The following is a 57,127-nucleotide window of genomic DNA, read 5'->3' on the forward strand; positions in this document are numbered from 1 at the left end:
GCGCTGTTCCGATCTACAAGAATTTCGGACCTGCCGAAAGCACGGCGGTCGTCGCTCCGGAAGCGCCGCTGGCCGAAACAGCAGCGTTCACCAAGGAGCCTGTCGCAGAAAGTGCGCCTGCCTTCGATGCGCCGCTTGTATCCGCCCGGGAAGAACAGCCTGCGTCTGACGAAATCGTCGACGCCGAAATTGCAACGGAAACGCCGCGGGAGCGCAAATCACTGTTCGGCAGCCTTGCACGCAGCCTCAAGGTACGCGGCAAGCGCGAGGCAGCGGCACAGGAACCGTCACTCGACCTGTCCGACGACATCAAGGAAGAGCCGGCGACAGAGATCGACGCCGACATTCTTAACCGCCCGCTCGAGCCCGGGTCTGGCATGCCCGACCTCAATTCCATCCTCAAACGCGTCCGTGACGAACGGCGCGACATGTCGGCTGCGACTGACATCGCCGGCGGCAAGGCGGATTTCATTACGGCGGCCCGCCGCGCAGCGCAGGCAGCAGCCACAGAGGCCGAAAATCAGAAGCGCGGCATCGCATTCGGTGACGGCGCGACCGACGGCACGGCCAAGAGCGGAATTTTCTCGCGTCAACGCAAGCCCATCCTGCTCGCGATTGGTGCGATCATGATCGCGATTGCCGGTCTGCAGCTGAAAAATGCCTTCGTCGATCATCCGGGAACGGATCTCGCTTCCAAGGCACCGGAGCCAGCTACCCCGGAAGAGCCCGCTATCACGCAGGAGCAGCCGCAGGCAGAGCCTCACACCGACGCTGCGCCCGAAACACCTGCCGAAAACAATGCGTCGGCAGTGTCGCAGCCTGCGCCCGTCCAGGACCCGGTAGCCGGCGTCATCAATTCCGAGCGCATGATCGATCCGGTGCCCGCGACCGTGCCGGCAACCGGCGCATCCTCCGCCGTGCTGCCGTTCATCCCGGTCGAGGCGGGACCGGAGCCGCTGCGCGATGCTGCGACCAAGGGCGACAGCCGTGCACTATTCGAGATCGGCAACCGCTACATGGAAGGTCGCGGCGTCGAAAGCGACTACGCCAAGGCCATCGAGTGGTATGACCGCGCTGCGGAGCGTGGCTTTGCGCCGGCGGAATACCGGCTTGGCAACTTCTACGAAAAGGGCCTCGGGGTCACGCGCGATCTTGCCAAGGCTAAGTCCTATTACGAATTGGCGGCCGGAAAGGGCAATGCCAGCGCGATGCACAATCTGGCGGTGCTCTTTGCAGGCGGCGCCGATGGCGCCCCTGACAACGAAGCAGCCGCGCGCTGGTTTGCCCAGGCGGCGGAACTCGGCGTCAAGGACAGCCAGTTCAACCTTGCCATCCTTTCCGCCAAAGGCATGGGCGTGCCGCAGAACCTTGAGGAAAGCTACAAATGGTTCGCGCTTGCAGCCAAGGCTGGTGATGTCGACGCTGCGCAGAAGCGTGAGGACGTAGCGAAAGTCATGAAACCCGAGCAGCTCGAGCGAGCCCGGGCTGCTGTCGAACTCTGGAACGCCAAGCCCCTCAATCCCGACGCGAACGCCACCAATGTTCCGGCGGAATGGCGCGATTCCCCGGCTGTTACCGGCTCGGTGACCTCAGGAGCGCTCGACATGGAGAAGGCCATCCGCAACGTTCAGCTGATCCTCAACAAGAACGGCTATGATGCGGGCGGCTCGGATGGCAAGATCGGAACGAAGACACGCGATGCGATCATGGCCTTCCAGAAGGACAACGGCTTGAAGCCGACAGGCAATATCGACAAGGATTTCGTCAGGAACCTTCTGCAGAAAAACAAGCAGATCTGAACTGCGTTTCCCCTCCCGGTTCGACCGGGAGGGGAGCGCGTTTCAAGCGGCCTGCAAGTCAACCGGAAATGCGCTTCGTGTTAACGAAGCGACACGCATCTTCGCATTTGAACCGGCCCAATGCGCGCCGTTAAGTCAAAGTTTGACGTGAAGCCCGCAAGTGGGCAAGAAACCTTAAAGAATTACTGTCATTGTGCTGTCACGCCGCAGGCGTAGCACCGCAATGGTTTCGGGGTTTGAATTGGGCGTCTACCTGCCAATAGCCGAGATTTCGGTCAACATCTTCGTGCTTTTCTTCATGGGCGCGGCGGTCGGCTTTCTGTCGGGCATGTTCGGCGTTGGCGGCGGGTTCCTGATCACGCCGCTGCTCATCTTCTACAATATTCCCCCCGCCGTCGCGGTGGCTACCGGGGCCAACCAGGTCATAGCCTCATCCTTCAGCGGCGCGCTTACCCATTTCAAGCGCGGCTCGCTCGACGTGAAACTCGGGTCGCTGCTCGTCGTCGGCGGTATCGTCGGCTCGGCGATAGGCATCTATGTCTTCGTACTCCTGCGCCAGCTCGGTCAGCTCGATCTCATTGTTTCGCTGCTCTATGTCGTGTTCCTGAGCACGATCGGCGGGCTGATGCTCTATGAAAGCATCAAGGCGATGCGCCGTACCCGCGCTGGCCAGCTTGCGACGTTGAAGCGGCCCGGCCAGCACAACTGGGTGCACAAGCTGCCGTTCAAGATGCGTTTTCGCGCCTCCAAGATCTATGTCAGCATCATTCCGGTACTCGTGCTAGGCGGCGCCATCGGCTTTCTTTCCTCGATCATGGGCGTTGGCGGCGGCTTCATCATGGTCCCTGCCATGATCTACCTCCTCAAGGTTCCGACCAATGTCGTTATCGGGACCTCGCTCTATCAGATCGTTTTCGTCACGGCGTTCACCACCGTCATGCAGGCAACGACCAACCAGTCGGTGGATATCGTTCTCGCGATGCTGCTGATGAGCGGCGGTGTCGTTGGAGCACAATACGGCACACGCATAGGCCAGAAGCTCAGGGGCGAACAGCTGCGCGCACTGCTTGCAACGCTGGTGCTGGCAGTCGGTCTTCGCCTCGCCATCGAACTCTTCGTCACCCCGGACGACATCTACTCGGTAACGCTCGCCCTGGTCTCGGGAGGCTCATAATGCGCCTTGCCGTGATCCCGCTCATAATGCTGTGCCTGGTTGCCGGCCGGGCTGCCCAAGCGCAACAACCGGTCCCGGCCAGCAAGGAAACGATCGAGATCGGACTTTCCACCGACACGATTTCGATTACGTCGGGATTTCGGGGCACTGACCTTACCGTCTTCGGCGCGCTCGACAATGCCGATCCGCTGATCCAGCGGCAGGGCCGCTACGATGTGGTCGTCATCCTTGAAGGTCCGCCCCGGAACTTTGTCGTCCGTCGCAAGGACAGGTATTTCGGCATCTGGGTAAATACGGAATCCGTTTCGTTCCAGAACATTCCCGCATCCTATTCACTGGCATCGACGCGCAGCCTGCAGGACATCACGACGCCGAAGATCTTCGCCCAGCTCAGCCTTGGCGTAAACAACATCTATTACGAACCGATGCCGGAAGGCTTTGATTCGAGCGCATCGTTGCGGGAGTTCACCAAGGAATTGCCCCGACTGAAACAGAAACAGCTCCTCTACAACCAGCGTGTCGGAGATGTGCAGTTTCTCTCCTCGACGCTGTTTCGCGCGACCCTGTCGCTCCCGGCCAATGTGCCCGTCGGCAAGCATGTGGCGCGCGCCTACCTCTTCCGCAACGGCGAGTTCCTGCGTGAAAGCTCGACCAGCCTCAACATCGTCAAGGCCGGACTGGAATTCCGCATCTTCCGTGCCGCCAACCAGCACAGCCTGCTCTATGGCCTCTTCGCGGTGTTCCTTGCTGTCGTCACCGGCTGGGCCGGACGCCTTGTCTTCCGCAAGGATTGATCAAAAGTGCTTCGCAACGACAATGAGCCCGCTAAGCGGCTCGCCGCGATCCATGCGGATCGTCTCGCGGACGATGCTCACTGGCGTCATCGAATGGACCGCCAGAAGTCGGCGCACGTAAGCTTCGGAGTGCGTATAGCGCAGCGATTGCTGCAGCACCAACCCGTCATCGCCGTCATGCGTCTCGACCGAGAAGGCTAATAGCCCATCCGCCGCAAGAGCAGAGGCAATTTTCGCGAAGGCGCGGTCGAGCGCTCCGACATAGACGAAGACGTCAGCGGCGATGATGAGATCAGCTTCATTTGCAGGAACATCGAGTTCGTTGACGTCGCCCTTGGCGAGGCTGTCGTAGACGTTCTTTTCCGCGGCACGTTGCAGCATGACCTCGGATAGATCGATCCCGACGAGATGTTGGCACCTGGCACGCAGCAAAGGGCCCATCAAACCTGTGCCACAGCCGAGGTCCAGCGCCGAGGCGAAGCGTCTGCCGGGCGCGGCTTTTTCCACCGCCGCTGCCAGAAGCCACGGCACCCTGTAGTCGAGCTTTTCGAGGAGTGCGCTTTCGAAGGTCGGCGCATAGGCGTCAAAAAGTGTTTCGACATAGGCGGTAGGGGGCGTAACCGGGATGTCGCCTCTGCCGGAAGCCGCGAGCTTGAGGCCGGCCCCGAAGCGGTCTTCGACGTCAAGTTCGACCAGCCTTTTCCAGACGATGGCCGCAGCATCGCCATTTCCGGCAGCTTCTTCCATTTCGCCGAGGCGGAACAATCCCGCCGCCCATTCGGGGACAATCTCAAGCGCCTGCCGCATCAGGTCGGCGGCGGCCGCATGCTCGCCACCGTCGAACAGCATGTCCGCATAGGAAGCACGACGATCCGCGATGAGATCGCCGGACGAAAGAAACGCCCGCGCCAGCTTGCTCAATTGGCGACCTGGGCGCGAATGGCGATGATATTGACGGATTTCCCTGACTGCGTGACGTCCGAATTGAGCTTGATCACGCCGCCTTCGGCAGGCGCATTGCCCTGCGGGAACTGCACCTGCACCAGATATTCCTTGCTCGCATCCGAGACATCAAAGCGCTTGCGCCCGCAATCGCCGAGACTGCCGAAATCGCAACTCACGGCAATCTGCGAACTCTTGCCGTCGTCAGTCTTGGCAATGATATCGAAGACGGCGGTCTTGCCTGCGAGCTGGTCGAGTACGCCCTGTCCGACCTTGAAGCTGATCGTATCGGCATCCTCCGGCGACTGGATGCGCACGAATTTCTCCAGTTGGTCGCCGGCTATCGTCGCCGTCGCGCGGCCCTCGAGGGCAACCTGCGACATGTCAGCGGGATTGAACACCTCGATCCAGTTGCCCGTCGCCGACATTTGGCCTTCCTTCATCGGCTCCTGGCTGTGGCTGGAGGCCGGCGCGCTCGTGGTGTTCGATCCCCCCATGTTCGGAACCGGCTTGATGATGCCGGAAGCGACGACCCAGAAAAGGCCTATGGCGACAGCCAGCAACGCCAAAAGGATGAGCGCCTTGGAAAAGCCGCTCGCCTTGCGCCGCTCGGCGTCCCGACGCACTTTCCGGCGGGTCTTGCCCGGTCGATAATTGTCGGGGCTCGGCTCATCGGACGCAAGAGCGGGCCCTTCCACCTCTGGCGGGTCCATATCGATCGATGGCTCGATCCGCTCATCGGCCCCGTGTTGGCGCGCGGGATTTGCGACGAACATCGGTTCGCGCGGCTCCGCAACGGGCTCTGGCGCCGGCGGCGGGGTAATCGCGCCGGTTGCCTGAACTTCGTCCTCGATCCGCGTAATGGCGGCCTTCAGCATTTCGCGACGGTCGTCGCGCTGGCTCTCTCCAAGGGCGCCATTAGCGGCGAGCGAGCGCTCATGCGCACCCCATGCTGATTCGTAGATTTTCTGACGAATGGCAGGGTTCCTCGCGTCGGCTTTCGCCAATGCGTTCCGGATCGCTTGTTCGATCGCTTCCAACAGCCGCTTCCTTCAAATCATTTCGTAATGAATGGCTAGCCATAGCGCATTCGACTGCTTATTCAAGACTTTGACGGCGCAATGATGGCACTTCGCCCGTTGCCTGGAGGGTACAGGCCGCAGAGCCCCAGATACACCCCATAAAAGGGTTGAGGTGCCTTGCGACAAGAACAGACGCTTATTCATTAAGATCCACTGCGTGCGCGGTGCGGCTCGATCACATGGTTCTGGTTTCGCTTGCCGAATATCGCAGGTCTGGTAAAAGAGTTACGTTTACGCAAACGTCAAAATTTTCTGAGAGTGGTCGATGGCTTTGCCGGATGTACTGAAGTCGAAATTGCGCATTCCGGTCGTTGGGGCGCCGCTGTTCATCGTTTCGCATCCGCCACTGGTACTCGCGCAATGCATGGCCGGCATCGTCGGCTCATTTCCGGCGCTCAATGCGCGGCCCGAGGCGCAGCTTGACGATTGGCTCGCAGAGATCACCGAGGAATTGCGCAATCATGACGAAAAGAACCCGGACCGCCCCGCCGCGCCGTTCGCTGTCAACCAGATCGTTCATCGCTCCAACAAGCGCCTCGAACATGACCTCGGCATGTGCGTCAAATACAAGGTTCCGATCGTCATCTCCTCCTTGGGAGCAGTGCCCGAGGTAAACGACGCGATCCACTCCTATGGCGGCATTGTCCTCCACGACATCATCAACAACCGCCACGCCAATTCCGCCATCCGCAAGGGCGCCGACGGGCTGATCGCCGTTGCGGCAGGCGCCGGCGGGCATGCTGGTCCCCTATCGCCATTCGCCCTCGTCCAGGAAATCCGCGAATGGTTCGACGGTCCGCTGCTGCTCTCGGGCGCGATTGCCAATGGCGGTGCAATTCTCGCCGCACAGGCCATGGGCGCGGATCTCGCCTATATCGGCTCGCCGTTCATCGCCACAGACGAAGCGCGGGCCATTGACGGCTACAAGCAGATGATCGTCGATTCGACATCGACGGACATCGTCTATTCCAACTATTTTACCGGCATCCATGGCAACTATCTCAAGCCGTCGATCGCGAAGGCCGGAATGGACCCGGAGCATCTGCCGGAAGCCGATCCGTCGAAGATGGATTTCGAAGCGGCAACGACAGGTGCCAAGGCCTGGAAGGACATCTGGGGCTGCGGCCAGGGCATCGCCGCCATTAAGGAGATCGTTCCTGCCGGCGAACTTGTCACGCGGCTGGAGCGGGAATACCACGCGGCGAAGGCGAAGCTCTGCGCGGGGTGAATATGGCAACCGCCGCAACGACCCCACTGAGCTGAAGCAAGGCAGGCTACATCGGCCGGCTGGCGATTTCGGCGACGGCGCGCTTGGCCATCACCTTCACCAGATTGGCGCGGTATTCCGCCGAGGCGTGCAGGTCGGACAGCAATCCGTTCGGATCGACTGTCAAATTATCCAGCGCCGATGCGTGAAAATCCGCCGCAAGCGCCGTTTCGGCATCTTCGAGGCGGAACACACCGTTCTCGCCGGCGCCCGTCACCGCGACCCTGACCGTATCGCCGGATTTGGCAACGAAGACGCCGGCCATCGCGTAGAGCGACGCTGGGTTGGGAAACTTCTTGTATGCGGCCCGGTCCGGCGCCGTGAACTCGACTGCCGTGATAATTTCGTCGGGTTCAAGCGCTGTTTCGAAGAGGCCGGTAAAATAGTCCGCTGCAGCTATCGAGCGGCGGTTCGTCACAATCGTCGCATCCAGCGCGAGAAGCGCGGAGGGATAGTCGGCGGCCGGGTCATTATTGGCGATCGACCCGCCGATCGTCCCCATGTTGCGAACCTGCGGATCCCCGATATGGCCGGCAAGGCTGGTGATCGCCGGACAGATTTTTGCCAGTTCCACGTTCGTCGATACGTCATAATGGCTGGTGACCGCCCCGATACGGACGGTGCGGCCGGTAATCTTCACGCCCTTCAGTGCTTCGATGCGACGCAAATCAACAAGATCGCTCGGTGACGCTAGCCGTTGTTTCATCGTCGGGATAAGCGTCATGCCGCCAGCAAGATACTTGCCGTCCTCGGCCTCGCCCATCTGGCAGGCAGCGCCTTCGACGGAGGTGGCACGATGATATTGTGTCTCGTACATGGCGTGCCTCCTTTATTTCGCCGCCTGCAGTGCAGCCCAGACATTTTGCGGGGTTGCCGGCATGGCCAGATTATTGTTGCTGATGGCATCGGTGACAGCGTTGATGACGGCGGGAGGCGAGCCTATGGCGCCTGCTTCCCCGCAGCCCTTGACCCCAAGCGGGTTGGAAGGACAGGCTGTCACGGTGTTCGCGACGGTGAAGGATGGCAGGTCGACGGCGCGGGGCATCGTGTAGTCCATGTAGCTTGCCGTCAGAAGCTGCCCGCTCGCATCGTAGTGGGTGGCTTCAAGCAATGCCTGGCCTATCCCTTGCGCAAGACCGCCATGTACCTGCCCCTCGACGATCATCGGATTGATGATGTTGCCGAAATCGTCGGCAGCCACGAATTGGACGATTTCGGTCGTGCCGGTCTCGGGGTCGATCTCGACCTCGCAGATATGGCAACCGCCCGGGAAGGTGAAATTCGACGGATCGTAGAATGCGCCTTCCTTCAAGCCCGGCTCCATGCCGGATGGAAGGTTGTGCGCCGTATAGGCCGCAAGCGCCACCTGGAACCACGGCACGCTCTTGTCCGTGCCGGCAACGCGCACATCGCCGTTCTTGATTTCGATGTCGGCTTCGTCAGCTTCAAGCAAATGGGCAGCAATCTTCTTGGCCTTGGCTTCGACCTTGTCGAGCGCCTTGGCGATCGCCGACATGCCGACGGCACCCGACCGCGAACCATAGGTGCCCATGCCCATCTGCACCTTGTCCGTATCGCCGTGGACGATGGAAACACTATCGATGGGCACGCCGAACCGTTCCGCCGCTAGCTGGGCGAAGGTGGTTTCGTGGCCCTGCCCGTGCGAATGCGATCCGGTCAATATCTCGATCGTGCCGACAGCATTGACCCTCACCTCCGCGCTCTCCCAGAGCCCGACGCCCGCACCCAGCGAGCCGACAGCGGAAGAGGGCGCAAGTCCGCACGCCTCGATGTAGCAACTCATGCCGATGCCGCGCAGCTTGCCGCGTTTTGCTGCCTCCTGCCGGCGATTCTCAAACCCGGCATAATCGGCGGCATTCATGGCCGCATCGAGCGTCGCATCGAAATCGCCGGCGTCGTAGCACATGATCACCGGCGTCTGGTGCGGAAACGATTTTACGAAGTTCTTGCGCCGCAGCTCGGCGGGCGAGATTTTAAGTTCGCGGGCAGCCGTCTCCATGATGCGCTCAAGCACATAGGTCGCCTCCGGCCGCCCTGCGCCGCGATAGGCGTCGACGGGCGCAGTATTGGTATAAACGGTCTTCACATTGGCGTGGATTGCCGGAATGGCGTATTGCCCGGAGAGCAACGTCGCATACAGATAGGTCGGGACGCAGCTCGAAAACAGCGACATATAGGCGCCGAGATTGGCGATCGTCGCAACCTTGAGGCCGAGAATCCTGTGGTCGCTGTCGAAGGCGATTTCCGCATGCGTAACGTGATCGCGCCCATGCGCATCGGTGAGAAAGCTCTCGGTGCGGTCAGCCACCCATTTGACGGGTACGCCGGTTTTCCTCGATGCCCACAGGCAGGTGATTTCTTCGGGATAAATGTAAATCTTGGAACCGAAACCACCACCGACATCCGGCGCAATCACACGCAGCTTGTTTTCCGGCGCGACATTATAGAATGCACTCATCACCAGGCGGGCGACGTGCGGATTTTGCGAGGTCGTCCAGCAGGTGTAGTGATCCTCACCGGAATCGTAGACACCGAGCGTTGCCCGCGGCTCCATCGCATTCGGCACAAGGCGATTATTGACGATGTCCATGCTGGTGACGTGTGCCGCCTTGGCGAAGGCCGCATTCGCTGCTGCTTCGTCGCCGAGGTCCCAATCGAAAATCAGATTGTCCGGCGCTTCGGCATGAATTTCTGGGGCGCCCTGCTGCATCGCGTCGAGCGCGTTGACGACGACCGGCAACTCCTCATAGGTCACTTCGACTGCCTCGGCAGCATCGCGGGCCTCGCCTTTTGTGTCGGCAATGACGATGGCGACAGCGTCGCCAACATAACGCACCTTGTCGGTTGCGAGCGGCGACCAGGCGCCCATTTTCATCGGCGTGCCGTCCTTGGAGTGGATCATCCACCCACAGATGAGGTTGCCTATGCCGTCGGCCTTGAGCTCGCTGCCCGTCAGCACCGCGACGACGCCGGACATCGCCTTCGCCGCATCGACATTGATGCCGGTGATCCTGGCGTGGGCGTGGGGGCTGCGCACGAAAGTCGCATGCTTCATGCCGGGGACGACCATGTCGTCGGTGTATTTGCCCTTGCCGGTGATAAACCTCTTGTCCTCCTTGCGAAGAACCCGTGCTCCGATACCTTCAACGCCCATGGTTAGTTCTCCCTGTCGCAGGCGGCCTGGCTGGAGAGATAATAGCGCTCCGGGGCGACGCCGCTGCTACACTTGAATCCGCTGATCAGGCAGCCTTTTCGGCGCCCTTCCCCATTTTTTCCGATGCGTCGAGCACGGCCTTGACGATGTTATGGTAGCCGGTGCAGCGGCAGATATTGCCTTCAAGTTCGAGACGCACCGTGGCTTCGTCGAGCCCGTCCGGATGCCGCCGGATGAGGTCCGCCGAACTCATGAGCATGCCGGGCGTACAGAAGCCGCATTGCAGCGCATGATGCTCGCGGAAGGCGGCCTGCAACGGGTGCAACTCGCCATTGATGCCGAGCCCTTCGATGGTGGTGACCGTAGAGCCCGACGCCTGTGCCGCAAGGATCGTGCAGGATTTGACCGCCCTGCCATCGACATGGACGATACAGGTACCGCATTGCGACGTGTCACAGCCGACATGGGTGCCGGTCAATCCGAGATTTTCACGCAGGAAATGCACGAGCAGCGTTCGGTCTTCGGCTTCGCCCTTGACGGCTCGCCCGTTCACGACCAGTTCAACCTTCGCCATAGGTTCCTCCCAGACCGTTGACTTGGCAGCAGACTGGCCTTCTCCCGAGACCTATCTGCGCGAAGAAGAGATTAATCGCTCCTACGCACTTGTCTATCGGCAAATAGAAAAATTCTAATGTGCGCCTTGTTGCACGCATCGCATGGCGGAATCGCGCGCCGGAACTTCGAACGCCCCAAAAAAGCAGCGATCTCAAGGCTTGCATTCGGCGCGCAATGCGGGTATCAGGCGCGTCATCCTTCGGCATGATTGTCTCTGCCGAATTCAGGGATCGGGAAGCATCTTCCCTGCCGCTTTAGCTCAGTCGGTAGAGCACATCATTCGTAATGATGGGGTCGCGTGTTCGAGTCACGCAAGCGGCACCACTTTTTTCCAGCTGTTTTAGAGCATGTAATCCGCAAGGCGGTTACTGTGTCGGTATGGTCACCCGGTTCCAACCGCAGGCCGCAATCATTTTGCCAGATAGCCACCATCCGCGTCGAAGCATGCACCCGTAACAAAGGATGCGGCATCCGAAAGCAGAAAGAGAATGACATTGGCGATTTCATCTGCCTCGCCAAGGCGCGCCATCGGGTGAAGCAGTGCCGCTGCCTGTTTCTTCTCGTCATTGAGATGCCCAAGCAAGGGCGTTTCGATAAAGCCAGGCGCGACAGCATTTATCCGGACACGATGCGCCGCATGGTCGAGGGCAGACGCCTTTGTGAGGCCGATGACGCCGTGTTTGGCTGCGGTATAGGCGGGCTGGCCAGCAAAGCCACGCAAGCCTAGAACGGATGCCACATTGACGATCGAGCCGCCGCCGCGCACGATCATCGCTGGAATCTCGTGACGCAGCGCATTGAATACGCCTGTTAGGTTCACGGAGATGATCCTCTCCCAATCGTCGGCCGCATATTCCCCCGTCTCACAGCGCGCGAGATCGAAGCCCGCTGAATTGACGGCAAGATCGATACCGCCGAAATGGCCGACCCCCTTTGCTATCGCCCGCTCGACAACAGCTATCGACGTTACATCGATATCGAGAGCGAGCACGTCCTCCTCTTCGAATTCGGCAGCCATTGCGGCGAGCCCCTCGCTATCGCGATCGGCAAGAACGACTCGTGCGCCAAGTCCCCCGAGCCGGCGGGCCGTGGCGGCTCCGATTCCGGATGCTGCCCCGGTTACGAAGGCAATCTTGCCAGCGAAACCAGCAGTGTCAGGAAAAATGGCTGTCATGGCGGCAACGACCTACTATGGTTGGCGACAGATAGGCTTACCTATTTGTAGACGCCCACCCAGATGATGATTGTGGGTTCGGTTTTCGACGGATTGCGAGAACGATAGGTCGACGAGCGGTCGAAGCGGTAGCTGTCGCCTTCGAACAGGTCGAATTTCTCTTCGTCCACCCAAAGTTCGAGCTGACCCTTCAGGATATAGCCGTATTCTGCGCCTGTGGTTGGCACGTTCTTCGGTTCGGTTTCCAACCCCGGTTCGAACGTGGACAACATGAATTCGACATCGGAGTCGAGCTCCGGTGTCAGGAGTTCGGTACGTGCACCGCGATGCAGCATGAAGCGGCGATGGACGCCACGAACGATCAGATCCTTCTCCCGGCCCGCCTCCGGCTGCTTATCCGCGAGGTCGACGAACCAACTCATCGGCACGCCAAAGATGGTGCAGGCGGCATAGAGGTCTTTCAGCGTCGGCTGTGACAAACCCCGCTCAAGTTGGCTGATGTACCCTGTCGAACGGTTCAAGCCATTGGCAAGCTGCTGGATCGTGATGCGGCGCGACCGGCGCAGTTCACGCAGTGTCTTTCCGACATGATCGGGCGTACTGGGCGTGGCATTGAGTTTGGACATCGAACAACCTGCTAATTCACTTGCGTGATGGAATTGAGTAAATGATTCACGAAGTCAACATCGGCGCGGCAACCGTGACGCCTTCTTTCCATTGGCTCCCTCATGCCTACCCGAACGTTCCAGCTGTGGTGCCGCCGTCAAGGACGTAAACCATGCCGTTGACATAGCTCGCCTGCGGCGACAGGAGATGGGCAATCGCATCGGCAACTTCATCAGCGCGGGCAAAACGGCCAAGCGGGACGCGCCGTTCATAGAATGCGCGATCGTAGGCCCCACCGCTATCCGCCAGCAAACCGTCAGCCATGGGCGTGTCGACAAAGGTTGGGCAAACAACATTGCTGCGCAATCCCTGCGGTCCATGGTCGAGTGCCATGCAGCGTATCAACCCAACGACACCGTGTTTGGCCGCAGAATAGGCGGCATATCCGCGCGATCCGCGCACGCCTGAATCCGAACTGACAGCGACGAAACTAGAAGGGGGATTGCGCACGAGAAGCGGTACAGCGTGCCGCGCCAGCAGGAACGGACCGGTCAGGTTGACCGCCAGCATCGCCTGCCATGCTTCGTCCGACAGCGTGGTTACATCGCCCTTCCTGGCAATACCGGCCGCGGCGACTACGCCCGACAGCAAGCCATATTCCTTCACCGCGCCTTGAACAGCCGATGCCACGTGCGCATCCGAAGATGCGTCACCGGTACGAGCAAGCACTGCGGCGCCTTTTGATCGGCAAGCATCAGCGACCTCGGCCAAAGCGGCTCCGTTTAGATCGAAAAGCGTCAGGGCAACGCCGTCGGATGCAAGAGCCAGCGCCGTGGCCCGCCCTATCCCGGAGGCCGAGCCAGTGATCAGGATGGAAGCTTTGAAATTCGCCATCGGCTTCATCCTCCGAGATAGGCCGCCTTAAGGTCTGGATCGTTGAGGACATTATGCGCGCCGCCTTCGACGGAACAGCGACCCGCATCGATCACATAGGCATAGTCGGCGATTTCGAGGGCGACCGCCGCGTTCTGTTCGACAACGATAAGGCTGATGCCCGATTTCGACAGCGTAATAATGATCTCGAAGATCTGGTTGATGATCTTCGGCGCAAGACCAAGCGACGGTTCGTCAAGCATGAGCAACTCCGGCGTAGCCATCAACGAGCGGCCGATCGCAAGCATCTGCTGCTGGCCGCCACTCATCCGGCTTGCCAGCGAATGACGGCGCTCCTTCAGGATCGGGAACATGTCGTAGACTTGCGTTCGGATCTCGTCAAAGCCCCGCCCGCGACCGGGGATATACCCTGCGAGCAGATTTTCCTCGACTGTCAGCCGCTGCAGGATCTGGCGGCCTTCCGGGCAGTGGGCGAGCCCAAGCCGCGTGATCTCCTCCGGCGGCAGGCCCCTGATGGATCGACCCTTGAACGAGATTTCACCGGAATAGATCTGGGTCAGGCCGGATATCGAGCGCAACGTCGATGTCTTGCCACCGCCGTTCGCGCCGATGATGGTGACGATCTCGCCGGAACGTATCTCGAGATCAATGCCGAACAATACCTGCGTTCGACCGTAGCCCGCCTTGAGCCCGGCGACTTTGAGCAAGCTTTCGGATGTCGTCGAGTTCTTCCGTAGTTCCAAGGTAGGCCTCCTGCACTCTTTCGTTCGTGCGCACCTGTTCCGGCGTACCGGAGCAGAGCAATTCGCCATAGTTCAAGACGTCGATCCTGTCGGAAATGGACATCACCATGTCCATGTCGTGCTCGACGAGAATGATCGCGCGATCATTGCGCTTCAGGCTGGCAATCATGGTCGCCATCGCCTTTGTTTCGGTATGATTGAGACCGGCCGCCGGTTCGTCGAGCAGGACGACCGGTGCTTCCGTGACGAACGCCCGCGCCAGTTCCAGCATCTTCTGCCTACCATAGGGCAGATCCCCCGCAAGGACGTCGGAGACGTCGGACAGATGGAATTGTTCAAGACAGGCATGACAGACGTGCAGGCGCTCGGCCTTGCTCAAGCGCTTGGCGCCGGTGAGGATTGTCACCCACGATTGCGGAAAGAAGCAGACCTCAAGATTCTCAAGCACCGTCATGCCATCGAAGAGGCGAAGATTCTGATAAGTCCGTGCCACGCCAAGCTGCGCGATGCGGTACTTCGGCAACTTGTTGAGAATCGAGGACCCGAGCCGGATAATTCCCGACGTCACGGTGTATGATCCGGCGACCATGTTGACCACGGTCGATTTGCCGGCTCCGTTCGGACCGATGATCGAATAAATCGAGCCGGCGTCGAAGGAAAGCGACAGGTTCTTGATCGCAACAAGCGATCCGAAATGCTTGCTTACGTTTTCGAGGGCGAGAGCCATAGCGACCGGACTTTCTCAATAATGAATCCAAGATTGAAGCGTGGTGAGACAAGGCCGCCAGGACGAAGCACGATGACGGTCACCAGAACTACACCGTAGATGAGCAGGCGGTACTGCGCGGCGAAATGCAGGAGTTCCGGCAACACGACCAGCAGCACCGCACCGGCAATCACCCCAACGATATTGCCGACGCCGCCAATGATAATGATCAGCACAACCAGCAGTGACTCCTGAAAAGTAAAACTTTCGGGGCTGACAAAGCGCTGGAACGAGCCGAAAACCACGCCTCCAGCGCCGCCGATTGCCGCGCTGAGGGCAAAGGCCAGCAACTTCAGCATTGTCGTGTTGATGCCGAGGCCGCGCACGACGTCCTGGTCCTCGCGCAGCGCGCGCCAGGCCTTGCCGAGGATAGAGCGTTCCATGTAGTAGACCCAGGCGCATACCATGATGGCGAGCCCGAGCAGCAGCCAGTAGAAATGCACCGGGCTGGTCAGCGGCTGTCCGAAGAGACTGGCGCGATCAAGGCCCGCGATCCCCTGCGGACCATTCGTCAGGCTGTCAGCATTGTTGATGGCAATGCGGATGATTTCGCCGAAGCTCAATGTGACGATCGCAAGATAATCACCTCTCAGCTTCAGCACCGGAAAACCGAGTAGGACACCGGCCAAGGCCCCGACTGCCCCGCCAATGAACAGGATAAGAATAAAGGGCAGATGGATGTCAAACTGGCCGCTAGCGAGCAGAGCATACGCATATGCCCCCACCGCATAGAAGGCGATAAAGCCGAGATCGAGCAGTCCCGCATAACCAACGACGAGATTGAGGCCGACGGCAAGAATGATATAGATCAGGATACTGTCCGCCACGCGGACGTAATAGGGCGGAAGCTTCGGCACCAGAGCGAGCAGCACCACGCAAAGCGCGAGCGCCGCCAAGAGGCCAATCCGCCGGACGATCACCGAGTTCCCCATGGGTCAGTAATCCTTCTTTGCGACAGTCGTTTCTTCGGAAATCGTCTCGCCGAGCAGGCCGGCGGGCTTGAACAGAAGAACGAGAATGAGAACGGCGAAGGCGAATACGTCGCGATACTCGGTGCCGATTAGGCCGCCGGAAAGGATCGGAAGGAACGCCGTACCAAAGGTTTCGATGGCACCGAGGAGAAATCCGCCGAGCATGGCTCCCGGAATGGAGCCGATGCCGCCGAGAATTGCCGCGGTGAAAGCCTTCAGGCCAATGACAGATCCCATTGTGGGCTGCATGATCCCGTAATACGAGGAATACATGATGCCGGCCATGGCCCCAAGTCCTGGCCCGATGAAGAAGATGAGGCTGACGGCACGGTTTACACGAATTCCGAGCACGCTGGACGTCGTCCAGCTTTCCGACGCAGCGCGAATCCAGATGCCGAGGCGTGTGCCGTTGATGAAGAGCGTCAGGCCGACCATAAGCAGGATTGCCGCCGCCAGGATACCGAGCTGCACCGTGGTGATCATACCGCCAAGCGCGGCGATGGGTTCACTCGGTACGATGGCAGGAAAGTGTTCGGGCTGCGGACCGACAGTCACACGCACCGCGCTTTGCAGCACGATCGACATACCCAGCGCGCTGAGCATCGGTGCCAGGCGGCCATAGGCGCGCAAGGGACGATAGGCAAAACGTTCGATCGCCACGCCGAGGAGGCCAATGGCAACGAAACTGGCAACAATCGCGATGACTGAATCGAGAGCGGGGGCCAGGCCCCCAATGCCGATCAGGCCGGTCAAAACGAACGTATAGATGTACGGTCCGAGCATGAAGAACTCGCCGTGTGCAAAGTTGATCAGCCGCATCACGCCATAGACCATCGTATAGCCGAGCGCGATAAGGCCGTAGATCGCCCCTATCGCCAGCGCGAAAATGAGCTGTTGAAGGAAATAATCGAACAAGGGAATCGCCTCTATGAGGGGCGGGCCGGCACCTTTGTGGGCCGGCCCTATTGAACACACGTGCGGGTGACTAGTCCTTGATCAACTCGAACTTGCCGTCCTTGACGACATAGAGATACATCGGTGCTGTCGTGTTTTCCCCGTTCTCGTCGAAAGCGACGGGTCCAAGAAGCGTGTTCACGGTCACGCCGTGGAGCTGTTCGAGCACCCCTTCGCGATCGAGACTTTTTGCCTTCTCGACGGCGGCGGCCATAACCTGGGCATTGGCGAAGCCAAGCGAGGCGTAGGGTCCGGGATCCCGGCCGAAACGGGCCTTATGACGTTCGGTAAAGTCCTTCAGTTCCGGCGAGGAGTCGTATGGCGGAAGCTGGAACGTCATGAGCGCCCCTTCTGCCGACGCTGGCCCAACCTGCTTGATAAAATCGACGGTAAAGCCGATATCGGGACCGATGAACTGCGCCTTCAGACCCTGCTCACGCATCTGCTTGAGGAAAAGGGCAAGCTGCGGCATGCCGGCACCCATGTAGACGACATCGGGATTTTCGAGCTTGATCGATGCGATCAGTGCCGAAAAGTCGACGTCTTCCGGATTGGTGCCGAACGTTCCGGCGATTGTGCCGCCGCCGGATTCGAAATTATCCTTGAACACACCGGCAATGCCTTGTCCGAAGACGGTCTTGTCATGAACGAGCACCGCTTTCTTCAGGCCAAGCTTCGCCGTCACGTATTTTGCTGGCAGTGCGCCTTGCACGAAGTCATTTGCGACAGGACGCACGACCGTCTTGAAGCCCATACGCATCAACTGCGGATTGGTGGCCGGAACGACCTGCGGCATGCCGCACTCGGAATAGATATCGAGAGCTGGCATGGTCACGCCGCTGTTCATGTGGCCAATCACTCCAATAACCGCGCTGTCGTCACAGAATTGCTGGGCAACGAGCGTGCCCTGACGCGGGTCGGCGCGGTCGTCGAGCGGGCGGAAGACGATCTTGTTACCGTTGATACCGCCTTTTTCGTTGACCTGGTCGAAGTAGAGCTGCGCTCCATCGATCTGAGATTGTCCGAACTCGGCTTGCGCGCCCGACATCGGCGCGCTTCCGCCGAGAACGATGTCGGCTGCAAGCGCAGGCGTGGCGCTGGCCGCGACAAGAAGCGCGGCAGCTGAAAGAAGTATACGGGTTCTCGTCATAAATTTCCCCTTTCGTTGTTAAGATTGGTTGCACGGAACTCCCATCCGGGCAACATTTTCATGAATTTTCTTGCTGTGTTCTTCACAGTAGTGATGGGTATGCGGTAGTCGTGTCTTCGTCCCTCCTCCTCATCGCGCGAGATAACCACCGTCCACTGCAAGCACATGCCCTGTGGTCATTGCCGAGGCGGGCCCGGCGAGAAAGATCATGGCGGAGGCAACCTCGTCGGGCTCCGCAAGCCGCTTGAGCGGCGTCAGGTTCCGGATTTTATCCATCTGCGCCTCGTCGGCCATGAGATGATCGATCAGCGGCGTCCGGACCCAAGTTGGCGCCACTGCATTGACACGAATGTCATTGTCGGCCCATTCAACGGCGAGCGTGCGCGTGAGATTGACGACACCCGCCTTGGTCGACTGGTAGGACACGTTCGGATGAAGACCGCCCCCCGAAAAGCTCATGATGGACGCGGTGTTGATCACCACGCCCGGAACGCCGCGGTTGATCCAGGAGCGCGCTGCCGTCCGCGAACAGAGGAACATGCCGGTCAGATTGACCGAGATGACGCTGTTCCAATCTTCCAGCGCAAGTTCGGTCGATGGCCTGCGGATCGATATCCCGGCATTGTTGACCAGAATGTCGAGACCGCCCGCCTCCCGCTCAGCGGCGTCGAACACAGCAATGACGGCGGACTCATCGGCAACGTCGAGGACGGATGCGGTCGCCCTACCGCCCGCCTCATTCACCTCCCGGCTGACAGCCTGCGCTGCGGCCGGGTCGCGGTCGAGGACCACAACCCGCGCTCCGAAGGCGGCAAACATCAAAGCCGCAGCGCGGCCTATGCCACCGCCGCCACCGGTGATGAAGACCCGCTTGTCGTCGAGTCTGAACATCTTTTCGGGGGCTTTTGCACACATCATGTGTACGGTTCCTGGGTTTTCAGCCGACGATCTTGCCGAAGGCGAGGACGAAGTTGGCGACAATCATTTCCGCACCGACGATTTCGCGGATCTGGAAATCCGAGAATGGGTCGCTGGCGTTCCCACCGATCTTGATGTCGGCCGTGCCGAAAGAGTGGCGGATCGTTTCGGACTGGCCCAACGAATTCTCGATGATCTGCGTTTCTACCGCTGCGCTTTCCGGCGACGGGATGATGCGGGTCTGGAAACGTGGATGCAGGGCAGGCTTTTCGAAGGCAGAACCGTCGGCCTTGAAATCGATCTCGATAAGCGATGTGCCGCGGCGCGATAACTTCGCTTCCACCGCCGTCTCACTCGCCTTCCAGGCAACCTCGCCCATCTTCTTCGGATAGCCCCACACTTCACGGCCAACTGCCATCGAATCGTCATTGGTGACGATCTCGTAAAGAACGTGGCCTCCGGGGCGGCCCTGATAACTCATGGGGACTACGATGCCGCCTTCGGCATATGACCCGAGCGAACCGCCGGCAGGGACGTCCATGATGAAGAACTCGATGACATCTCCGCGAATGTCGAACTGCTGGGGCAACGCCGCGCGAATGGCTGCCTCCTCAACACGGCAAAACACGCTGACCTTGCTGAAGGCTTTGTAATCGAACGGCGGCGCCTGATAGAGCGGCGAGCGTTGCGGGAGGGAGTAGGCCTGCTGAGACATTGAGATCGGGTCTTTCCTATAATTAAGCTCTGAGCAGAATTTCACACTAATGAAAAAATTTAGTCAAGATTTCATTTGAGTGATTTTCACAAATTTGTCTGCGAAACAAACTTGATCGTCTGAAACGTCTCCAGAGCCTCGGGTCCACCCTCCGAGCCGTAGCCGGAATCCTTCACTCCGTTGAACGGAACCTCAGCGTAAGCGAGCCCGTAATCGTTGATTGACAACATGCCCGTCTCGATGTCTTCGCTAAAACGCTGGGCATTTCTCTGGGAGCGGGTGAAGGCATAGGCGGCAAGCCCAAAAGGCAGCCGATTTGCTTCTTCGATCGCCGCATCGACCGTCGCAAAACGGTTGACGACCGCAACCGGCCCGAATGGCTCCTCATTCATGATCGCGGCATCCTGCGGAACATCGGCGAGCACTGTCGGCTCAAAGAAATACCCGGCATTACCGATGCGATTGCCGCCGGTGAGCAGGCGGCCGCCCTTGGCGACGGCATCGCCGATCAGCCGATCCATGGCGTCGAGCCTGCGTGCATTTGCCATCGGGCCCATGTCGACACCGTCTGCAAGGCCGTCACCTACCCTCACCGCCTGCGCGGCAGTGACAAAATCTTTCAGGACGTTGTCGTAGACGGGGTCTTCCACCAGCACGCGCGTCGGTGCGATGCAGACCTGACCGGCATTGTGAAACTTGTGCCCAGCGAGCATCGAAACGGAGGATTGAAGATCCGCATCGGCACAGACGATGTAAGGAGCGTGACCGCCGAGTTCCATCGTTACCCGCTTCATGTGGGCGCCGGCGAGCGCCGTCAAATGCTTGCCGACGGGCGTGGAGCCGGTGAAGGAGACCTTACGAATGACCGGATGCGGAATGAGGTACTCCGAGATTTCGGAGGGCACGCCGTAGAGAAGATTGATCGCCCCGTGCGGGAAGCCGGCGTCGGCAAAGGCGCGGATCATCGCAGCACAGGAGGCGGGCGCCTCTTCGGCGGCCTTGAGGATTACCGTGCAGCCCGCCGCAAGAGCCGCGCAAATCTTGCGGATCGCCTGCGCAACCGGATAGTTCCACGGCGTAAAGGCGGCAACCACGCCGATCGGCTCCTTGACCACCATCTGCTGTACGCCCGGCTTGCGGGCCGGAATGATGCGCCCGTAAGAGCGGATGCTTTCTTCAGCGAACCAGCGGATTACGTCATCGGCGTTGCGCAGTTCGGAGCGGGCTTCGGCTAGCGGCTTGCCTTGCTCCATGGTCAGGATGGGCGCGATATCCTCGATCCGGGCGCGCAGATTGTCGGCGGCCATATGGAGAAGCCTGGCGCGTTCGCGTGCCGTCGTCTTGCACCACTGCGTAAAGGCTTCGGCAGCAGCGGTCAGCGCGCGGTCCATGTCAAGGGACGTGGCCTTGGCGACGCGGCCGATTTCTGCACCCGTGGCAGGGTTAAGCACCGGGAGCATCTCGCCTCCCGCACCGTTTGTCCATTCGCCAGCGATAAATAGTTGGGTATCGGGATACATCATCTGTCTCGTTCGAAAAGGGTGGTCAACGGTCGAAGCATATGAGCGTGCGCGCAAGCACGCCCTGCTCCAGCCAGCGGAAGGCTTCATTGATTTTTTCAAGCGGCACACGCTCGCCGACCTGGCGGTCGAGGTCGAACCGGCCAGCGCGATAAAGACCGAGAATGCGCTCGAAATCGCGCTCCGGCACGCCGCCACCATAATTGCTGCCGATGATGCGCTTTTGTGTATTAGGCAAGGTTGAGGCGGGCAGGCAGACCATTTCACCCTTGGCAGCAATGCCGACTGAGATCACGGTCCCGCCGAGCCGGACGCCATCATACGCAAGCGCGATGGCCGCCGGTCTACCGGTGCAGTCGATGATGCTGTCAGGCCCGCGTCCACGACTCAGCGCCTTGAGTTCGGCAGTCACATCCTGCGTTGCTGAATTCAGAAAATGTGTTGCGCCAAACGATCGTGCTACTGCTTCCTTTTCCGGGTTGATATCAATAGCAACAACTGCTTCAGCTCCGGCGACTGATGCAGCATGGATGGCATTGATACCGACGCCTCCGACGCCGATCACGCCGACAACATCTCCGGGCTCGACACGCGCATCGTTGACAACGGCACCGAATCCAGTGGTCACAGCGCAGCCGACGAGCGCAGCGACTTCAAAGGGAATATCGTTGTCGATCTTCGAGCAGCCCGATTCCGGTACGACGGCGAGTTCGGCAAAGCTCGAAACGCAGGTGAAATGGTTGATGGGTTTCTGGGCGCTGCCAAGACGGCGCGAACCGTTCCATAGGGTACCTGCGCCGGCGGCGTCGCCATAGGTGTCGCACATCGTCGGCAGGCGTTTGTGACAATAGAAACATTCACCGCAGTTCGGCGCCCACGAAAGGATCACGTGGTCACCCTTCTGCACCTTCGAAACCGCCGAGCCGGTGCGCTCGACTATACCGGCAGCTTCATGCCCGAGGATGATCGGAAGCTTCGGCCGCGACTTTCCCTTCGCCGCGCTGAGATCGCTGTGGCATACGCCGGTTGCGATGATGCGCACGAGGACTTCGCGATCGCCCGGCTCGCCGATCGGGACATCCTCAATAACGAGGTCTTCGTTGTAATTGTAGAGAACGGCGGCTTTCATTGTGGTTGTCTCCCCTTGGGGTATTCGCTTGTGCGCGTATCGGAACGGTGCATCATCGGCCATTGCTCCGGAGCCGATCCCAACTGCCTTCCACGGATGCAGGCAGGCGGTGCTTCATGATGCGCTGGCTCGGCGTGCGCTCGAAATCGTCGACAACAGCGAGGTACCGCGGATTCTGGAACGGCGCCAACCTTTGCGCCAGCCAATCCGAGAAGACGGGATAGTCGATATCAGTCCCCGCCTTCGGTTTGATGAAGAGCTTGATCTCCTGCTCACCCACCTCGGCTTTGACGCCGATCAGCGCGCAATCTTCGACCATGGGGTGGCCACCGGCAACGTGCTCAACCTCGAACGCCGAGACATTCTCGCCCTTGACTCGGACGCTGTCTGTCAGACGCCCGAGGAAGTAGAGGTTCCCGTCCACGTCGATCATACCAAGGTCGCCCGTGTGGAAACCATTCGGGCGTAACGCTTTGGCAGTCGCCTCTTCATTACGGAAATAGCCGGCGAAGACTGCACCCTCCTGGCGGGAATGGACGACAATCTCGCCATGAACGCCCGGCGCCACGCGGGTGCCTTTCTCGTCAAGTATTTCGACCGAGAGCCACGGCACGGGGGTCCCGACCGATCCGAGGGCGCCGTTGGCGTTGAATGTGGTGATGCTCGATGATTCCGTCATGCCGTAGCATTCGCGCAGCGGCATGCCGAAGCGTTGTTCGAAAGCGCGCCAGATATCGCGCGGACATCCGCCACCCCAGGCGACGCGTACCTTGTGGTCGCGATCGCGCGGGGTTTCAGGCTGCTTCAACAGAATCTGCAGGACTCCGCCAAGGTAGTGAATCTGCGTTGCGCCGCAATCGCGCACTTGGTCCCAAAACCTGCTTGCACTGAAGCGCTGCACCATCGAAAGGGTGACGTCGCGCACCAAGGGAATAGGGATAAGCTGCGCACCGCCGATATGGTAGAGAGGCTCCCACACGAAGAAGACATCGCCATCCCTGGCGTCAGAGCACAGCATGGCGCCTTCGGAGGCGTAGCGCAGCATGCGATGGGTAACGCGGACGCCTTTCGGGCGACCCGTGGTCCCGGACGTATAATTCAGCGCGAAAAGGTCATCCGCCAGGGGCAGCGGTTCGGAAAAGCTGTGGCCGCGACCTGCAAGGTGGTCGAGCGAAGCTTCGTCTCCTTTTTCGGCGATAAGCTGAAATGCCGTGGTGTCGGCACCGCACTCCAGAATGTTGGCGAAAAGATCGCGATCCGCGAAGACAACGCGCGGATCGCAATGTTCCAGAATGTATTTCAGCCCGTCACCACGCAGTTGCACATTAACTGGCACCCAGACGGCGCCACATTTGGCAATCGCGAAAAGCACGGCTAGGCTGTCGGGGCTGTTGCGCAGCATCAGCGCCACACGATCCCCCTTGGTCACACCGAGGCGGCGCAGTTCGACGGCGACGCTATCAGAATTGCGATGCAGATTGGCAAAGGTAATCGGCAACCCATCGAAGGTCGCATAGATGGCATCGGGCAAAGTCGCGGCCCGTGCCGGCAGGCGAGAAATGAAACCCTGGTCTTCCACTCTAGATTCCTAAAAAGTCATTGATGTTGAGAGGCATTCGTCGATCGCGGCTCAGCCGGACTTCGCCCTAGATTTATTGGCAAGGAATTTCTCCATCATGCGATTAGGCTCGCCATCAGCATAGGCGATGCGCTGATTACGCACGCCGGCTGCAAGTGCATCACGGAAGCGCGCTTCCGTGACTTCCCGAAAGCGCTGCTTGTTAAGCTTCATGGCAAGTGGCGGTTTGGCCGCAAGTTCCTCCCCGAGGATGAGTGACGCCGCCAGCACCTCCTCGCGCGGCACAATCCGGTTGAGGAGGCCGATCGCGAAACATTCCCCCGCGTCCATCATGCGCCCGCTGAGCGTCAGGTCGGTCGTCCGCGCCAGCCCGATCATTTCCATCATGATCCAGGGGCCGGTGGTACTAGCGATGCCGGAATTGATTTCCGGCTGGCCCATCTTCACGCCCTCATGGCCGATGCGGAAATCACCGAGCAGTGTCACCTGAAAGGCAGAACCCGCCGCAAGCCCGTTCAATGCCATGATAAGCGGCTTTGAGAGGCTGCGGATAACGTCGTAGAGACGTTCCCATTCTCCGATCCACAGTTCCGCTCGGTCGGGATCGAAAGTCTTGGTCTCGTTGAGGTCTTGGCCCGCACCAAAGGCGCGTTCACCAGCGCCTGTCAGGATAATGGCCCCGACGTGATGGTCCTTTTCAGCCGCTTCCAGCGCGGTGATAAGGTCTGACCGCATCTGCGTGTGCCAGGCATTGAGAACCTCGGGGCGATTCAGGGTGATAAGGCGACAAGCGCCGCGCTGTTCCGTCAGGATAAAATTAGCCATATGATCCATCGTATCGCATTCTGATACGGCGTATCGTATTTCGATACATGAAATTGTCAACGGTATTTTTTACGTTGGGAAGAATTATTGCCGGCTCGCTCTGCCGGACGAGGCAGTCGTAAGGCGCGGAAGCTAGAATGTGGAGGAAGCTTGCGAGATTGAGCGGGTGGCAGCGACGACTAGCGGCGCGAACATCTCTTCCGCCTTTTCAGACGTATAGCGTGCGTTGGAAACGCCGATATTGACGGCGGCGACAGGGCGGCCGCTCTGGTCGAGCACGGCCGATGCAACCGAAAGGTCACCGGGGAAAAATTCGCCCCAGGTGGTCGCATAGCCGGCGTTGCGTGCGGTCTCAAGGCGCGCGATGAGTGCATCTATTGCATGGACTGTCTGTGACGTGAAGGCTTGCAAGGGCGAGCGCTCAAGCAACGACAGGGCTTCATCCATCGGGAGGCGGGAGAGGATTGCTCTGCCCGGGGCCGTGCAGAAGGCCGGCATGCGCGTACCTACGACGACATCGGTGTTGAGCATGTGCCTGCTCATGAAGCGCGCCGCAAACACGATGTCTGTACCGTCAGGAAGAGTGAGGTTCACCGCTTCCTCCGTCTCGCGGCTGAGGTGAAGGAGGTAAGGCATTGCCTGGTTGACCAAGGGGTTGGCTGTAATGAAATGGCGCGCCATTTCGAGGCTTCGCAGGCTGAGTTCGAAACGCTTCGTTATTGGATCTTTCTGAAGGTATCCCAGTTTGTTGAGCGTATGCGTGAAGCGCTGCGCGGCGCTCTTGTCCAGCCCGACGTTGGCCCCAATCTGAGCCAGACTAAGGCTACGGTTCGAACCGTCAAAGGCTTCCAGTACACGGAACGCCTTCTCCACCGATCGCACCATTAGCGGATCGACGTCGTCGGCACCATGCGAGTCATGAAAAGACAAGTTCGTCACTTTGGTCATCGCTTCAACATTGTCCCCCGGCTGCAGTGTACAATCCGTTCCGTGTATCCCGACCTCCTGGTATCAGCAAGTCCGCCAGAAACCTAAACGACCGCAGCCCTGCCCGATCGTAAGATACCAAACGTTGCCATGCCGTTTCGAACATGGTCACCCAATTTTCCTATTTACATGATGGTCGCGTGTTCGAGTCACGCAAGCGGCACCAGTTCTCCTCGCCACGCTTCTGTTGCACACGAATAATCACGTTCAATTTATCGAGCGCCTTCTATCAAATCGCTGCGTGCTCTGGCTTCATGCACGAACAACAGGGGGCGGAGTTCGGCATGCGCCATTTTCCACGGTCGATCATGGCGCTGATAGCGGGGCTCCTATTGGTGTTGGGCCTGATGGCCGGCGCCGCCGCGGCCCGCGCGGGAACCGCTGCATCGACCGCGGCCGGCACCAGAAACGCAGAACCGGCGGATTTTGGCTTTCCACTTCCGAACCCGGAACCGTCCTTGCCACCCGAAATCGATCGTTTTGCGCCACCGGCATTCGCCGCCGGTGCGGGCGCGCCCGCAATTGCGGAAATATCGAGGACGGCGGGACCTGATGAAATCATCTCGATGACAGGTGTCGGGCTGGACAAGCAAACCGGCTTTGGAATTTTCGCGCAGGCGCCCACCGCAATCGATGGCAGCATTTCTCCGTCCAGGCCGCTACGCGCCGATGCGAGCGCAGCAACGCTGCTGCTCCCCGCCTCCCTGCCGGCATGGTCGATGTATCTCGTTTGGCCGGAACGCGACGGCGCGCGCGGCAAGCCCTTTGCCGTCAACCGTACTGAAGCCTGGTGGCTCGGCCCGAACAACACGTCGGCAGGGACGGCCATTTCGCTCTACGGACGCAACCTTGCGCATATGAACGGCACGTCGATGGCCTTCATCTACATCAAGCCTGCGAATGCGCCCGGCCTGTTTGTCGCCCCCACATCCGCCAACCCCTTCCGGGTCGAGTTCAAGGTCCCGGATCTCGCGGCTGGCTCGTACGAAGTCTGGGCCCATAACGGCCATGGCGGCCGCTTCGGCTGGAGCGGCCCGCTGCCGCTGCAGGTTCTCGGCGAGTCGCCCTGGGCGGGACAGGAAACACATATCCTTGATGTAAAATCGTTTGGCGCGACAGGAAACGGCGCCAGCGACGATACCAGCGCTATCAAGGCGGCGCTCGAGGCTGCAGCAGCAAGCGCGCCCGCAACGGTACATCTTCCCGCCGGGACCTATCGCGTTTCTTCCGCGCTGACCGCACCGGACAATGTCCGTTGGCTGGGCGACGGCATGGACCAGACGGTCATAAGGCTCGATGCCAATACGGGCGCGAGCATGATCGACCAGGCGGAGCGCAATGTGCAGTTCGAGCGGCTGACGTTCGACGCCAATGGCAATACCGGATCGAAGCCGCTCATGAATCTCGGCGCCGTCGCCAATTTCCGGCTGCAATCGGTGCGGCTCATTGCATGGAACATTCCGGCGCTGGAAACGGACCGTTCGTCCGGCATCTACATCGATGGTTCCGAGCTTATCGAGAATGGATCATTTTATGGCAGCAGCAACCAGCTGTTCATGACCAATAACCGGTTCCGCATGACCGGCTATGGCGAATCGGTTGTTGCGCTCTGGGGCGGCCGCGACTTTTCGATGATCGGCAACGATCTTGCCAATGCCGATGAGACCCGCGACCACGGCCACGGCATTGGCCGTTTCTTCGTCGCGCAGGGGCATTTCGGCAACCTTCGGAACATGTATTGGGAGGGCAATCGCTCCCACAATGCCGCGCCGCACGACTGCAACACCGTCGATTGCAACAAGGGCGAACAGATCTGCTTCGAAATGGTCGGCAGTGAGCTCAAGGATGGCTTCATCGGAGCGACGCCGACCAGCGTCACGTTCGCCGAGTTGGCTGCAACCGATGAGCGGAGCGGCCGCGATCTGGTGATCGTCGGCGGGGCTGGCGCAGGGCAACGTCGCCATATCATTGACGTGAAAGCCAATACTGCGATGTTGGACCGGCCCTGGAACGTCGTTCCCGACCGGTCGAGCCGGTTTGCGTTCGCCGCCACCGCATCGCAGATTGCCATCTACAACAACAGCTTCGAAGGCCGCGCGAGCTATGCCGAGCACGACTCGGATTCGACGGCGGTCCTGCTCTACGGCAATGTTTACGATGCCGTGGTGGACAGCAACCGGATTTCGCAAATGCGCCACGCCATGATGACCGTCGCATTGACGTCAACGTCGGGCCTCAGCCCCTACTTCCTGCAATATTCGAACAACAACATCTCCGACAGCAATAGTGGGCTCTATGTCGGAACGACATTCACGGATGCGGGAACAGCGGGGGTCTGGGGCGGTCTCGGCAATATCTACCGCAACAACAGATTCGATCGGCTTGCCCATATCGGCGTCGAATACGAAAGCTGGAGCTACGAGGGCGCCGACTACAATGGCACGGTGTTCGAGAAGAACAGGTTCACCAACCTTCCCTTCGGGTTCATCGATGGCTTCCGCCTGATGTGGACCTATGATGGAAATTTTAAGGAAGCGCCGCCGCGCACCTCGCGCAAATACAATACCATTCTCTATCGCAACAGCTTTGATCGCGGGGCCGCCCCCTTGCCGCGCAGCGTCGGTTTCAAGTCGCTGCAGCCGGCCAACACATGGCTGAATATCGATTCCACCTGGACCGGCTTTGCTGCCGGCAATAGCGGTCCATCCCAATGAGACCTAATCCGAAAACAGCGGCTGGCGCTCGAAGTTTTTCCAATCGCTCAGCAGTTGATCTGCCTTGCCGATTTGATAGCAGCGCTGCCAGCCTGCCACGGCACCAATCGCGCGGTGAACGCCGGGATCGGTCGTTGCCTCGGTGAGCTGGTGCAGCAGTTCGCGTGACGTCGCGATATCGTTTTCGGCGCCAAGGGAATCCTGCAAATGCGAAAGGCGCTTCAGATACTTGCCCGTCGCCCCATGACCGGCATAGAGCGGCAGGAAGAACTCCAGCGCATAGCGCAGCTTTTTCAGTGTGATTCGTACTTTGTGCCTTTGCTCGGGCGCCAAATGGCGGAAATGACGGCCAAGCTTGAGCGCCTTGCGCTCGATGCGGCCAAGGACGCGCGCACCGAGCTTGCCCACCGGCTCCGACAGAACGCCAAGCGTGCCGGCGCTGATGTCATTGCGCCAGTTGCGCTGCTCGATCACGAGACCGAGTGAAAGCAGGAAGCGATTGACTTCCGGCGAGGCGAGCACTTCACGCACCTTCACATAGGCCTCGTCCCTGAAGGGATGCGCAGCCATCCTCAGGCCGGAAAAGTCGATATCTTCGAGTTCGACCATCTCGAGGTTGGCGATGGTCGATGAGATGAAGACCTCCCAGTTGCGGGCAGGTCCAAGATTGCTGGCAAGCTGCTTGGCCTCGGCTTCGAGTGCAGCCAGCGCCGGGGCACCGATTTCGTGGCGCAGCAGCCAAAGCAATGTGCGCAGCCGGCGCAGTCCCACCCGCAACTGATGGACGCCATCCGGCACTTCGGAGAGCTCGGCCGGAACGAGATTGGCGAGTATCTGCTGATGGCAATTGGCCAGGAGAGCCGCGATGGCATCGTCAACAATATCGTCGCGGCCGATCCCGGACTGCGTTGCCTTGAACGCCTTGGGCGTCTTGATGCAGGCGAGCGCATAGCCGCGATCCGATTTTGTCTGGACGCCGAGCCGGAGCGGCTCGGTTTCCATGAGGCTGAGGCCAAGTTCATAAAGCGCCGCCGGGCGCCCCTGCTTCAGCTCGAGTTCCACTTCCGAGATCGGCTGCTGCCAGGCGCCTGCCTCGACTTTCCCGTCATCGAAGGCGACCTCGATCTGGGCGCCCGGAACATCGACCATGAGCGCGTGCCGGCGCACATTGGTGGCGAATGCAGGAACGAGCGATTGCGGATCGAGCTTGTCGAACGGGGCGCCGATTTCCAGAAGCGGCAATGAACCCAGATCGGGGGCCATCGCATGGACTGGCGATTCCCATTCGTGGCGCGACAGGGCTCCGTTGGAAGCCGTGCGCTTGACCGTCTGGGTGAAGCTCCGGCCGGTGCGCCTGACGCGTAACGTCAGTCCCGCGTCGAACAAGGCATGCTCTGGCGTGTCGAAGTAGATCGCGTCGAGCCGGCGGATAATCCCCTTGTTCCGCGCGGAAAGGCGCTGCAAGGCACTTTCGCGGAAGGCAGCGAACCTTTCGACTGCCACGAGCAGCTTCAATTCGGTCTCGACCGGCGGCTTCTGCTCACTGGTCCGAGGTTTATCGGTGATTGTTTCCACGCTTGCCACTTTCACGCCTTTTGGACCGAAACTAAACATATCACCGGTTGAACGACAATGCCGCATACCTTCGGTTGCAACTCACTTGCCTAAAGCCGACGACCCATTATATGTTGTCACCGACAACATTGAGGTCCAACCATGAATGCCATCGAAGAATTCCGCCAGTTCAACCGATTTTTCACCAAGGAGATCGGCCTTCTCGACAAGCACCTGCTGGCCAGCGACTATACGCTCGCCGAGGCGCGCGTGCTCTACGAACTCGCCAATAATGGCGAGCAGACGGCCGCCGAGCTCGGTCGCAGCCTGGGGATGGACAAGGCGCATCTCAGCCGGATCGTCGCCCGATTTGCCAAGCGCAAGCTCATTGGCGTGCGCGTCAGTCCCGCACACGGCAAGCACCGCTTGATCGCTTTGACTCCGGCAGGAAAGAAAGCGTTCGCCGCGCTGGACCTCGGCTCGCAACAACAGATCGAAGGGCTGCTGGCGCCGCTCGCTGCGGACGCGCGCACGCAGCTCGTCGCCGCGATGCGCCATATTCATGCGCTTCTCGATACAAACGAGGCTGAGCGGAATGCAGTTACCTACCGTGGTCTGCGGCCGGGCGATATCGGCTGGATCATCCACCGGCAGATGGCGCTTTATCATGCCGAGTATGGCTGGGACTGGACCTATGAGGGGCTTGTCTGCGACATCCTCGGCAAGTTCGTCGCGCATTTCGATCCGGAGCGGGAGACTGCGTGGGTAGCCGAACATAATGGCGCGATCGCCGGGTCGATCTTCCTCGTCAAAGGCGATGAAGAAGGCGTTGCCAAGCTGCGGCTGCTCTATGTCGAACCTTCCGCACGTGGCTTGGGCATTGGCCGGGAACTCGTTGCGATGTGCATTGAAGAGGCGCGGGCCAAGGGATACCACAAACTCAAGCTGTGGACCAACGACATACTGATTTCAGCACGCCGCATCTACGAAGCTGCCGGCTTCCGGTTGATAGATGAGGAGAAGCACCATTCGTTCGGCCACGACCTTATCGGGCAGACATGGCTACTGGAACTCCACCAGGACTGACCGTCAAACCGAGCCCCGGCCGCTTTCACAACAAATTGAGGGCAAAGCCCAAATTTTTGCAGGCTGAGGCAAGCTGTCATCTTTTTATTGCCTAGCATCGTTGTTATATGCACCAATGTAATAAGCACCCTTATGAAATGCTTTCACACCCATGAACAACACAAAGACCCTTGGCTTCCTGCTGCACGACGTCGCGCGCCTGCTGCGCAAGCGCTTCGAACAGCGTGCGAAGCATCTCGGATTGACGCGGTCGCAGTGGCAGACGCTGGCATACCTTGCCAATAATGAAGGTATCCACCAGGCGGGCCTTGCCGAGATACTCGAAATCGAACCGATCACGCTTGTCCGCATTCTCGACAAGCTTGAAGAGCGCGGCCTGGTAGAGCGCCGCCGGCATCCGACAGATCGGCGCATATGGCTGCTCTTCCTGCGCGACGAGACCCGCCCGCTTCTCGCCGACATGCGCGTGATTGGTGAAGCTACGCGCGGCGAGGCGCTCGCCGGCGTTTCGGTGGAAGACCGCGATCACCTCATCCGCACCCTTACCCTTATGAAGACGAACTTGATCGACGCATGCCAGACGCCGGTCGATGACAGAGAGAAAAATCATGGCTGATGGTTCACCTTCCATGCGCATTCCCGCCAATTCGGATCAGGCTCCTGCTCCTTCACAGCGCAGCGAGACAGTCCTTGAAAAGCGCGACACGACAATCGAGACGCCAGCAATCCCGGTGACCAAGGAAGCGCCGCCAGCACCGGCCCGGCCGCGCCGCAGCCTGAAGCGGCCGCTCTTGTTCGCGGTGCTGCCGCTCGCATTGATCGTCGGCGGTTATTTCTACGTTACCGGCGGCCAAGTCATGTCCACGGACAACGCCTATGTGCAGGCCGACATGGTCGGCGTCTCTACCGATGTTTCCGGAATGGTGCAGTCGATCGAGGTCCACGACAACCAGGTGGTCAAACAAGGCGACGTGCTCTTCCGGCTCGATCCAAGCGCCTATGAAATCGCCCTTGCCGGCGCGAAGGCTCAGCTTGGTGTCGTTCGCAACCAGATCCTGAACCTCGAGGCGAGCTACAAGCAATCGCTCGCCGAAATCACGCAGGCGGAAGCCGACATCCCCTTCTACAACAAGACGCTGCAGCGGCAGCAGGATTTGACCGCAACGGCGGCGGTTTCCAAGGCTGCCTATGACCAGGCCAAGCACGACCTCGACGCCGCCCAGCAGAAAGTGGACGTCGCCAAGGCGGAAGCTGCTGCCACGCTGGCACAGCTCGGCAATGACCCGAACCAGCCGGTCGAACAGAACCCGTCCTATCTTCAGGCTCAGTCGGCTGTGGACAATGCCCAGCGCAACCTCGACCGCACCATCGTGCGCGCGCCGTTTGACGGTATTGTTACCAATGTTTCCGCGCTGCAGGTCGGCGCCTATCTGCAGGCATCGCAGGCCGGGTTCAGCCTGGTCTCGACCACGCATATGTGGGTTGCGGCCAGCCCGAAGGAAACCGAACTCACCTACGTTCGCGAGGGGCAGCCGGTGACGATCAGTGTCGACACCTATCCGGGCGTCGAGTGGAAGGGCAAGGTTGCCAGCATCAGCCCGGCATCGGGCTCGAGCTTCTCGCTTCTGCCTGCCCAGAATACTTCGGGCAACTGGGTGAAGGTCGTCCAGCGCATTCCCATGCTCGTCAGTATCGACGATCTTTCCGGCAAGCCGCCGCTGCGCGTCGGCATGAGCGTCACCGCTGACGTCGAAACCGGCCACGCCCGCGGCATGCCTAAATTCATCTCAGATCTCTTTGGGGGCTTTGGTAGCAAGAGCCATGGCTAACACTGTCGCGCTTTCAGGTCCGGCCCCCGTGGTGGCGAACCGCGGGGCAATCACGGCCTGCGTTATCCTCGCCGTGATCATGCAGGCGCTGGATACGACGATCGCCAACGTTGCGCTGCCCTATATCCAGGGCAGCGTCTCGGCGAGCGCCGACCAGATCAATTGGGTTTTGACGTCCTATATCGTCGCCGCCGCCATCATGACGCCGCCCTCAGGGTTCCTCGCGGCACGCTTCGGCCGCAAGAATGTGCTGCTGACGGCGATTGTCGGCTTCGTCGTCGCATCGGTCCTGTGCGGGCTCGCCCAGACGCTGCCGCAAATTGTGGTCTTCCGCCTGATGCAGGGCCTGTTCGGCGCCGCACTGGTGCCGCTCTCCCAGGGCATTCTCCTCGATATCTACGAAGTGCACGAGCGCGGCAAGGCGATGGCGCTCTTCGGCGTCTCGGTCATGGTTGGTCCAGTGCTTGGCCCCGTCATTGGCGGCTGGCTCACCGATAATATCAGCTGGCGCTGGGTGTTTTATATCAACGTGCCCATCGGCATGCTCGCCTTCTTCGGCATCGTCGCCTTCGTTTCCGAGACCAAGCGCGACATCGGCGCCAAGCTGGACTGGTTCGGCTTCGGCATGCTCAGCCTTGCGATTGCCACGCTGCAGCTTTTCCTCGACCGCGGCGAGCAGCTGAACTGGTTCTCCTCCGGTGAAATTCAGATTGAGGCGCTGATCAGCGCCGGCGCCTTTTATCTTTTGCTCGTGCATACGTTCACGGCGAAGAAATCCTTCGTCAATCCGCGCCTTTTCCTCGACCGGAACTTCTCCGTCAGCATGTTCTTCATCTTCGTCATCGGCGTCACCTACCTCGCTTCGCTTGCCCTGATGACGCCCTATCTGCAGACGCTGATGGGTTATCCCGTCATTACCGCCGGCATCGTCATGGGCCCGCGTGGCGTCGGCACGATGATTTCGATGTTCATCGTCGGGCGCCTGATCGGCAAGATCGACACGCGTGCGTTGCTGATCTTCGGGTTTTCGCTCACCGCCTGGGCCATGTACGACATGACTGGCTGGACACCCGACATTTCACAATGGACGATCATTTCTGTCGGCTTCATCCAGGGTGCCGGACTCGGCTTCCTTTTCGTGCCCTTGACGACGATCGCCTTTGCCACCCTGCCCGCCCAAATGCGCGGCGAGGGCACAGGTCTCTACAATCTGTCGCGAAATATCGGATCGAGCGTCGGCATCGCCATCGTCTCGGCGCTGTTGACGGAGAACGTCCAGATCAACCACGCCTCCATCGCCGCCTATGTGACGCCGTTCAATCACGCATTCAATGCACCGGCCGTGATGCAGCATCTCGACCCGATGAAAGCTGCCGGCCGCGCCGCGCTCGACGGCATGATCACCGAGCAGGCGACGATCATCGCCTATATCGATGATTTCAAGCTGTTGATGATCATGTCGATCATCTCCATTCCGCTGGTCATGCTGCTGCGCAAGCCCGGTTCGGATGCGGCCCCGCCGGACCACAGCGCCGTCATGGAATGACCTTGCCGAAGTTGCAGATGCCCTAGCCGGCAGGCTTCAGGTCGCCAAGCAGTGTCGGAATGAGCTCCGACACTGTTGGATGGATCGGCACCGCCCATTTCAGCTGCGGATAGCCGACATCGGCATTCATCGTGTCAAGTATGCCGTGGATCGCTTCGTCGCCGCTGGTGCCGAGAATCGCCGCGCCGAGGATCCTTTGCGTTTCGGCGTCCGCGACCACTTTCATGAAACCCAGCGTTTCATCCTTCTCTACAGCGCGCCCGACACGCGTCATCGGACGCTTTGATACGAGGATGGGTCGGCCAGACGTGCGGGCCTGGCTTTCGGTCATGCCGACGCGCCCAAGCGGCGGATCGATATAAAGTGCATAACCCGGAATACGCTCGCTGACCTTCCGGTTCTCACCGTCCAAAAGATTGGCCGCGACGATCTCATAGTCATTATAGGCCGTGTGGGTAAACGCTCCGCGTCCGTTGCAATCACCGAGCGCCCAGATGCCATCGACGTTCGTCGCAAGATGATCGTCGACCTTGATAAAGCCGCGCTCGTCCACGGCGACGCCCGCCTTGTCGAGGGCAAGATCGTCCGTGTTGGGACGCCGGCCGATCGCCATCAGCACGCGCGACCCAACGACGCTCGGCGCGCCGTTTGTGCAATCCACGCCGACCTCGACGCCGTTCGGATGCGGCTTGAACGAGATGCACTCCGCATTGAGCCTCATGGCGATGCCTTCGGCCTCGAGAATATCCTTGATGGCGTCGGAGACGTCCTCGTCTTCGCGGCTGACAAGGCGCGGTCCCTTTTCGACCACCGTCACCTCGGCGCCAAATCGGCGGTACATTTGCGCAAATTCGAGGCCGATATAGCTGCCGCCAACGACAACCAGATGTTCGGGCACCTCATCCAGTTGAAGGATCGAGGCGTTGGTAAGATACTCGATGTCGTTGATCCCGGGCATGTCGGGTATGTTTGCCCGCCCGCCCACATTGAGGAAGATGCGGGGCGCCGTATACGTCTCGCTGCCGATTGCGATTTCGTGTGGAGCAGTGAAGCGCGCGTGGCCCTCGATCACCGTACAGTTTTCCATGCCGCGCAACCATTTTTCGACACCAGTGCGCGCGTTGTAGGAGACCGTTTCGGCCCGCTGCTTCACCCGCTTCATGTCGATGCCAACTTCGGCGCCGACCAATATGCCAAAGTCGGAGGCGCGCCGGGCAAGGTGGGCAGCGTAAGCGCTGGCGACGAGGGTTTTCGTCGGCATGCAACCGGTGTTGACGCAGGTGCCGCCAAACAGCTTGCGCTCGACCATCAGCACTTTCATCCCGGCTCCGGTGAGCCGGCCGACAAGCGATGGGCCAGCTTGTCCTGCCCCGATGACGATGGCGTCGAATGGCTTGCTCATGCCGGAACCTCCCTTGCCTGCGGGCTTCAGAGCGATGGATCATACAACTTTGGGGCGAAGCATAGATCAGCGGCGTTTCAGCGTCACCGCCGGAGCGCCCAATGTGTGAAGAATTCGGCAATCATTTGAACCGCCAGGTGAATGGATGGTTCAGCCAGCGTTCAGATGCCCTTGTCTATTTTCAAGGAGTCACTGGGGAAATTTTGTCATGCTTGTTCAACGTCTTGGCATCGTATTTGCCATTTTCCTTGTCTTCGCATTGGGTTTTGGCAGCTTTATCAATTACACGAAGTCGGGGCGCATCGCGCATCCGGACATGCACGGTAACCTTGTCTATCGTCAGGGCTAAGCGATCAGCTGCGCTTCTTGTTGCGGGTTTCGGCGATGTCGAGTTGTTCCAGCAAGTCGAGGAATTGCTTGGGCATCTTCTTTTCGACCCTGGCGGCGCTTGTCGTGCGGATAGCGTGCTGGAATTCCGGGCGCTGAAGCTGGTCGCGGACGACGCTTGCCGTAGGATGAGGCTTAGCCACTCGTTTTCCAGTCATAATACTTCCAATCGGCTCTGAAGCTGGCGCCATCATTTTCACTCCATGCTTCGACATCCATGACCCTATAAAGGGGACGGAAGGCTTTTGTTTCAAATCCTATGGGTCTATGGTCAATAAATGCTGAATATGACCGGCGGGACCGGAATCCGAGCCGCATTCGCTCTTCAGCTTGCCATCGTATTTTAATGATCGGGTGCGGAACTCTAACGGAAAAGCGGCGTTGTCCTCCAAACATTAAAGGATATGCCAATGTTGATACGTGTCGGTTATGAGATTGCCATTAGGTGCAACCAGCCCACTCCGATGACCACCTATCTCAATCTCGAATCGGCGCGGACTGCCGACATCAAGTGCGAGAATGGACCCGTGGCCAGCCCGGATCTGAAGCTTGAAAAATTCAAGGATCTGTTCGGCAATACCGCTATCCGCCTTCTCGCTCCGGCTGGCAATCTGACCTTGACCTATGATGCCGTCGTCAAAGACGACGGCCTGCCGGATCCGGTCCATGAAGATGCGGCCGAGATCACGGTCGACAAGCTTCCGACCGAATGCCTCGCCTACCTCTCCGCCAGCCGCTACTGCGAGACGGATGAGTTGAGCCAGCTTGCCTGGAACCTTTTCGGCCATATAAAGCCGGGCTGGACCCGCGTTCAGTCGATCTGCGACTACGTCAACCAGCGGCTAACCTTCAGCTATGGCTTTGCCCGCTCGACACGCACCGCCGCCCAGGCACATGAGGAACGGGTTGGCGTTTGCCGTGACTTCGCCCACCTTGCCGTTGCGCTTTGCCGCTGCATGAATATTCCTGCACGCTATGTGAACGGCTATATGGGCGACATCGGCGTGCCGGCCGACCCGGCGCCAATGGATTTCAACGCCTGGATCGAGGTTTTCCTCGGCGACAGGTGGCACACGTTCGACGCCCGTCACAACCAGCGTCGCATCGGGCGCATCGTGGTCGCACGCGGCCGCGACGCCGCCGATATTCCGTTGATCCATACGTTCGGACCGCATGAGTTGACCAATTTCAAGGTCTGGACGTTCGAGGAGCACGACCCTTCCTTCAACCGCCAGCGCTTCGATAAAGTGTCGTTGTTGACCCCTTGGTTCAGCCCGCGCTGGTCGCGCCTGTCCCGTGCCATCCGTGAGCGCAGCGAAGCCGAGCCGACGCTTTAGCGTCGGTTCCCCTTGTAATGAATTCGATTGAATGGGCTGGTCTGCCACATTTCGCAGCGCGCATTTCATTGCTGCTTTGCGGTAAGCCCTTTAAATGACCTGAAAATCCGTTTCGATTTGCCATGCCACAATCCAGCGATTACGATTCTCGCCGTCGCTGGAGCAATAATAATGAAGAGGAACACCTCCATGGCTTTCGATAACCCTCTGAATCCAATGTACTCTCAAGACGACTGGGACATCATGCAAGCAGCCTACGACAAGGCCGCTGCGACGCTCGTGGTCAAGTCCAGTTCGGATGAAGAGGCGAAGGTCATTGCCGAGACCGTTATGACGGCTTTCAACCGCGGCAATCGCGATATCAATTCGCTTGCTGCGCTGGCAGTTGTGATTGCGGTGAACTCGCATCCAACGGTCAGCGGGACCAAGGATGGCACCGAGCAGCGCGTCGCATAATGCCTTTAAGCCCACCTTGGGTAGAGCGCGCTACTAATTGCAACTTTGACTTTCAACTCAGTTTCCGGCTATCAGGCTGCGAGGAATCTTGCAGCCGAGGCCGAGAATGAAATTTATGACCCTTGCCACTTTGCTCAGCAGTCTCGTCTTGAGCGCCTGCGGCGGTGGAACCTATGCGTCCTGGTCGCCGCGGCCGCCGGATGTGGCCCAGTCAAGCCCGGTCGATTGCCAGCGCGGCATCGGCATCTGCCCTGGCGCTTACGGGCGCGCGGGCCAAATGCGCCGGAACATGTAGCCCTTAAGCCGAGAAGCTATCCCGGAACAGTCGGTTCAAATCCGCCACAACGGCTGCCGCATCATGTCCATTCATGAGCCCAGCATTGATCCGGTCGGAGGCCTTCTGCTGAAATGCCATGTAGCCATTGTGCCGGGGTCTGACCCAGGCGGACTCGAGTGTCCTTCGGGTTGCGGCATAAAAATCGGTTGTAGCGGCATTTACCGCAGCATCCTCCCAGGCCGCGGCGTGGCCCGGTTGCCCGCCGGCCGCGGCATAGGGACCGCGCTGAACGTCGCCGCTTGCGATCCAATAGGCAAAGTCGGTCGCGGCATCGCGATGTGCCGAAAATGCGGAAACGGCAATGCCGGTACCGCCAAGCGCTGATCCAATGGGACCATTTCCACCCGCATCTGCGATGTCAGCGAAAGCAATCAGCGAGGGCCTGAAACCTTCGATCGCGTAGCTGACATAGCCGTAGATCAATGGCGAACAGGCAATGTCCGCCTCCGCTAGCGCCATCCGCTCGAGCACGGCGATCGGATCCATGTCGAAGCAGGCGGGATCGATCAGTGCTGCGATCTCGCGCATTATCTCGAATGTCCTGGCTCCTGCGCCTGGTGCTACGAGGTCACCGAATGTGGTCGAGCAATGGGAACCCAGATTGGCGCAGAGCGTATAGAACGTCATCAGCGTATGCGGCGGGCGCAGCGGCAGCAGCACCTTGCCTTCGCGGGCGAGCCGCATCACCTCTGCCCATGTCGTTGGCGGCCGCTCGAGCAGGTCCGGGCGCCAAACCATAACCTGGCTTGCCGTATCAATCGGGAACGCCCATTGGCGATCCTGCCAGCAATAGCTCGGGTAGGATTGTCCGACGCTGCCGGCAATGAGCGCGTCCCGCTCCGCCTCACGGCCCTTAACGTCCAGCGGGTGGAGGCAGTTCTCCGCGGTGATCTGCCCGACATGCGGATGATCGATCACGATCAGATCGTAGGCGCGGGCAAGCTCATCCACGGGAAAGGATTCGAAATCCTGCAGCGAGCGTTTTTCCCACTCCACGGTTACGCCGGATTTCTCCTTCCAGAGCTGCGAGCAAGCCACCATCGGGTCATAGCCGCGCGGATGGCTCCACGTCATCCCCTTGAGAACAATGCCGCTCACAGCCCGAATTCCTTGCGAATGCGGTCGCTATGCTCGCCGATCCGTGGCGCGGCCCGATCGAACTTGGCCCGCTTGCCATTGACGCGGATCGGCGACCTCGTTGTCTCGATCGACACATTGTCGTCGCGCTCGACCGTCTGCAGCATGTCGAGCACCTTGAAGCCTTCGCTTTGCAGGAGCTCTTCCCAGTTCAGCACCTTCGCGCACCATATATCCGCAGGTTCGAGTATGGCGAGCCAGTATTCGGTTGGCTCGGTCGCCAGCTTCTCCGCGATAATGCGTTTGATCGCATCACGCGCCGTAAACCAGGTTGCAGGCTGATCGCGGTAGGGGGCGAGTGCATCAAGACCGAGAAGGTCCGCGAGCTTCGGCAAAGGTGTCATGGCAAGCGCGAGATAACTGTCTTTCGTCTGATAGACGCCATAGGGTGCCGAGAGATAGGCGTGCGCGCTGCGGAAATCGGAGCGTTTCGGCAATCGGCGGCCATCATTGAGGTGCGTCGTCAGAACCTCGAACTGAAAATCGATCAGTGATTCCATCAGGCTCGTCTCGATATGGGCGCCCTCGCCGCTGATCCCCCGCCGCACGAGGGCCGCGAGGATGCCCTGCACGATCGCCGCCCCCGCAAGCATGTCGCCGACGGCGAGTCCAAAGGGCACAGGTCCCTGGCTTTCATCGCCGTTGAGCCACATCAGGCCGGAGCGCGACTGCGCCAGCAGGTCCTGACCCGGACGTGACACCCACGGCCCCTCCTCGCCGTAACCGCTGATGCTGGCATAGACCAGACGCGGGTTGATCGCCTTTACTGCCTTATAATCAAGGCCGAGCCGCTGGATGACGCCGGGCCTGAAGTTCTGGATGAGCACATCGGCACGCGCGAGCAACGCCTTAAGCGCCTTAAGGTCAGCCTCGTTCTTCAAATCGATCGCGAGGCTTTCCTTGGCGCGGTTGATTGCATGGAAAATCGTCGAATCCCCGCCGATTTCGGTGTCGCTGAGATAAAGGCGCCGTGAAAGGTCGCCCCCATCGGGCCGCTCGATCTTGATTACACGCGCGCCAAGATCCATCAGGCGCAGGGACGCATAGGGTCCCGACAGAAACTGGCTCATATCGACGACAAGCAGGCCTGTCAGGGGCAATTCGTTCGCAGTCATTATTTTTCGGTCTTTCCAACAAAATCAGCAGGATTCTTGTATTTCACCGTTTGCAGGTGTTCGCAGTAGAGGACGAGCTCGCCCTCATTCTTGAAGACTTCATAGCTGGCGCGGATAAGGCCAAGGTCCTTGTAGCGCGGCCGTTTATCGAGGTTGGTGCGGATCGTGTAGATCGTGTCGTTCAGGAAGACGGGCTTGATGAACCGCAGCTTGTCATAGCCGTACGAAAAAGCGTTGATGCAATTGGTGGCTACCAGGCCTAGGCCGGCGGAAAAGACAAAGGCACCTGCGACCAGACGCTTGCCAAACATGCCCTCGCTTTCCGCGAACATCTGGTCCTGGACATAGGGATGGATGTCGGTGACGAGGACGTTGAAAAGATGGCTGTCGCTTTCGGATATTGTCCGCCGCAGCGATCGTATCTTCTGACCAACAGGCCAATCCTCATAATACCAGTTTTCCGCGTTCCATACCGGCAGCGCGGCATGGGCCTCCGGCATGTTTCTTGGATGCGTCGAGGAAACGCCGACTGTCGGCGTAAGGCCGGTCATTGCCGCACGCTTTCCACGTGCGGATTACTCCAGTTGCGTCCCATGACTGCCTCCCATATCTTCTCTTGTGAATAATATTTTCACATATGAGGGGAAATGGCAAGCGTTCTGGCGGACTATCCTTTGAAAATGCCCTTGCCCAAAAGGTGCTCGCGGTCGTGCGGCGCATCGAAATTCTGGTCCGGTCCAAGCGGAACAATGAGTGTCGGGTTGATGTGGGCAATCGAATAATAGCCGGCCTTGATGTGGTCGATCTTTACAGTCGTGCGCACGTCCTGCCATTGGTACAGTTCGCGCATATAGTTGGAAAGATTGTGGTAGTCGGCGATCCGGCGAATGTTGCACTTGAAGACGCCATGATAGGCAGCGTCAAACCGCACAAGCGTTACAAACAGCCGCCAGTCTGCTTCCGTGAGATATTGCCCGGCGAGATAGCGATGATCGGCAAGACGCGCCTCGATCTTGTCGAGGGCCTTGAAAACGCTCGTGGCGGCATCTTCATAAGCCGCCTGCGATTTGGCAAAGCCGGCGCGATAGACGCCATTATTGACATTGTCATAGACGAGCCCGTTCCAGCGGTCGATTTCCGCGCGGAGAGGTTCGGGATAGAAATCCTGGTGGTCGCCGGTGAGTTCGTTGAATGCCGTATTGAGGATGCGGATAATATCGGCTGACTCGTTATTCACGATCCGCCCTTCCTTGCGGTCCCAAAGGACCGGAACGGAAACCTTACCGGTATAGTTGGGCTCGCTCGCAGTATAGAGCTGGTGCAGGTAGCGAATGGGCGGGGCCTTCGGCCCTGCGTCCTGCGGGTCCGCGAAGGTCCAGCCATTTTCGCCAATTGCCGGCTCCGCGACGGAAATGCGGATGATTTCGCGCAAGCCCTTCAAACTGCGGAAGATCAGTGTGCGCGATGCCCAGGGGCAGAGGTAAGAGACAAAAAGCTGATAGCGTCCGGGTTCGGCGGGCAGGCCGGGTTGGCCGGACGGACCCGGCGCGCCATCCGGCGTAATCCAGCTATGGAAATGCGTCGCCTCGCGATGGAACGCGCCATCCTTCATTTCGCTGGCGGCAACATCGCCCTTGATCCATTCTCCATTCACCAATGCCGGCATGTGCTAAATCCTGATCTTCTGTTGAAAAGACCAAGATTGCACGTCGCACACGCGTTTCCTACCGGCGCCGCTTTGACAGACTGTATTCCGGCAAGGAACAGTGGCCTGCTAACCGGTTACCGCGCCTTCGCTTGCCGACTTCGCCAACTGCGCGAATTTGGCGAGGACACCGCGCGTATAACGCGGCGGTGGCTGCTTCCAGTTGCTGCGGCGGCGTTCGATCTCGTCGTCGCTGACCTCGAGTTGCAGCAACTGCTTGTGCGCATCGATCGTGATAGTGTCGCCTTCCTCGACAAGCGCGATGGTGCCGCCTTCGAAGGCTTCCGGCGTCACATGCCCGACCACCATGCCCCAGGTTCCGCCCGAAAAGCGCCCATCCGTTATGAAACCAACGCTTTCTCCGAGGCCCCGACCGATGATCGCCGATGTGGGTGCCAGCATTTCGGGCATGCCTGGACCACCGCGCGGGCCAAGATAGCGCAGCACGAGGACATCCCCCGGCTTGATTCTGTCGGAGAGTATGGCGTCCATTGCCGATTGCTCGTCGTCGAAGACGCGGGCGGGTCCCTTGATGACCGGATTTTTCAGCCCGGTGATCTTGGCGACCGCTCCGCCCGTTGCAAGGTTTCCCTTGAGGATCGCAAGGTGGCCCTCACTGTAGAGTGCCTTGGCGATCGGCCGGATAATGTCCTGGCCCTCGGGCGGCGCGTCCGGAACATTGGTGAGTTCTTCGGCCAATGTTCGCCCCGTGATCGTCAGGCACTCACCGTGCAACAGGCCGGCATTCAGCAACAGTTGCAGGACCTGCGGTATGCCGCCCGCCTTGTGCAGATCGACCGCCATGTACTGGCCGGAGGGACGCAGGTTGCACAGGACCGGAACCTTGCGGCGCACACGCTCGAAATCATCGAGCGTCCATTCGACCTCCGCAGCATGGGCAATGGCAAGAAAATGCAGGACGCCATTGGTGGAGCCGCCTGTCGCCATGATCAATGCGACCGCATTTTCGATAGACTTGCGGGTGATGATGTCGCGAGGGCGAATATTCTTGCGCACCGCCTCGATGAGCACCCGCGCTGATTCCGCCGTGCTGTCGATCTTCTCCGCGTCGGGATTCGCCATGGTCGACGAATACATCAGCGACATGCCGAGCGCCTCGAAGGCCGAACTCATGGTGTTGGCCGTATACATGCCGCCACATGAGCCCGTCGAAGGGCAGGCATGACGCTCTATGCCCTCGAAATCCTCCTCGCTCATCTTGCCGGCCATGTATGAGCCTACCGCCTCGAAGGCCGAGACGATGGAAAGATCCTTGCCCTTCCATCTGCCGGGCTTGATCGTACCGCCATAGACATAGATTGCCGGGACATTGGTGCGAGCAATGGCAATCATGCCGCCCGGCATGTTCTTGTCGCAGCCGCCGATGACGAGCACGCCATCCATCCACTGGCCGTTGACGCACGTCTCGATGCAGTCGGCGATAACCTCGCGCGATATTAGCGAATATTTCATCCCCTCGGTGCCCATGGCCATGCCGTCGGAAATTGTCGGCGTGCCGAACAGCTGCGGATTGCCGCCTGCCGCTTTTACTGCGGCGACGGCCGCGTCGGCGAGCGGCTGCAGGCCGGCATTGCAGGGCGTGATGGTCGAGTGGCCATTGGCGATGCCGATCATCGGCTTGGCGAAGTCTGATTTTTCATAGCCGAGCGCATAATACATCGCGCGATTCGGCGACCGCGCTATGCCCTCGGTGATGTGCTTGGAACGCTCATTGGCTGCCATTGCCGCACCTCCTGTTCAGGCAAGCGATTTGACGCTCCTTGAGGACGGCTGTCAAACGGCAGACCGGTGATGTGCAATGGCTTTAGCGGATCGCAGCAACCAGCGCCTTGTCCGGGAAGCAGGTGGCCGCCATCCCCTGCTTCGATTGCCAATCGCCAATCGAGCGGCGCGTCTTGAACCCTGGAAATCCGTCGGCACCGCCGGCGTCGTAACCCTTTTTCTCCAGCGCCCGTTGCAGGGCGGCAATGTCGGACCGGTAGAGCCCGCCGACATCGCCCCACCCCGCGGTAAAGTTCGCGGCGCCATGGGCGATGCGGTCGCTGACATGGCCGATGAACAGCGCATAGAGATCGCTCATATTGTACTCCTTGAGTACGTAGAAATTCTTCGTGACGATGAACGCCGGGCCGTGCCTCCCGGCCGGCATCAGGAGAAACCCTTCGCCCTTGGCCTCCGCCGCAGGAAATGGCTTGCCGCTGACGCGCTTGATGCCGAGCTTTCCCCAGGTGCTGAAGGGCTTGCCCTGGTCGGGACCTTCGAGCGCGCAACTGACGCTCTCGGGGACGATTACCTCATAGCCCCAGTCACGGCCACGCTGCCAGCCATATTGGGCAAGGTAGTGCGCGATCGAACCCAGCGTATCGGGCACCGAGTTCCAGATGTCGCGCTTGCCGTCGCCGTCGAAATCAACGGCATGCTCGAGGTAGGACGTCGGCATGAATTGCGGCTGGCCAAGGGCTCCTGCCCAGGAGCTCTTCATGCTGCCGGCGCCAATATAGCCTTTCTCGACGATTTCAAGCGCAGCAAGCAGTTCCTTGCGGAACATGTCCTTGCGCGTTGCGAGAAAAGCCTTCGTCCCCAGGACGGCAAAGGCATTATACGGAATCTTGACGCTGCCAAAGCCGCTTTCGCGGCCCCATATGGCGAGGACAATCTCGCCGGGTACGCCATATGTCTTTTCGACCGACTGCAATATCCGCGCATATTGGCCAGCACGCGCCGTCCCGCCGGAAGTTACGTTGTTGACGGTCTTGTCGTTGAAGTATTTTCCGGGCGAACCGAATTCGCTCTGTGCCTGCTTTTGCGGTGTCTGCGGCTTCTCGCCGGGCATGACAAGGTCCGGCAGGTCGAAATTAAGCGTCACGCCTTTGAAGGCCTGGTCGAATGTCGCCCGGGATATTCCCTTGCCCTTGGCTTCCGGCCACAGATCGTTGTCCAGCCATTGCTGATACTGCGCTTCTACCTGAGGCCTGGACGCAGCGAGGCTTGCCGGTGCGTAAAATATGACGATCAGTCCGATCAGCGCCCAGAGGGCATTCATCCATGGGCGCATGCTCAAGTCGTCTCCTATAGCGACGTTCGGGCCCGCAAGGCGGCGGCCAGGGTTCCTTCATCAAGGTAATCGAGTTCGCCGCCCACCGGAACACCGTGGGCAAGGCGGGTAATCCGCACATCGAAGCCGGCCAGTTGATCGGTGATGTAATGGGCGGTGGTCTGTCCCTCTACCGTGGCGTTGACAGCGAGGATGACTTCCTTGATTTCGCCCTCAGCGACCCGCCCGACAAGCGAGGCGATGTTGAGATCATCGGGGCCAATTCCATCAAGTGGGGAAAGTCGTCCTCCGAGCACGTGGTAGCGCACGTTCATCGAACCCGCCCGCTCGAGCGCCCAGAGGTCGGAGACGTCTTCGACGACGATCAGCGTCGAGCGTTCGCGACGCGGATCGGTGCAGATCATGCACGGATCGGCAGTATCGACATTGCCGCAGGTCGAGCAGACACGCACCTTTTCGGCGGCGTCCTGCATGGCCGAACCCAATGGAATGAGCAAGGCTTCCTTCTTCTTGATGAGATGCAGCGCCGCCCTGCGCGCCGATCGTGGCCCTAGCCCCGGCACCTTGGCGAGGAGCTGGATCAGGCGTTCGATTTCGGGACCGGCGATTCGTTTCGACATAGCGTCGGTTTAGAGCAATTTGACGATTTATGGAATTGGCGAGCGCACAACCTCGACGGCCCGAATGCCAAAAGCGACACAACCCTGCATTCGTTGCCATCTCGAAATTGCAACACGATGATGCCGCGGTTCGAAGGCGAAAGCAGCAGCGCCGCACCAGCCGGCGCATCGGGAGAATGGGCTCCCGACTGCGGCAACAGCCTTGCTTTCCAACTTGGAGTGAAACGATGCGGAAATTTCCGTGGAGTGTCAGCCTTATCATGAAGAAAACCCGGACGAGCTGGTCATGGACCGTCCGGGTTCAATTCAGATAAGAAAGGGGGACGGGCGAAAGCTCGTTCCCACTCCAAACTCAACATAGCTGAGTTGATCTCGCTTTCCAATAAGCTTCCAGTTGTGGACTGCCCTTAGAACGGAAGCTTGAAACCGGGAGGTATCGGAAGGCCGGCCGTCAAAGCCTGCGTCTTTTCAGCCATGATCGCCTCGACTTTCGACTTTGCCTCATTGTGCGCGGCAATGATGAGGTCTTCGATGACTTCGATATCGTCTTCCTTGAAAAGGGACGGATCGATGCTGAGCGCCGTCATCGCGCCCTTGCCGGAAAGCTTGACGGTGACAAGGCCGCCGCCAGCATGACCTTCGGCCTCCAGAGCCGCGATCTCTTCCTGCATGGCAGCCATCTTGGCCTGCATTTCCTTGGCCTGCTTCATCATGCCCATAATGTCACGCATGGGAAAAACTCCTGTTCGTCAATCGTCTTCTTCGACCGGTGCGAGCGTATCATCTCCCGCTGCGACGGCATCATCCATCTGTCCGGCCGGGGCCGTAATGCGCACGTTGATGATCTTGGCGCCCGGAAATTTTGCAAGGATCGCCGCGACATCCGGGTCGGAGCGCGCATCGCTGAGCAACGTATCGCGCTTGGCCGTTTCTGTCTCGTTGACCGTAGCGTTTCCCGGTTCCCGCGACAACGAGACCATCCAGCGAATACCGGTCCACTCGCTGAGCTTTTGCGAAAGATCGGTCAGCAAAGATTTTGGAGCGTTTTCGGTCAGGTTGATTTCGAGTCGCCCGGGCTTCATGCTGACAAGCCGTACGCAATTCTTGACCATGATCTTGAATTGCATGTCGCGGTGCCTGTCGGCGAGCGCCACGATATCTTCGATGTTTTCAACGGGTACGGCTGGAGACTGCGGCTGCTCCACGACCACCGGAGGAGCGACGCTCGGTTCGGACTTCGGCGCAGGCTCGACAAGCCGCATTGTCGCGCCGCCATTGGAAGTGACGACACCGCGTTGCGATGCCATCGCATCCACCTGGCCTGCGCGCGCGGTCGGCGCACCACCATTTCCCGGACGTGATCCCTCGCTGCGATTCGGCGATGCCGGAATGCCGCCGTCCTCAAGGGACTTCAGCGCCTCGTCGAGCGTCGGAAGATCGGCGGCATGGGCAATGCGGATCAGCAACATCTCTGCCGCCTGGACGGGACGGCTTGATTCCTCGACCTCGGTGATCCCCTTCAGCAGCATCTGCCAGGTGCGCGAGAGGACGCGGATCGACAGCTTTTCGGCAAAATCCCTGCCGCGCAGCCTCTCGTCTTCCGAAAGCGAAATGTCGTCGGCGACATCGGGCGTGAAGCGGATGCGCGTTACCAGGTGATTGAAATCCGCAAGGTCCGTCAGCACTACGGCAGGATCGGCGCCGACATCGTACTGGGCACGAAATTCCCTCAGTGCCGAAGCGACGTCGCCGCGCATCAGCATTTCGAAGAGATCGATGATGCGGGCGCGATCGGCAAGGCCGAGCATCGAACGCACGGCTTCCGCCTCGACACGGCCCGCACCATGGGCAATGGCCTGATCGAAGATCGACAATGAATCACGCACCGAACCCTCGCCGGCACGCGCGATCATGCTGAGCGAAACGTCGTCGACGGCAATCGACTCAAGGTCGGCGATTTTCTGCAGGTGGCGAACGAGGACGCTGGTATCGATGCGCCGAAGATCAAACCGCTGACAACGCGAAAGCACAGTAATCGGCACTTTGCGAATTTCAGTCGTTGCAAATATGAACTTCACATGCGGCGGCGGCTCTTCAAGCGTCTTCAACAGGCCATTGAAGGCCTGGTTCGACAGCATGTGCACTTCGTCGATGATATAGACCTTGTAGCGCGCCGAGACCGGGCGATAGCGCACCTGCTCGATGATCTCGCGAATGTCGTCGATGCCGGTGTGCGAAGCCGCATCCATCTCGATGACATCGACGTGACGGCCTTCCATGATCGCCTGGCAATGTTCGCCCGGAATGGTGAGGTCTATCGTCGGTTTGTCGATGTCGGCGGTCTGGTAGTTGAGCGCGCGCGCAAGGATACGCGCCGTCGTCGTCTTGCCAACGCCGCGAACACCGGTGAGCATCCAGGCCTGGGCAATACGCCCCGTCTCGAACGCATTGGTCAGTGTGCGGACCATCGGCTCCTGGCCGATCAGATCGTTGAAATTCTGCGGGCGGTATTTGCGGGCGAGCACGCGATAGGCGCTGTCTGGCGTTATTGTATCCATCGCGTCCTGTTTGGCTCCTGCGCTAGGCTCCCGACCCTTGCCCTTCACGAAGTCTAACCGCATGCGCCGCAGCGTCAATGCCGCGGACGGCTTTGACACAGGCAAGGTGACAGGAAAAGGTGGGAGGCTGGCACGGCGACCCGTGCCTGGCTCGTTGGGGCTGCTTCCTTCCGGACCTGACCCGGTTGGCGAGTGGCTCGTCCACCACCAACCTCCCGAGCCTCATATCGTCAATCCGCACGCAAAAAGCAAGCGAAACCGCGAAAAAACTGTTATCTCTTATCGATCATGACTTTTGTTCTCGATAACAAACTTGCAGCAGACACCTATTCAATTGCAAGGCTGGGCCTCTGCGATCTGCGCCTTATGAACGACCGCCGCTGGCCGTGGCTCATCCTCGTGCCGCAGCGGCCGGGGATATGCGAGATTCATGAATTGACGCCGCTCGACCAGACCATTCTGACTTTTGAGGCGGGCATTGCCGCGCAAGCCCTGAAATCCGTTGTGAATTGCGAAAAGATCAACACCGGCGCGCTCGGCAATATCGTGCGTCAACTGCATCTTCATGTGATTGCCCGCAACAGTGGCGATCCCGCCTGGCCTGGCCCGGTGTGGGGCCACGGCACCCGTGAGCCCTACGGCGAAAAAGATGCCCGGGCCTTTGCCAGCGCCATACTCAACGCTATTTAATCCGTCAACATCACCAATGCCCTGTCCCGCGGGTCCGTTTCTGGAGCTCCAAGCATGTCGTTTCGCCTTTTCGATATCCCGGAAAAGGAACCCAGCCATTTCGTCGGATTTGCCGGCAACCGGATCAACCGCCACGCTGAAAAGCGCAGCGATGACGCCGTCGATGTTGCGCTTGCCAATGCCGACGCACGGATGCTCCTGATCGGGCAAGGCAAGGTGTTGGTGGCTGACGGCAATGCGTTCTTTACGCTAAAGGACGCAGCGCCTTTTCTGCCTGCGCGGTCTTCCACGGTTTATCTCGGCCTGCAGGACGGCGCGCCCGTTCTTGCTGCGCCGAGCGCTTTTGATTTCGCCGCGCTGCCTGGGGCGGTCCAGGCAATCGACTACCGCTCCGTTTATACGCAGGGCATCATCCCGCCCGACCAGCTCGGCGCGATGGCGCAGGCGGTTTCGCTCCTCACCTGGAACGAGAATAACAAGTACTGCGGGCGCTGCGGCACAGAGACCCTCATGCGTGACGGCGGCTACCGGCGAACCTGCCCCAACTGCGAAGCGCAACACTTTCCCCGGACCGATCCCGTGGCGATCATGATGGTGGTGCGTGGCGACAAGTGCCTCCTGGCGCGCGGGCCGCATTTCGGTCCGGGCATGTATTCCTGTTTGGCCGGCTTTATCGAACCTGGCGAGACGATCGAAAACGCCGTGCGACGCGAAACCTTCGAAGAAACGAACCTAAAGATCGGCCGGGTGCTGTATCACGCGAGCCAGCCCTGGCCATTTCCCTACTCCCTGATGATCGGCTGTCATGCCGAGGCGCTTTCGGATGACTTTATCCTTGACCGGGCCGAGCTCGAGGACGGGCGCTGGTTCTCACGCGACGAGGTGGTGTCGATGCTCGACCGGACCCATCCGGACGGCGTGATCACCCCTCCTCCCGGCGCCATCGCCGCTCATCTCATCCGCAGCTGGGTGGAAGGTTGAACGCTTTATACCAAAGTCTGCATTGAAAATCCCCACGATGGTATATATCTTTGTCATATCTCATTGGAGGTTGGCATGGACACAGCGAAGATTTTCTGGTCGGGGCGGTCGCAAGCAGTTCGCTTGCCGAAGGAGTTTCGCTTCGAGACCTCAGAGGTGAGAATTCGCAGGCAGGGAAATGCGGTAATCCTCGAACCAATCGCGAATGATTGGGCGTGGCTTAGCGCACTGTCGGGGCACGTGGACGAAGATTTCGAGCAAGCGGCGAGCGAACAACCTGAAGCCCAGGAAAGGCCTGATCTGGACTTCTTTGAATGAAGTATTTGCTCGACACGAATGCGGTCATAGCACTTCTCAAATTCAACGGTAAATTTCGCTCCAATATGATGCGACATTCGCCGCAAGATATCGCCATTTCAGCGATCGTGGCCCATGAACTCTACTTCGGGGCCTATAAATCTGAACGGCGGGAAAAAAATCTTGCGGACATAGAAATCCTGCAGTTTCAAATCCTGGAATTCAGCCAAGAGGATGCCCGGTCGGCGGGTGCGCTTCGCGCCCATCTTTCACGCGAAGGAACGCCGATTGGCCCCTACGATGTGCTCATTGCAGGACAAGCTCGCGCCCGCTCGCTCGTCCTCGTTACCAGAAACGTCCGCGAGTTCGAGCGCATCGGCGGACTGACGATTGAAAACTGGGAAGGCTAACTACTCTTCCTCGGCCTGCGAGCTGCGGAAGGTGGTGTCGGCCGGATAGACGCCGAGGATGCGGACTTCCTTCGAAAAGAATTCGAGTTCATCGAGCGCATGTGCCACGTTCTTGTCGTCCGGATGACCCTCGATATCCGCGTAAAACTGCGTCGCGGTGAACTTTCCGTCGATCTGGTAGCTTTCGAGCTTCGTCATGTTGACGCCGTTCGTCGCAAATCCGCCCATGGCCTTGTAAAGCGCCGCGGGCACGTTGCGCACGCGGAAGACGAAAGTCGTCATCATCAGTTCATCTGAGGCGCGCGGGGCCCATTTCTTGGTCTTGTTGAGAACGACGAAGCGCGTGACGTTATTTTCCGTGTCTTCCACATCCTCTTCGAGAATGTCGAGGCCGTAAAGCGAGGCGGCAAGGCGGGGGGCCAGCGCCGCCATCGTCTTGTCCTTCACATCGGCAACGAGCCGGGCTGCGCCGGCCGTGTCGCCGGCGATCACCGGCTTCCAGTTGTTCTTGCGGATGTATTTCCGGCACTGGCCGAGCGCATGGATATGACTGTGCACGGAAGTGATGTCGCTGCGCTTGGTGCCGGGCAGTACCATCAATTGAAAATGAATGGGCAGGAAGTATTCGCCGACGATGTGCAGCCGCGATTCCGGCAGGAGATGATGGATATCGGCCACGCGCCCCGCGATCGTGTTTTCAATCGGAATCATCGCAAGGTCGGCAGCGCCGCTCTCGACGGCATTAAACGCATCTTCAAAAGTCGGGCACGGCAGTGGTTCCATGTCGGGAAACATGTTGCGGCAGGCCGTATCGGAATTTGCGCCGGGTTCGCCCTGGAACGAGATGCGGTTGGTCGTTGCCATCATTATCTGCCTTTTGAGGAAGTGAGGATTTCGCGCGCCCGTTCGAGATCTTCCGGCGTATCGACGCCCAGCGGCACCGAATCGACGATCTCGACATCAATGCGCATGCCCGCTTCGAGCGCGCGCAGCTGTTCGAGACGCTCCCGGCGCTCCAGAGGCGAAGGACCGAGGCTGACAAACCGCTCGAGCGCAGCCCTCCGGTAAGCGTAGAGCCCAATATGATGGTAAAGTGGCCCCTCACCCCACGGCGCTGTTGCGCGGGTGAAATAGAGTGCCCGCATCTGATCGGGACCAATCGGAGAACCTATGATCTTGACCACGTTCGGATTGGTCTTCTCATCCTCACGGCGGATTTCGACGCCGAGCGTCGCGATATCGGCGGGGCCGGACTGCAGGGGCTTGAGCGAGCGCCTGATGATATCGGCCTCGATGGTCGGAAGATCGCCCTGGACATTGACCACCGCATCGACGCTGCCGTCAGGATCGAGAGCGAGAAGCGCCTCGTGAATACGATCCGAACCCGATTCGTGGTCGGCCCGCGTCATGATCGCCTCGATGCCGTGCGCTTCTATGGCCGACTTGACGTCGGGACTATCTGTCGCAACGACGGTTCGCCCGAGACCGGCGGCAATCGCGCGCTCGGCGACATGCACGATCATCGGCTTTCCCGCAATATCGGCCAGTGGCTTGTTGGGCAGCCGGGTCGAGGCCATCCGGGCAGGGATCAGGGTCAATATTTTCATCGTTGCACACGGTCTAAGGTGTCAAAAAGTCTCAGGCAGAAGCGCCCTTATATGTGTTGCAAGTCTTCAGCAAAAGACCTAGTTTCCGCGCGATCACGAGGGGACTCTTGTCAAGAAATGCAGCGCACTGCATTGACCAGATATTGAGAACCTCCGCAAGTGTGCTGAACATCGAGCCCTGCAATTGCTCCAGGCAAGCGTCAGAGTGGACTTGATATTGAGCGCACTTGAACAGGACACAAGTGGAGCACTGATCGACGATGGAATCGACCCCGTTCAACAAATATGCCATGGCGTTTCTGGCAACCGTGTTCGTTGTCATGACGGCAGGTATCCTGTCCGATTCTATTTTCGATTCGCATGCGCCAGAAAAGCCCGGCTTTATCATCCAGGCCGCCGAGGCCGGTGGTGAAGGCGAAGCCGGCGCTGCTGCACCCGCTGCGGAAGCCGTGCCGATCGCGACGCTGCTGGCTTCAGCTGATGCAACCCGCGGCGAAGCCGTTTTCAAGCGCTGCGCTGCCTGCCACACCGGCGAAAAGGGTGGCCCGAACAAGGTTGGTCCGAACCTCTGGGACATAGTCGACCGCCCGGTCGCGACACATGAAGGCTTCAGCTATTCCTCGGCCATCAAGGATTTCTCCAAGGGCGGACAGGAAAAGTGGACTTTCGACCATCTCAACCACTTCCTGACGTCGCCGAAGGGCTACATCAAGGGCACGGCAATGGGGTTTGCCGGCGACAAGAAGGATAATGAGCGTGCCGACCTCATTGCCTATCTGCGCACGCTGTCCGACAGTCCGAAGCCGCTTCCGACCGCTGATGCCGCACCTGCAGGCGGCGATGCCGCCAAGCCTGCCGACGCAGCAGCACCTGCCGCTCCTGCCGCGCCCGCTGCGGAGAAGCCGGCCGACGGCGCCGCTCCCGCTGCTCCGGAAGCACCGAAGAACTAAATCCGTCACTATTGCTTTCAAAAAGCCGGGCCTGCGCCCGGCTTTTTTGCATCAACAGCGCGTGTTTTTAACGTGAAGGCCTGTTCTCCGCCGCAATTTCTCTTAGACTTACGACTGTAGAGAACCCGTGGAGACCTGATTTGCGATTTCGCCCCCTCGTTGCCAGCCTTGCCCTTTTCGCCGCTTTCACCGTCGCTACCCATCAGAGTGTCCAGGCTGCGGAAACCGAATGGAGAAAGGCCGCGAGCGTCCTCGGCGAACCGAAATATGGCGACGATTTCAAGCGTTACGACTACGTCAATCCCGATGCCCCGAAAGGCGGTACACTAAACCAGACCGCCTACGGATCGTTTGACAGTCTCAACCCCTTTGTCGTGCAGGGAACGCCAGCAGCGGGGCTGCCTGCAACGGTCGGCGGCGGCTTGCTTTACGATACGCTGCTCAGCCAATCCCTCGATCAGCCAGCGACAAATTACGGGCTCATCGCCGAGGCTATCGCCTATCCGGATGACTATTCCTCGGTAATATTTCAGCTGAACCCCGCTGCAAGGTGGCACGACGGCCAGCCGATCACCGTGGACGATGTCATCTGGTCGTTCGACACGCTGAAGGCCCAAAGCCCCCTGTACAATAAGTATTATCACGATGTGACCAAAGCGGAGAAAACCGGCGACCACGAGGTGACGTTCACCTTTTCGAGCGGCGGCAACCGCGAACTGCCGAGCATCATGGGCGATTTCCCCATCCTGCCCAAGCATTGGTGGGAGGGTAACGACGCGAGCGGCAAGAAGCGCGATATAAGCAAGCCAACGACAGAAATCCCGCTTGGCTCATCCGCTTACAAGATCGAGAGCGCCTCCCCGGGCAACACCATCGTCTGGAGCCGTGTGGCGGACTATTGGGGCAAGGACTTGCCGGTAAATGTCGGCCGCAACAATTTCGATCGTATTCGCTACGAGTATTTCCGCGACCAGAATGCCGAGTGGGAAGCCTTCAAGAAGGGAGGCTTCGAGGACTACCGCCCGGAAGCCAGTATCGGCAAATGGATGCGCGGTTATGACTTTCCGGCGTTCCAGCGCGGCGATGTTGTCAAGGCCGTGTTTCCGCTACGTTCATCCGGGCGCATGCAGGGTTTCCTGATCAACACCCGGCGCGACAAATTCAAGGATCCACGCGTCCGCCAGGCTCTGACCTGGGCCTATGACTTCGAGAGCATGAGCAAGAATCTCTTCTTCGGGCAATACAAGCGCATAAACAGCTATTTCTCCGGTTCCGAACTCGCATCGAGCGGCCTGCCGACGGGCAAGGAGCTTGAAATCCTCGAAACAGTGAAGGGCGATGTGCCGGAAGAAGTTTTCACCAAGGAGTTCAATCTGCCCGTATACGATACGCCCCAATCGCAGCGGGACAATCTGCGCCAGGCCGTCACGCTGCTGCGCGACGCGGGTTACGAGCAGAAGAACGGCAAGCTCGTCAATGCCAAGACCGGCGAACCATTCACCATCGAATTCCTGGCAGACGATCCGGCGGATGAGCGCTTTATCGGGCCGTTCATGGCCAGCCTTCGAAAGCTCGGCATCGATGCTCAGATCAGGGTCGTGGACAACGCCCAATATACCGCCCGGGTCAATGATTTCGATTTCGATATTACCACCCCGAACGTCGTTCTTTCCCAAAGCCTGTCGCCGGGCAACGAGCAACGCGATTTCTGGGGTTCGGGCGCTGCCGACACACCGGGCAGCCGCAACTATATGGGCATCAAGAATCCGGCCGTCGACAAGCTGATCGACCGGATCATCTTTGCCAAGGACCGGGATGAACTCGTCGCCGCCACCCACGCACTCGACCGGGTACTGTTGTGGAACTACTACGCCGTCCCGCAATGGTATGACGATCGCATCAAGATCGCCTACTGGAACAAATTCGGCATGCCGGCAAAACAGCCGGACTATGCAGGTATCGACCCGTTCTCATGGTGGATCGACACGGCCAAGGAGCAGGCGTTGAAAGCGCGCGCCGAATGACGCAGCTCAACCGGCGCGATCTTCTCAAGTTTTCGAGCGCAACACTTCTGACCGCTTTTTCGCCGCGCATCGCGCTCGCCGAGATTGCCACCGACGTGCCGCTGCACGGTCTGTCGGCGTTTGGCGAGTTGAAATACCTGAAGGATTTCAAAAACTTCGACTATGCCAACCCGGATGCGCCGAAGGGCGGGACCTTCGCCTTTTCTCCGGCGAACTGGCTCTATAATCAGTCGCCACAGACCTTCAACACGCTCAATACCTATTCGGCCAAGGGTGATGCGCCCCCGCGCATGGAAATCTGCTACGACACGCTGATGGAGGAAGCGCTCGACGAGCCGGACTCGATCTACGGCCTCGTCGCGGAGAGCGTCACTGTCACGGCCGATCGCAACACATTCACCTTCAAACTGCGCCCCGCAGCGCGTTTCCACGATGGGACGCCCCTAACGGCCCACGACGTCGTCTTCAGTTTCCAGTCGATCAAGGAGAAAGGGCATCCGGAGCTTCTGCTGTTGCTGACAGAGATGAAGGAGATCATCGCCGAGGACGACCAGACGCTGCGCATCGCCTTTACCGGCAAACATTCCGACCGGGCGATTCTCGATATCGCCAGCAATATGCCGATTCTTTCGAAGGCGTGGTTTGCGGGCCGCGCGTTCGATGCATCGACGCTCGAGACACCGCTCGGCTCCGGCCCTTATCGTGTGGGCAGGATGGCGCCGGGCAAGGGCATCGAATACCAGCGCGTCGATGAGTACTGGGCGAAGGACCTTCCGGTCCGGCGCGGCCTGAATCACTTCGATACGATCAAGATCGAGTTCTACCGCGACCGCCAGCCCGAGTTCGAAGCCTTCAAGAAGGGTGACATATTCTGGCGCATGGAGCACACGGCGAAAACCTGGGTCAACGAGTATAATTTCCCGGCCATCCAGCAGAAGCGTGTGATCCAGCGCGAATTCCCCGACGAGAAGCGCCCGCACCTGCAAGCATGGGCGGTCAACCAGCGGCGGGAGCGCTTTCGCGATCCGAAGGTGCGGGAGGCCGTTGCGCTGTGCTTCGACTTCGCGTGGACGCGGAAGAACCTGTTCTATGGCATGTACGAGCAGTCGCAGTCCCTGTTCGAGATGTCGGACTTCCGTTCGAGCGGCATGCCCTCCCCGCAGGAGCTTGCCATCATGGAGCCGCTGCGCGATCGCCTGCCCGAAGGCATTTTCGGCGAAGCGGTGATCCAGTCGACGACCGACGGCTCGGGTCGCGACCGCACGAATTTGCGCCGCGCTGTCGAGCTTCTGCAGGAAGCAGGGTTCAAACGCGAGAATAACCGATTTGTCGACGGTGCCGGCAAGTCGTTCGATCTGGAAATACTGATCCAGGCGGAGGTATTCACCCGCTCTTACTCGCCTTTCATCAACAATCTCCAGGCAATCGGCGTCAATGCCTCCCTGCGTCTTGTCGATCCGGCTCAATACCAGCTTCGGGTTCAGGATTTCGATTTCGACCTAATCGGTGTGGCCGTCATGCTGAACGCGA

At 59.6% G+C, this 57,127-nt stretch carries 54 protein-coding genes, 1 tRNA gene and 1 other RNA gene (2 of these 56 running past the window's edge); 21 read left to right on the forward strand and 35 right to left on the reverse strand.

The window, feature by feature from the left end; translation table 11 throughout:
• From GF108_RS00285 to GF108_RS00295, 3 genes are all read left to right on the forward strand, one after another.
• Positions 1-1,799 carry the 3' portion of an SEL1-like repeat protein gene (locus GF108_RS00285; RefSeq protein WP_153666425.1) on the forward strand. It extends 1,543 nt beyond the left edge of the window, so 1,799 of the gene's 3,342 nt are visible here — the last part of the coding sequence; its start codon lies beyond the left edge, outside the window; its stop codon occupies positions 1,797-1,799.
• 223 nt (positions 1,800-2,022) lie between these two features.
• On the forward strand, positions 2,023-2,973 hold the full coding sequence (locus GF108_RS00290; RefSeq protein ID WP_172982534.1) for a sulfite exporter TauE/SafE family protein: 951 nt from the start codon (positions 2,023-2,025) through the stop codon (positions 2,971-2,973).
• 26 nt (positions 2,974-2,999) lie between these two features.
• A complete protein-coding gene (locus GF108_RS00295; RefSeq protein WP_234576165.1) occupies positions 3,000-3,767 on the forward strand; it encodes a TIGR02186 family protein in 768 nt (255 codons plus the stop codon).
• Here GF108_RS00295 and GF108_RS00300 read toward each other — a convergent pair whose 3' ends face one another.
• Entirely contained in the window at positions 3,768-4,688 is a 921-nt protein-coding gene (locus tag GF108_RS00300) for a methyltransferase domain-containing protein (RefSeq protein WP_370462033.1), read from the reverse strand.
• The gene (locus tag GF108_RS00305) at positions 4,685-5,749 is read right to left on the reverse strand and encodes a hypothetical protein (protein ID WP_153666427.1); all 1,065 of its coding nucleotides are present in this window, start codon (positions 5,747-5,749) and stop codon (positions 4,685-4,687) included. Before GF108_RS00305 ends, GF108_RS00300 begins: the two co-directional genes overlap by 4 nt.
• A 307-nt stretch (positions 5,750-6,056) precedes the next feature.
• Between GF108_RS00305 and GF108_RS00310 the strand changes: the two genes are divergently transcribed.
• Entirely contained in the window at positions 6,057-7,019 is a 963-nt protein-coding gene (locus tag GF108_RS00310; RefSeq protein ID WP_153666428.1) for a nitronate monooxygenase family protein, read from the forward strand.
• Between the two features lie 46 nt (positions 7,020-7,065).
• Here the strand turns inward: GF108_RS00310 and GF108_RS00315 are convergent, their stop codons facing one another.
• The 3 genes from GF108_RS00315 to GF108_RS00325 form a co-directional block, all read right to left on the reverse strand.
• Positions 7,066-7,875 carry a xanthine dehydrogenase family protein subunit M gene (locus tag GF108_RS00315; protein WP_153666429.1) on the reverse strand — a complete coding sequence of 270 codons (810 nt, stop codon included), beginning with the start codon at positions 7,873-7,875 and terminating at the stop codon, positions 7,066-7,068.
• Positions 7,876-7,887: 12 nt separating this feature from the next.
• Positions 7,888-10,233 carry a xanthine dehydrogenase family protein molybdopterin-binding subunit gene (locus tag GF108_RS00320; RefSeq protein WP_153666430.1) on the reverse strand — a complete coding sequence of 782 codons (2,346 nt, stop codon included), beginning with the start codon at positions 10,231-10,233 and terminating at the stop codon, positions 7,888-7,890.
• A gap of 85 nt (positions 10,234-10,318) precedes the next feature.
• The gene (locus tag GF108_RS00325) at positions 10,319-10,807 is read right to left on the reverse strand and encodes a (2Fe-2S)-binding protein (protein WP_153666431.1); all 489 of its coding nucleotides are present in this window, start codon (positions 10,805-10,807) and stop codon (positions 10,319-10,321) included.
• 289 nt (positions 10,808-11,096) lie between these two features.
• Between GF108_RS00325 and GF108_RS00330 the strand changes: the two genes are divergently transcribed.
• A tRNA-Thr gene (locus tag GF108_RS00330) sits at positions 11,097-11,172 on the forward strand.
• Positions 11,173-11,257: 85 nt separating this feature from the next.
• Here GF108_RS00330 and GF108_RS00335 read toward each other — a convergent pair.
• The 15 genes from GF108_RS00335 to GF108_RS00405 form a co-directional block, all read right to left on the reverse strand.
• Positions 11,258-12,022, reverse strand: coding sequence for an SDR family NAD(P)-dependent oxidoreductase (locus GF108_RS00335; RefSeq protein ID WP_153666432.1), 765 nt, complete (start codon positions 12,020-12,022; stop codon positions 11,258-11,260).
• 41 nt (positions 12,023-12,063) lie between these two features.
• Positions 12,064-12,648: a helix-turn-helix domain-containing protein gene (locus tag GF108_RS00340; protein WP_153666433.1), complete on the reverse strand. Its 585-nt coding sequence runs from the start codon at positions 12,646-12,648 to the stop codon at positions 12,064-12,066.
• Positions 12,649-12,754: 106 nt separating this feature from the next.
• The gene (locus GF108_RS00345; RefSeq protein WP_172982535.1) at positions 12,755-13,522 is read right to left on the reverse strand and encodes an SDR family NAD(P)-dependent oxidoreductase; all 768 of its coding nucleotides are present in this window, start codon (positions 13,520-13,522) and stop codon (positions 12,755-12,757) included.
• A 5-nt stretch (positions 13,523-13,527) separates the two neighbouring features.
• Positions 13,528-14,181, reverse strand: a complete 654-nt coding sequence (locus GF108_RS00350) for an ABC transporter ATP-binding protein (RefSeq protein WP_370462034.1) — start codon at positions 14,179-14,181, stop codon at positions 13,528-13,530.
• The gene (locus GF108_RS00355; protein ID WP_153666436.1) at positions 14,168-14,992 is read right to left on the reverse strand and encodes an ABC transporter ATP-binding protein; all 825 of its coding nucleotides are present in this window, start codon (positions 14,990-14,992) and stop codon (positions 14,168-14,170) included. The genes GF108_RS00350 and GF108_RS00355 overlap by 14 nt, the downstream gene beginning before the upstream one ends.
• Positions 14,968-15,963: a branched-chain amino acid ABC transporter permease gene (locus GF108_RS00360; RefSeq protein WP_153666437.1), complete on the reverse strand. Its 996-nt coding sequence runs from the start codon at positions 15,961-15,963 to the stop codon at positions 14,968-14,970. Before GF108_RS00360 ends, GF108_RS00355 begins: the two co-directional genes overlap by 25 nt.
• A 3-nt stretch (positions 15,964-15,966) precedes the next feature.
• Complete coding sequence (locus GF108_RS00365; protein ID WP_153666438.1) at positions 15,967-16,917, reverse strand: branched-chain amino acid ABC transporter permease; 951 nt, start codon at positions 16,915-16,917, stop codon at positions 15,967-15,969.
• A gap of 70 nt (positions 16,918-16,987) precedes the next feature.
• Positions 16,988-18,106, reverse strand: a complete 1,119-nt coding sequence (locus GF108_RS00370) for a branched-chain amino acid ABC transporter substrate-binding protein (RefSeq protein WP_153666439.1) — start codon at positions 18,104-18,106, stop codon at positions 16,988-16,990.
• Between the two features lie 129 nt (positions 18,107-18,235).
• Complete coding sequence (locus tag GF108_RS00375) at positions 18,236-19,024, reverse strand: SDR family NAD(P)-dependent oxidoreductase (RefSeq protein WP_246663806.1); 789 nt, start codon at positions 19,022-19,024, stop codon at positions 18,236-18,238.
• A gap of 19 nt (positions 19,025-19,043) precedes the next feature.
• The gene (locus tag GF108_RS00380) at positions 19,044-19,739 is read right to left on the reverse strand and encodes an acetoacetate decarboxylase family protein (protein WP_153666440.1); all 696 of its coding nucleotides are present in this window, start codon (positions 19,737-19,739) and stop codon (positions 19,044-19,046) included.
• Positions 19,740-19,825: 86 nt separating this feature from the next.
• Complete coding sequence (locus GF108_RS00385) at positions 19,826-21,262, reverse strand: NAD-dependent succinate-semialdehyde dehydrogenase (protein ID WP_153666441.1); 1,437 nt, start codon at positions 21,260-21,262, stop codon at positions 19,826-19,828.
• Between the two features lie 22 nt (positions 21,263-21,284).
• Positions 21,285-22,388 carry a Zn-dependent alcohol dehydrogenase gene (locus GF108_RS00390; RefSeq protein ID WP_172982537.1) on the reverse strand — a complete coding sequence of 368 codons (1,104 nt, stop codon included), beginning with the start codon at positions 22,386-22,388 and terminating at the stop codon, positions 21,285-21,287.
• Between the two features lie 52 nt (positions 22,389-22,440).
• Positions 22,441-23,967: an AMP-binding protein gene (locus GF108_RS00395; RefSeq protein WP_370462035.1), complete on the reverse strand. Its 1,527-nt coding sequence runs from the start codon at positions 23,965-23,967 to the stop codon at positions 22,441-22,443.
• 51 nt (positions 23,968-24,018) lie between these two features.
• Complete coding sequence (locus GF108_RS00400) at positions 24,019-24,792, reverse strand: enoyl-CoA hydratase/isomerase family protein (protein WP_153666443.1); 774 nt, start codon at positions 24,790-24,792, stop codon at positions 24,019-24,021.
• Positions 24,793-24,924: 132 nt separating this feature from the next.
• Complete coding sequence (locus GF108_RS00405) at positions 24,925-25,731, reverse strand: IclR family transcriptional regulator (protein ID WP_370462036.1); 807 nt, start codon at positions 25,729-25,731, stop codon at positions 24,925-24,927.
• A gap of 332 nt (positions 25,732-26,063) precedes the next feature.
• Between GF108_RS00405 and GF108_RS00410 the strand changes: the two genes are divergently transcribed.
• The gene (locus GF108_RS00410) at positions 26,064-28,493 is read left to right on the forward strand and encodes a glycosyl hydrolase family 28-related protein (protein ID WP_246663808.1); all 2,430 of its coding nucleotides are present in this window, start codon (positions 26,064-26,066) and stop codon (positions 28,491-28,493) included.
• Positions 28,494-28,496: 3 nt separating this feature from the next.
• Here the strand turns inward: GF108_RS00410 and GF108_RS00415 are convergent, their stop codons facing one another.
• Positions 28,497-30,068 (reverse strand): CYTH and CHAD domain-containing protein, encoded by a 1,572-nt coding sequence (locus GF108_RS00415; RefSeq protein ID WP_172982538.1) that lies wholly within the window; start codon positions 30,066-30,068, stop codon positions 28,497-28,499.
• A gap of 141 nt (positions 30,069-30,209) precedes the next feature.
• Here GF108_RS00415 and GF108_RS00420 point away from each other — a divergent pair, with 141 nt between their 5' ends.
• From GF108_RS00420 to GF108_RS00435, 4 genes are all read left to right on the forward strand, one after another.
• Positions 30,210-31,133 (forward strand): helix-turn-helix domain-containing GNAT family N-acetyltransferase, encoded by a 924-nt coding sequence (locus GF108_RS00420; protein ID WP_153666445.1) that lies wholly within the window; start codon positions 30,210-30,212, stop codon positions 31,131-31,133.
• Positions 31,134-31,284: 151 nt separating this feature from the next.
• Complete coding sequence (locus GF108_RS00425; RefSeq protein WP_027230392.1) at positions 31,285-31,749, forward strand: MarR family winged helix-turn-helix transcriptional regulator; 465 nt, start codon at positions 31,285-31,287, stop codon at positions 31,747-31,749.
• On the forward strand, positions 31,742-32,962 hold the full coding sequence (locus tag GF108_RS00430; protein WP_113279754.1) for an HlyD family secretion protein: 1,221 nt from the start codon (positions 31,742-31,744) through the stop codon (positions 32,960-32,962). The genes GF108_RS00425 and GF108_RS00430 overlap by 8 nt, the downstream gene beginning before the upstream one ends.
• Positions 32,955-34,508 carry an MDR family MFS transporter gene (locus tag GF108_RS00435; RefSeq protein ID WP_153666446.1) on the forward strand — a complete coding sequence of 518 codons (1,554 nt, stop codon included), beginning with the start codon at positions 32,955-32,957 and terminating at the stop codon, positions 34,506-34,508. The genes GF108_RS00430 and GF108_RS00435 overlap by 8 nt, the downstream gene beginning before the upstream one ends.
• Before the next feature lie 22 nt (positions 34,509-34,530).
• On the opposite strand, the gene GF108_RS00440 is transcribed toward GF108_RS00435, so the two are convergent.
• Entirely contained in the window at positions 34,531-35,910 is a 1,380-nt protein-coding gene (locus GF108_RS00440; protein WP_153666447.1) for an FAD-containing oxidoreductase, read from the reverse strand.
• Positions 35,911-36,118: 208 nt separating this feature from the next.
• On the opposite strand from GF108_RS00440, the gene GF108_RS00445 reads away from it, so the two are divergent.
• Complete coding sequence (locus tag GF108_RS00445; protein WP_153666448.1) at positions 36,119-36,259, forward strand: hypothetical protein; 141 nt, start codon at positions 36,119-36,121, stop codon at positions 36,257-36,259.
• 4 nt (positions 36,260-36,263) lie between these two features.
• Here the strand turns inward: GF108_RS00445 and GF108_RS00450 are convergent, their stop codons facing one another.
• The gene (locus tag GF108_RS00450) at positions 36,264-36,440 is read right to left on the reverse strand and encodes a hypothetical protein (protein ID WP_153666449.1); all 177 of its coding nucleotides are present in this window, start codon (positions 36,438-36,440) and stop codon (positions 36,264-36,266) included.
• A gap of 267 nt (positions 36,441-36,707) precedes the next feature.
• On the opposite strand from GF108_RS00450, the gene GF108_RS00455 reads away from it, so the two are divergent.
• The 3 genes from GF108_RS00455 to GF108_RS00465 all read left to right on the forward strand — a co-directional run bounded on the left by GF108_RS00455 (position 36,708) and on the right by GF108_RS00465 (position 38,385).
• Positions 36,708-37,634, forward strand: coding sequence for a transglutaminase family protein (locus tag GF108_RS00455; RefSeq protein WP_091921429.1), 927 nt, complete (start codon positions 36,708-36,710; stop codon positions 37,632-37,634).
• A 171-nt stretch (positions 37,635-37,805) separates the two neighbouring features.
• A complete protein-coding gene (locus GF108_RS00460; RefSeq protein ID WP_153666450.1) occupies positions 37,806-38,090 on the forward strand; it encodes a hypothetical protein in 285 nt (94 codons plus the stop codon).
• A 106-nt stretch (positions 38,091-38,196) separates the two neighbouring features.
• The gene (locus GF108_RS00465) at positions 38,197-38,385 is read left to right on the forward strand and encodes a hypothetical protein (RefSeq protein ID WP_027230398.1); all 189 of its coding nucleotides are present in this window, start codon (positions 38,197-38,199) and stop codon (positions 38,383-38,385) included.
• Between the two features lie 3 nt (positions 38,386-38,388).
• On the opposite strand, the gene GF108_RS00470 is transcribed toward GF108_RS00465, so the two are convergent.
• The 10 genes from GF108_RS00470 to ffs all read right to left on the reverse strand — a co-directional run bounded on the left by GF108_RS00470 (position 38,389) and on the right by ffs (position 48,854).
• Complete coding sequence (locus GF108_RS00470; RefSeq protein ID WP_153667276.1) at positions 38,389-39,501, reverse strand: extracellular solute-binding protein; 1,113 nt, start codon at positions 39,499-39,501, stop codon at positions 38,389-38,391.
• Between the two features lie 20 nt (positions 39,502-39,521).
• A complete protein-coding gene (locus GF108_RS00475) occupies positions 39,522-40,682 on the reverse strand; it encodes a CaiB/BaiF CoA transferase family protein (protein WP_370462085.1) in 1,161 nt (386 codons plus the stop codon).
• On the reverse strand, positions 40,679-41,230 hold the full coding sequence (locus GF108_RS00480; RefSeq protein ID WP_153666452.1) for a MaoC family dehydratase: 552 nt from the start codon (positions 41,228-41,230) through the stop codon (positions 40,679-40,681). Before GF108_RS00480 ends, GF108_RS00475 begins: the two co-directional genes overlap by 4 nt.
• A 116-nt stretch (positions 41,231-41,346) precedes the next feature.
• Positions 41,347-42,345: a glutathione S-transferase family protein gene (locus GF108_RS00485; RefSeq protein WP_153666453.1), complete on the reverse strand. Its 999-nt coding sequence runs from the start codon at positions 42,343-42,345 to the stop codon at positions 41,347-41,349.
• Between the two features lie 108 nt (positions 42,346-42,453).
• Complete coding sequence (gene ilvD, locus GF108_RS00490; RefSeq protein WP_153666454.1) at positions 42,454-44,127, reverse strand: dihydroxy-acid dehydratase; 1,674 nt, start codon at positions 44,125-44,127, stop codon at positions 42,454-42,456.
• Between the two features lie 82 nt (positions 44,128-44,209).
• Positions 44,210-45,466 carry a lytic murein transglycosylase gene (locus GF108_RS00495; RefSeq protein WP_370462037.1) on the reverse strand — a complete coding sequence of 419 codons (1,257 nt, stop codon included), beginning with the start codon at positions 45,464-45,466 and terminating at the stop codon, positions 44,210-44,212.
• A gap of 8 nt (positions 45,467-45,474) precedes the next feature.
• A complete protein-coding gene (recR, locus tag GF108_RS00500) occupies positions 45,475-46,080 on the reverse strand; it encodes a recombination mediator RecR (RefSeq protein ID WP_027230405.1) in 606 nt (201 codons plus the stop codon).
• Between the two features lie 407 nt (positions 46,081-46,487).
• Positions 46,488-46,811, reverse strand: a complete 324-nt coding sequence (locus GF108_RS00505) for a YbaB/EbfC family nucleoid-associated protein (protein ID WP_027230406.1) — start codon at positions 46,809-46,811, stop codon at positions 46,488-46,490.
• A gap of 18 nt (positions 46,812-46,829) precedes the next feature.
• Positions 46,830-48,701 (reverse strand): DNA polymerase III subunit gamma/tau, encoded by a 1,872-nt coding sequence (locus tag GF108_RS00510; RefSeq protein WP_153666455.1) that lies wholly within the window; start codon positions 48,699-48,701, stop codon positions 46,830-46,832.
• A 56-nt stretch (positions 48,702-48,757) separates the two neighbouring features.
• Positions 48,758-48,854: signal recognition particle sRNA small type (gene ffs, locus GF108_RS00515), an RNA gene on the reverse strand.
• Positions 48,855-48,923: 69 nt separating this feature from the next.
• Between ffs and GF108_RS00520 the strand changes: the two genes are divergently transcribed.
• The 4 genes from GF108_RS00520 to GF108_RS00535 all read left to right on the forward strand — a co-directional run bounded on the left by GF108_RS00520 (position 48,924) and on the right by GF108_RS00535 (position 51,016).
• Positions 48,924-49,328 (forward strand): HIT domain-containing protein, encoded by a 405-nt coding sequence (locus GF108_RS00520; RefSeq protein WP_091921432.1) that lies wholly within the window; start codon positions 48,924-48,926, stop codon positions 49,326-49,328.
• A 54-nt stretch (positions 49,329-49,382) separates the two neighbouring features.
• Positions 49,383-50,309 (forward strand): NAD(+) diphosphatase, encoded by a 927-nt coding sequence (gene nudC, locus GF108_RS00525; protein WP_153666456.1) that lies wholly within the window; start codon positions 49,383-49,385, stop codon positions 50,307-50,309.
• A gap of 75 nt (positions 50,310-50,384) precedes the next feature.
• Complete coding sequence (locus tag GF108_RS00530; protein ID WP_153666457.1) at positions 50,385-50,627, forward strand: antitoxin; 243 nt, start codon at positions 50,385-50,387, stop codon at positions 50,625-50,627.
• Positions 50,624-51,016 carry a type II toxin-antitoxin system VapC family toxin gene (locus tag GF108_RS00535; RefSeq protein ID WP_153666458.1) on the forward strand — a complete coding sequence of 131 codons (393 nt, stop codon included), beginning with the start codon at positions 50,624-50,626 and terminating at the stop codon, positions 51,014-51,016. Before GF108_RS00530 ends, GF108_RS00535 begins: the two co-directional genes overlap by 4 nt.
• Here the strand turns inward: GF108_RS00535 and GF108_RS00540 are convergent, their stop codons facing one another.
• Positions 51,017-51,883: a prephenate dehydratase gene (locus tag GF108_RS00540; protein ID WP_091950571.1), complete on the reverse strand. Its 867-nt coding sequence runs from the start codon at positions 51,881-51,883 to the stop codon at positions 51,017-51,019.
• Positions 51,883-52,623: a 3-deoxy-manno-octulosonate cytidylyltransferase gene (locus GF108_RS00545; protein ID WP_027230410.1), complete on the reverse strand. Its 741-nt coding sequence runs from the start codon at positions 52,621-52,623 to the stop codon at positions 51,883-51,885. Before GF108_RS00545 ends, GF108_RS00540 begins: the two co-directional genes overlap by 1 nt.
• Positions 52,624-52,883: 260 nt before the next feature.
• Here GF108_RS00545 and GF108_RS00550 point away from each other — a divergent pair, with 260 nt between their 5' ends.
• The 3 genes from GF108_RS00550 to GF108_RS00560 form a co-directional block, all read left to right on the forward strand.
• Complete coding sequence (locus tag GF108_RS00550) at positions 52,884-53,573, forward strand: cytochrome c family protein (protein ID WP_153666459.1); 690 nt, start codon at positions 52,884-52,886, stop codon at positions 53,571-53,573.
• Positions 53,574-53,713: 140 nt separating this feature from the next.
• Positions 53,714-55,597 carry an extracellular solute-binding protein gene (locus tag GF108_RS00555; protein ID WP_153666460.1) on the forward strand — a complete coding sequence of 628 codons (1,884 nt, stop codon included), beginning with the start codon at positions 53,714-53,716 and terminating at the stop codon, positions 55,595-55,597.
• Positions 55,594-57,127, forward strand: partial view of an extracellular solute-binding protein gene (locus GF108_RS00560; protein ID WP_153666461.1) — the 5' portion only. It continues 338 nt past the right edge of the window; only the first 1,534 of its 1,872 coding nucleotides appear in the window; it begins with the start codon at positions 55,594-55,596; its stop codon lies off the right edge, out of view. Before GF108_RS00555 ends, GF108_RS00560 begins: the two co-directional genes overlap by 4 nt.

It is taken from the genome of Phyllobacterium sp. SYP-B3895 (assembly GCF_009647635.1).
Lineage (GTDB): Bacteria > Pseudomonadota > Alphaproteobacteria > Rhizobiales > Rhizobiaceae > Phyllobacterium > Phyllobacterium pellucidum.

What these genes read in the sequence shown, in the direction of transcription:
- GF108_RS00290 (WP_172982534.1), top strand. Translation starts at nt 2,023, where the DNA reads ATGGTTTCGGGGTTTGAATTGGGCGTCTACCTGCCAATAGCCGAGATT.
- GF108_RS00295 (WP_234576165.1), top strand. Translation starts at nt 3,000, where the DNA reads ATGCTGTGCCTGGTTGCCGGCCGGGCTGCCCAAGCGCAACAACCGGTC.
- GF108_RS00310 (WP_153666428.1), top strand. Translation starts at nt 6,057, where the DNA reads ATGGCTTTGCCGGATGTACTGAAGTCGAAATTGCGCATTCCGGTCGTT.
- GF108_RS00315 (WP_153666429.1), bottom strand. Translation starts at nt 7,875, where the DNA reads ATGTACGAGACACAATATCATCGTGCCACCTCCGTCGAAGGCGCTGCC.
- GF108_RS00320 (WP_153666430.1), bottom strand. Translation starts at nt 10,233, where the DNA reads ATGGGCGTTGAAGGTATCGGAGCACGGGTTCTTCGCAAGGAGGACAAG.
- GF108_RS00325 (WP_153666431.1), bottom strand. Translation starts at nt 10,807, where the DNA reads ATGGCGAAGGTTGAACTGGTCGTGAACGGGCGAGCCGTCAAGGGCGAA.
- GF108_RS00335 (WP_153666432.1), bottom strand. Translation starts at nt 12,022, where the DNA reads ATGACAGCCATTTTTCCTGACACTGCTGGTTTCGCTGGCAAGATTGCC.
- GF108_RS00340 (WP_153666433.1), bottom strand. Translation starts at nt 12,648, where the DNA reads ATGTCCAAACTCAATGCCACGCCCAGTACGCCCGATCATGTCGGAAAG.
- GF108_RS00345 (WP_172982535.1), bottom strand. Translation starts at nt 13,522, where the DNA reads ATGGCGAATTTCAAAGCTTCCATCCTGATCACTGGCTCGGCCTCCGGG.
- GF108_RS00355 (WP_153666436.1), bottom strand. Translation starts at nt 14,992, where the DNA reads ATGGCTCTCGCCCTCGAAAACGTAAGCAAGCATTTCGGATCGCTTGTT.
- GF108_RS00360 (WP_153666437.1), bottom strand. Translation starts at nt 15,963, where the DNA reads ATGGGGAACTCGGTGATCGTCCGGCGGATTGGCCTCTTGGCGGCGCTC.
- GF108_RS00370 (WP_153666439.1), bottom strand. Translation starts at nt 18,106, where the DNA reads ATGACGAGAACCCGTATACTTCTTTCAGCTGCCGCGCTTCTTGTCGCG.
- GF108_RS00375 (WP_246663806.1), bottom strand. Translation starts at nt 19,024, where the DNA reads ATGATGTGTGCAAAAGCCCCCGAAAAGATGTTCAGACTCGACGACAAG.
- GF108_RS00380 (WP_153666440.1), bottom strand. Translation starts at nt 19,739, where the DNA reads ATGTCTCAGCAGGCCTACTCCCTCCCGCAACGCTCGCCGCTCTATCAG.
- GF108_RS00385 (WP_153666441.1), bottom strand. Translation starts at nt 21,262, where the DNA reads ATGATGTATCCCGATACCCAACTATTTATCGCTGGCGAATGGACAAAC.
- GF108_RS00390 (WP_172982537.1), bottom strand. Translation starts at nt 22,388, where the DNA reads ATGAAAGCCGCCGTTCTCTACAATTACAACGAAGACCTCGTTATTGAG.
- GF108_RS00400 (WP_153666443.1), bottom strand. Translation starts at nt 24,792, where the DNA reads ATGGCTAATTTTATCCTGACGGAACAGCGCGGCGCTTGTCGCCTTATC.
- GF108_RS00410 (WP_246663808.1), top strand. Translation starts at nt 26,064, where the DNA reads ATGCGCCATTTTCCACGGTCGATCATGGCGCTGATAGCGGGGCTCCTA.
- GF108_RS00420 (WP_153666445.1), top strand. Translation starts at nt 30,210, where the DNA reads ATGAATGCCATCGAAGAATTCCGCCAGTTCAACCGATTTTTCACCAAG.
- GF108_RS00425 (WP_027230392.1), top strand. Translation starts at nt 31,285, where the DNA reads ATGAACAACACAAAGACCCTTGGCTTCCTGCTGCACGACGTCGCGCGC.
- GF108_RS00430 (WP_113279754.1), top strand. Translation starts at nt 31,742, where the DNA reads ATGGCTGATGGTTCACCTTCCATGCGCATTCCCGCCAATTCGGATCAG.
- GF108_RS00435 (WP_153666446.1), top strand. Translation starts at nt 32,955, where the DNA reads ATGGCTAACACTGTCGCGCTTTCAGGTCCGGCCCCCGTGGTGGCGAAC.
- GF108_RS00440 (WP_153666447.1), bottom strand. Translation starts at nt 35,910, where the DNA reads ATGAGCAAGCCATTCGACGCCATCGTCATCGGGGCAGGACAAGCTGGC.
- GF108_RS00445 (WP_153666448.1), top strand. Translation starts at nt 36,119, where the DNA reads ATGCTTGTTCAACGTCTTGGCATCGTATTTGCCATTTTCCTTGTCTTC.
- GF108_RS00455 (WP_091921429.1), top strand. Translation starts at nt 36,708, where the DNA reads ATGTTGATACGTGTCGGTTATGAGATTGCCATTAGGTGCAACCAGCCC.
- GF108_RS00460 (WP_153666450.1), top strand. Translation starts at nt 37,806, where the DNA reads ATGAAGAGGAACACCTCCATGGCTTTCGATAACCCTCTGAATCCAATG.
- GF108_RS00465 (WP_027230398.1), top strand. Translation starts at nt 38,197, where the DNA reads ATGAAATTTATGACCCTTGCCACTTTGCTCAGCAGTCTCGTCTTGAGC.
- GF108_RS00470 (WP_153667276.1), bottom strand. Translation starts at nt 39,501, where the DNA reads ATGACGTGGAGCCATCCGCGCGGCTATGACCCGATGGTGGCTTGCTCG.
- GF108_RS00480 (WP_153666452.1), bottom strand. Translation starts at nt 41,230, where the DNA reads ATGACCGGCCTTACGCCGACAGTCGGCGTTTCCTCGACGCATCCAAGA.
- GF108_RS00485 (WP_153666453.1), bottom strand. Translation starts at nt 42,345, where the DNA reads ATGCCGGCATTGGTGAATGGAGAATGGATCAAGGGCGATGTTGCCGCC.
- ilvD (WP_153666454.1), bottom strand. Translation starts at nt 44,127, where the DNA reads ATGGCAGCCAATGAGCGTTCCAAGCACATCACCGAGGGCATAGCGCGG.
- recR (WP_027230405.1), bottom strand. Translation starts at nt 46,080, where the DNA reads ATGTCGAAACGAATCGCCGGTCCCGAAATCGAACGCCTGATCCAGCTC.
- GF108_RS00505 (WP_027230406.1), bottom strand. Translation starts at nt 46,811, where the DNA reads ATGCGTGACATTATGGGCATGATGAAGCAGGCCAAGGAAATGCAGGCC.
- GF108_RS00510 (WP_153666455.1), bottom strand. Translation starts at nt 48,701, where the DNA reads ATGCGGTTAGACTTCGTGAAGGGCAAGGGTCGGGAGCCTAGCGCAGGA.
- nudC (WP_153666456.1), top strand. Translation starts at nt 49,383, where the DNA reads ATGTCGTTTCGCCTTTTCGATATCCCGGAAAAGGAACCCAGCCATTTC.
- GF108_RS00530 (WP_153666457.1), top strand. Translation starts at nt 50,385, where the DNA reads ATGGACACAGCGAAGATTTTCTGGTCGGGGCGGTCGCAAGCAGTTCGC.
- GF108_RS00535 (WP_153666458.1), top strand. Translation starts at nt 50,624, where the DNA reads ATGAAGTATTTGCTCGACACGAATGCGGTCATAGCACTTCTCAAATTC.
- GF108_RS00540 (WP_091950571.1), bottom strand. Translation starts at nt 51,883, where the DNA reads ATGATGGCAACGACCAACCGCATCTCGTTCCAGGGCGAACCCGGCGCA.
- GF108_RS00545 (WP_027230410.1), bottom strand. Translation starts at nt 52,623, where the DNA reads ATGAAAATATTGACCCTGATCCCTGCCCGGATGGCCTCGACCCGGCTG.
- GF108_RS00550 (WP_153666459.1), top strand. Translation starts at nt 52,884, where the DNA reads ATGGAATCGACCCCGTTCAACAAATATGCCATGGCGTTTCTGGCAACC.